This is a genomic window from Aeromonas sp. ASNIH5 (assembly GCF_002902865.1).
GTDB classification, from domain to species: Bacteria; Pseudomonadota; Gammaproteobacteria; order Enterobacterales; family Aeromonadaceae; genus Aeromonas; species Aeromonas caviae.
Genome location: NZ_CP026122.1, coordinates 113,812 through 171,482, shown reverse-complemented (window position 1 = coordinate 171,482; position 57,671 = coordinate 113,812). Strand labels below are relative to the sequence as shown.

The following is a 57,671-nucleotide window of genomic DNA, read 5'->3' as shown; positions in this document are numbered from 1 at the left end:
CTTCGGGGCGGCACTCATGGTGACGGTGACGGGGATGGCCGCCACCCGTCACTATCTGGCCTGGCTCTGGCTGGGGATCATGCTCTTCTTCGGGCTGTGGTGGACGCTGCTGGGGATGCCGCCGCTCCTCGCCGAACCGGCCCCTCTCTGACCATGCCGCCCGGGCGGCTCAGCTCCCCAGACGCTCCTGCAGATAGTCGTATCCTCCCTCCTCCCTTGGCACGAAGCTCAGCCTGTGGGTCAGACCGGGGGGCGCATCATCGGCATGATGGGAAACGAACAACAGCTGGGTTCCCTCGCCCACGAGGCGCGCTACCATCTCCCGCACCAGGTGACGGTTGAGGGGATCCAGTCCCTGCAGGGGTTCGTCCAGGATGAGCAGCGGCGGATGCTTGACCAGGGCACGGGCGATCAGCACCAGTCGCTGCTGACCGAAAGAGAGAGAGTGGAAAGGCTGCGCCCCCTGATCGGCCAGCCCCAGCAGGGCCAGCCACTGGTTGGCCAGCGCCAGCTGACGATCTCCCGGCCGGGTATAAAGCCCGATGGAGTCGTAGAAACCGGAGAGGATCACTGTCTGCACCGGGCAGCTGACACGATAGTCCAGATGCAGCGCCGGACTCACGAGCCCGATGTGGCGCTTGATCTCCCAGATGCTCTCGCCGCTGCCCCGCCGCCGTCCGAACAGATGGAGCTCATTGTTGTAACCTTGCGGGTGATCTCCGGTGATGAGGGAGAGCAGGGTCGACTTGCCAGCGCCATTCGGTCCCACCAGTTGCCAGTGCTCCCCCTCGTCAATGGTCCAGTCGAGCCCATCGATGATCACCTGATCCCCGTAAGCGATACGCATGGCTTTCATGACGACCCGAGGGCCGGGAGGCAGGGGCTCGGGGGTCGTCAGCGGTGGCGGCAAACGGGGGGATACCGTTTCGGCGCGTGCCAGCTGGGCAACCTCCTGGCTGCCGAGCACCGCCTCGCGCTCCCCCGCCAGCAGCAGACGACACTCGCCGAGCAGGCCGAGGTGAGTGGCAAAGGGGGGGATCTCGTCAAAACGGTTGACGATCACCACCAGGCGCAGCCCCTCTGACACCAGGTCGGCCAGCAACATCATCAAAGAAGCCCTGGCCCCCTGATCCAGACCATCGAAGGGTTCGTCCAACACCAGCAGTTCGGGTCGCCCCAGCAGGGCCCGGGCCAGCAGCAGCTTGCGCCCCTCCCCGCTCGAGAGGTAGCGATAGGGGCGCTCCCACAGGGATTCAATGCCAAAACGGGCCAGCAGCGCGCGGGCCTCATGCTCCTCGCCCCCTGCCTCCAGCATCAGGGTCGATACCCGATACCCCGCCTCCTCCTCTTCCCCCAGCATGTCGGTATTGCGCCGCTGCCAGTCCAGCTCCCCCAGCTGTTGCTGCGACTCGAACGAGAGTCGCTCGGCCCGGACTCGACCCGATACCGCTCCGGCACGCACGACCAGCTCGCCGCACAGGGCCGACGCCAGCGCCGTCTTGCCGCTGCCGTTGCTGCCGACGAAGGCCCAGCAGGCCTGCGGGGTGAGACAGAGTTCGGGAATAACCAGGGTGTGGTGGCCACGCAGGGCCAGGGTGGCGGATTGCCACTGCAATGAGGTCATGGGATCGTCCTGTGATGGGTGCGGAGCGCCTTGCGCATTCCCCTTGTAACAGAAAAAGGGGGGCGCAGACAAAAACGGCGCCATTGCGGCGCCGTGTCATCAAAAAGCGGGGACGGGTTTAGCCAGCCTTGTGCTGCTCGGCCAGATAGAGCCAGGTGTCGACCACGGTATCGGGGTTGAGCGACACGGAATCGATCCCCTGCTCGACCAGCCAGGCGGCGAAGTCCGGGTGATCGGACGGCCCCTGGCCGCAGATCCCCACGTACTTGCCCGCCTTGCGGGCGGCGGCGATGGCCATGGCCAGCAGTGCCTTGACCGCCTCGTTTCGCTCGTCGAACAGGTGGGCGATGAGCCCGGAGTCCCGATCCAGCCCAAGGGTCAACTGGGTCATGTCATTGGAGCCGATGGAGAAGCCGTCGAAGTGCTCGAGGAATTTGTCCGCCAGCAGCGCATTGGAAGGCAGCTCACACATCATGATGACTTTCAGGCCGCGCTCGCCACGGCGCAAGCCGTTCTCAGCCAGTATCTCCACCACCTGCTCCGCCTCACCCAGGGTACGCACGAAGGGGATCATCACCTCGACGTTGGTCAGCCCCATGACATCCCGCACCCGTTTCATTGCCTCGCACTCGAGGGCGAAGCAGGGGCGGAAGCTGTCGGCGATGTAGCGCGACGCACCACGGAAACCGATCATGGGATTCTCTTCATGGGGTTCGTAACCACGGCCCCCCACCAGGTTGGCGTACTCATTGGACTTGAAGTCCGACATCCGCACGATGACCCGCTCAGGCCAGAAGGCGGCCGCCAGGGTAGCGATCCCTTCCGTCAGCTTGGCTACGTAGAACTCCCTGGGGCTCTCGTAGCCCGCGATCATCCTGGTGATGGTGGCCTGGAGTTCCGGGGTCTGCTGATCGAACTCCAGCAGCGCCTTGGGGTGCACCCCGATCATGCGGTTGATGATGAACTCGAGGCGGGCCAGGCCCACGCCGGCATTCGGCAACTGGGCAAAATCGAAGGCGCGGTCCGGATTGCCGACGTTCATCATGATCTTGATGGGCAGGCGCGGCATGTTGCCCACCTCGGTCACCGCCACGTCAAAGTCGAGCTCGCCGTCATAAATGAAGCCGGTATCCCCTTCCGCACAGGAGACGGTGATGAGCTGACCATCCTGGATGTGGTCGGTGGCGTTGCCGCAACCCACCACTGCCGGAATGCCGAGCTCCCGGGCGATGATGGCGGCGTGACAGGTGCGTCCACCCCGGTTGGTGACGATGGCGGAAGCGCGCTTCATGATGGGCTCCCAGTCCGGGTCGGTCATGTCGGTGACCAGCACATCGCCGGGCTGCACTTCATCCATCTGGCTGATGGAGGAGATGACACGGGCCGGACCCGCGCCAATCTTGTGGCCGATGGCACGCCCCTCGATCAGCACCTTGCCGGTTTGCTTGAGGGCAAAGCGCTCGAGGGTATTGGCTTCCTGGCGGCTACGCACGGTTTCCGGACGGGCCTGAACGATGTAGAGCTTGCCATCCTGACCATCCTTGGCCCACTCGATGTCCATCGGGCGGCCGTAGTGCTGCTCGATGATGAGAGCCTGCTTTGCCAGGGCCATCACTTCCTCGTCCGTGATGCAGAAGCGGTTGCGCTCGGCATCGGTGGTGTCGACCACCTTCACCTGACGGCCATGACCGGCATCCCCGGAGTAGGTCATCTTGATGAGCTTGGAGCCCAGCGTCTTGCGCACCACGGCAGGGCGCCCGGCCTTGAGGGTCGGCTTGTGCACATAGAACTCGTCCGGGTTGACGGCCCCCTGCACCACCATCTCGCCCAAACCCTGGGCGCCGGTGATGAAGACCACGTCGTTGAAGCCGGATTCGGTGTCCAGAGTAAACATGACGCCTGAGGCAGCGAGATCCGAGCGCACCATGCGCTGCACCCCGGCGGAGAGAGCGACCCCCTTGTGGTCATAGCCCTGATGGACCCGGTAGGAGATGGCGCGATCGTTGAACAGAGAGGCAAACACATGCTTGATGGCAGTCATGACGGCATCGATACCGCGCACGTTGAGGAAGGTCTCCTGCTGACCGGCAAACGACGCATCCGGCATGTCTTCCGCAGTGGCGGAGGAGCGCACGGCAAAGGATGCCTCGAGCCCCGCGCTCAGCTTGTCATAGGCCTCGCGCACCGCCTGCTCCAGAGCGGGCTGGAAGGGCGCTTCCACCACCCAGTCGCGGATCTGCTGACCGGCCCGGTTGAGGGCGGCGATGTCATCCACATCCAGACTGTCGAGCAGGTCATGGATCTTGCCGTTGAGGCCGCTTAACTCCAGAAACTCGTTAAACGCAAAGGCCGTGGTCGCAAACCCGCCCGGCACGGACACGCCGACCCCCGAGAGGTTGCTGATCATCTCGCCAAGGGATGCATTCTTGCCGCCGACGCGTTCAACGTCCTGCATACCGAGCTGTTCGTACCAGAGTACGTACTGTTGCATTTGCATGTCTCCAGGTTGGGGGGCCAGGGTGACAATTCACCTGCTGTGCCAAGTCGTGTGTTTTTGTTAGTGTCTGTTGCCAACGACCATGAAAACGTTTTCTATTTATTGTCAAAAAAATCCCCGAGCAAGAGTTGGGGATGGTCGTTTGACACAGGCATTCTACAATAGCGACACAAAAAGGTAACGACTCAGGTTTGCAAGCGAGTTCACAACTTGGGCATGGCAGATCTGTTGACAAAAACGATATGGTTTCGAGAGATACTTATTTCTCGCCGCCCCCTGGAGCGCACCACAGGAGTCCGCAGTGCACACCGTATTCTATGTATCCGACGGCACCGCCATCACCGCCGAAGTCTTCGGCCACGCCGTGTTGAGCCAGTTTCCCCTGGCCTTCGAACAGGTCACCATCCCCTTTGTCGAGACCCAGGAGAAAGCGCGCCAGGTACGGGCACGCATTGATGAGCAGTTTCGCCAGACCGGGGTGCGCCCCATCCTGTTTCACACCATCGTCGACCCCATGGTGCGTGAAGAGGTGCTCAAGGCCCAGGCCAGCAGCCACGATTTTCTCAACACCTTCGTGAGCCCTCTCGAACAGGAGCTCGGTATCAAGGCCGAACCCAGGTTGCACCGCACCCATGGCATGGAAAACCGCAAGCTGTACGACGATCGCATCGAAGCGGTCAACTTTGCGCTGGCCAACGACGATGGCATCACCACCAGGGAGTATGACGAGGCAGACATCATCCTCATCGGGGTCTCCCGTTGCGGCAAGACACCGACCAGCCTCTATCTGGCACTGCAATTTGGCATTCGCGCCGCCAACTATCCCTTTATCGAGCAGGACATGGGATCGCTGGAGCTGCCCGCCGCCCTCAAGGCCAATCGCCACAAATTGTTCGGCCTCACCATCATGCCGCAGCGGCTGCACGAGATCCGCAACCAGCGCCGCGCCAACAGCCGCTACTCCTCGCTTGATCAATGCAAACAGGAGCTGGCCAGCGTCGAGAGGCTGTTCCGCCAGGAGGCGATCCGCTTCCTCGATACCAGCTCCCACTCGGTCGAGGAGATCAGCGCCAAGATCCTGGAAGCAACCGGCCTTCGCCGCCAGCTCTGCTAACCTTCAAGGCTGTGACAGCACAACGCACCATTAAACAGGTGAGTGGCAAGATAACGAAACAGAAGAACAGGATGAAAAAATGATGCCAGCATCATCGCTGGCATCCCATCACTCGCGGGGCAAGCAGGCTCAGGGCTTGTTGAGTTCCTTGTTGTTCATCAACATGCCGTGAAAATTAATGAGTCCCCTCCCCTTGCGGACTCGCTCGCTCAGCCAGCAGGCTGGCACCAGCCCCATCCCGGCAGCAAGGATGAGCACCATGGCGATGTGGTTCACCAGGTAATCCGCTCCCAACCAGCCCCAGACAACAAGGCTGCTCATCGCCATCGTCAGCAACATGGGGGATAGCCAGATCCCGAGCCAGAGCACGACCATCACCAGGCCACCCACAATACGCTCCATCATATGAGTCCCTTTTTATCAAAGGGCAACAAGGCCATGAAAACCGGACTGAGTCAATAGATGGAAATCCATCAGAACACAAAACCAGCAACCACTCTCAAAACCCCTTTCCAGATCATGAAAAACCTGCATGTCGCACAAAATAGCAGCCGATGATGAGGAAAACAGGTGCATGAATGGTCGATTATCACTATTCTGCTCGGGTTGGTAGCCGCTACAAAAAACAGCCAGCGGCAAACCGTAACGATATAAATACGGATTTCGTCACGTTTTCGGCACAAGATGCCGCGCCAGGCAGAGGAAGTGCTGTGGCTGACGGGACGCGAGCCGAGTGATTTCAGCGACGTAAGGAAGGAAGCATGGATCTTCAACAACACGGCGACGAGCTCAAGCGCGGTCTGAAAAACCGCCATATCCAGCTTATCGCACTGGGCGGTGCCATCGGTACAGGCCTGTTCCTCGGCATTGCCGACACCATCAAGATGGCGGGCCCTGCGGTGCTGCTGGGCTATGCCATCGGCGGCTTCATCGCCTTCCTCATCATGCGCCAGCTGGGCGAGATGGTGGTGGAAGAGCCGGTTGCCGGCTCATTCAGCCATTTTGCCTACAAGTACTGGGGTGACTTCGCCGGCTTCGCCTCCGGCTGGAACTACTGGGTGCTCTATGTGCTGGTGAGCATGGCCGAGCTGACGGCAGTCGGTATCTATGTCCAGTACTGGTGGCCCGAGATCCCGACCTGGATGTCGGCGGCTTTCTTCTTCGTGCTGATCAACGCCATCAACCTCTCCAACGTCAAGGCGTTCGGCGAGATGGAGTTCTGGTTCGCCATCATCAAGGTGGTCGCCATTCTCGGCATGATCGGATTCGGCGGCTGGATGCTGTTCTCCGGCAGCGGCGGCCCCGAGGCCACGGTCAGCAACCTCTGGGCCCAGGGTGGCTTCTTCCCCAACGGCGTCGGCGGGCTGGTGATGGCAATGGCCTTCATCATGTTCTCCTTCGGCGGTCTGGAGCTGGTCGGCATCACGGCAGCGGAAGCGGACAATCCCGAGAAGAGCATCCCAAAGGCCACCAATCAGGTGATCTACCGCATCCTCATCTTCTACATCGGTGCCCTCACCGTACTGCTCTCCCTCTATCCCTGGGGCAAGGTAGTGGAAGGCGGCAGCCCGTTCGTGATGATCTTCCATGCGCTCGACAGCAACCTGGTAGCCAACGTACTTAACCTGGTGGTGCTGACCGCCGCGCTGTCGGTGTACAACAGCTGCGTCTACTGCAACAGCCGCATGCTGTTTGGCCTGGCCAAGCAGGGCAACGGCCCCAAGGCCCTGCTCAAGACCAACAAGAGCGGCGTGCCCCTGACCGCCATCACCATCTCGGCCGCGGCCACCCTGCTGTGCGTGCTCATCAACTATTTGATCCCGGGCAAGGCCTTTGGTCTGCTGATGTCTCTGGTGGTCTCCGCCCTGGTCATCAACTGGGCCATGATCAGCCTGGCGCACCTCAAGTTCCGCAAGGTGAAGTCTGCAGAAGGCGTCACCACCAAGTTCAAGGCACTGTGGAGCCCGTTTGGCAACTACCTCTGCCTCGCCTTCATGGCCGCCATCCTGGTGATCATGTACATGAACGACGGCACCCGCATCTCGGTCGAGCTGATCCCGGCCTGGGTCCTGGTACTCGGTATCGGCTATCTGCTCAAACAGAAGAGCCAACGCAAGCTGGCTACCAACCTGGGCTAGGCATCATCCCTCTCCAGCAAAAATGCCGGTCACTGACCGGCATTTTTTATTCCATTCCCGTTTCACCTGACCCAATTCGCGGCTCACTTGTCCTGCCAGCCCCTGCAATGACAAACCCGAGGGGTTGCCTCGGGTTTGAGTGATGGACAAAGGGGCTGTGTTATTCCAGCAGGAAGACGGCTTCTACATTGTCAGTGATGCTGATCTGCTGCTGTTGATAGCTGTTTTCCATCATGTCGGCGGCAGGGGCTGCCGCAGCCTTCATGGCACGGGTATAGACCGGCATGGGGGAACTGTTGCGGTATTCAACGCTATATACCTTGCCAAGCTTCATGCCGAAAGCCTTGGCCAGGGATTCCGCCTTGCTCGTGGCATCAGCAACAGCACCAAGCCGGGCCAGCTCCTTGATGACCTGTGGTGACTTCAGGCCGTACTCTATCTGGGTCACGGACTCCAGACCCGCCTTGAGGGCGGTGTCCATCAGCTGGCTCAACTTGTCGAGCTGGTAGAGTTTGACCGCCAGCTGACGCTGGGCACGGTAACCCACCATTTCGGGTTGCTTGTTCTGGGGGTACTGGTACTCGGGGGAGATCACCAGATTGCCAGCCTCCACGTCGCTGCGCTTGATGCCGAGGCTCTCCAGCTGGCCAAAGAAGGCTGCTACCTTGGTATCTACCTGCTGTTTGGCCTTGATGCCCTGCTTCTCCAGTGCCGTGACGGCGACATTGAGCGTCAGCATGTCTGGTTCAGCCTTCTGCTCCGCATAGCCACTGACGACCAGATGGGGGGCCTGAGGAACCTCGATGGCAAGCAACGGAGCACTGACAACCAGCGCGGACAGGGTAAGAAGGGGACGCCACATAAAAAAACCTCCATCATTTAGATGGAGGTCATTATGCATGTCGTCGATTGGGATTCATATATCGTGTGTCGGCGGGATCTGGTCCAGCACCTGATTGGTCATGTCGATATTGATGCTGATCTCCCCTCCTCCTGAATTGCCATAGCTTGTCATCACGGGAGCAGGCGCCTGGCTGCCAAACAGCGATTCATCCTCAAAGTGGAACGAATCCCACGACAGAACATGACCTTGTGATGGCAGATTCGGCTCGGACGTCGTCACGACGGCCAGCGCACCCCAGTCAAGCTCCTCGCCGTGGCTGAGCAGCCCCTGCAAGGAGGTATCGCTCAGGCTCTGCAACGAATACTCCTGCTGCCCCCACTCATGGCCGACCAGCACCATCATATGGGGCAGGGGCGCATCCTCTGCCGGCGTGAAGCTGATACGAGAAGCGGCAAAGTCCACATTCAGCAACCCCGCCACCTCACCATCTTCGCTCTCCAGCTCCAGACCGTTGAGCGTGTCACCCGTCATCGTGGCCTGATAGCCAAAGCGGCCGGTGCAGACGATATTGTCCTGCCCGTTCCAGCTATAGCGAATGCCGTCGATGTCGACCCAGTTGAATGACTGCATGGTGACCCTCTCCTGATACTGCAGCTATCTTATCTGCCCACTCCATCAAATAACAGGGGCCGGGCACACCCGGCCCCCATACCCTGCTTACGGATCGACCTTGAGGTTGCCCTGATCCAGCAGATCCTGAATGATCTGCAGATTGGATTTGCCAGCCGTCAGATCCACGTTGTCAAAGAGGATGGTATGAGTCGTGGTGCCACTTCCCGCTCCATCCAGATCAATGGTCAGTGTCGACTTGCCACTGCCCGGACCAGGAGCAAAGGTAAGATAGTGATCCAGTGTGCTCGCATCGGCATGCTCACCACTGAGCAGTTCACTCAGGTCCAGAACATCTCCATTGGCCCCCGTGGTGAAGTCTTTGATGGTATCCGTGCCTCCTGCATCACCAGCCATCCATTTGAAGGTATCCTTGCCAGCCCCACCAGTCAGGGTATCACTGCCGGTACCCCCAATCAGCAGGTCGTCGCCACCACCACCACTCAAGATGTCGTTACCTGCCAGTCCGCTCAGGACGTTGGCATTGCCATCGCCGGTCAGGCTGTCGTTGAACATGGAACCTACCAGGTTTTCCATGTTGCTCAGGCTGTCTGTCCCTGCCCCTCCGGTATTCTGATTGGCGCCATTGACTGTGACCGTGACCCCTGCAGAGCTGTCGAAGTAACTGGCCGTATCATTGCCGTTGCCGCCGTTCAGGGTATCGTTGCCAGCGCCACCGATCAGGAGATCATTGCCTTCACCGCCATTCAAGGTGTCGTTGCCGAGCCCCCCAAGCAGGATGTCGTTCCCGGCATTCCCGTTGAGCCTATCGTTTCCAGACCCCCCGATCAGGATCTCGTCGAGATAGCTCCCGGTGAGTGTCGAACCGCTCTGCACATCCACATACACCTTGGCCGTATCTGTGGTCGTGCTATTGGTGTAGTTGAACGAACCCTCGTAAGAGCTGGGGGTCGCATTGCCGGAAGTATTGTCAAATGTTACCGAGCCTGCATTGTCTGTGACGGCCCCTCCAACGGCTCCCGAGATGCCCGTGATCATCTGGGTCGCAGCCAGAGGCCCGGTGTCATTGGCAAGCAGGGCCCAATCCGGAATGGTCGCGGGGTCCTGGTTAGTGATGATAAAGTCATCACGAACCACGGTAGGACCGACCGCCGGGTTGATAACGATGGACAAGGTGCTGGACGCAGTATCCCCATCGTTGTCTATCACACTGTAACCCACGACCTGGTTTATCCCCCCGACCGGAATGGATGACGGCGGAGTATAGGTGTAGGCGCCGTTGTCCATGTCCACCTTGAGGATGCCGCCTGCAAGTGTAATGGTCCATTCGTTGGTCGCTGTATTGAAAGTCCCGACTGATGTTCCTCCCGAGACGCCGGCGAAGTCCGTCTTCTGGTTGTAGGTATAAGTCACCCCTCCCACGGTAATGGCATTGAGCCAGCCACCATCGGCCCCGGCACTCGCCGCTACCCCGTTGATCAGTTGTCCTGCCAGGGGCGGAGCTACCACGGTGCTCAAAAGGGTCGCGGTCAGTTGGCTGAAGTCAGTCACCACCACTGCGGTGGTATTTGCCGGGCTGGCACCACTGACCCCGTTGTAGGCAATGGGATCCAGTGCAGACTGGGTCGCTCCCGATCCCATCCCGAGCGCGTACGAATTGATGTTGTTCGCCGTCAGGAAATCGGCCCAGTCCTTGGTTTCACCGCTCAGTGTCGTGCCGTCACCATCGATCCCGTTTCCACCGCCAAGCGAGTTGTTGCCATCAGGAACTGTGGCGGGGGTACCGCTCAACGAGTTGGCATTTGGCAGACCATCCGACATGAAGTAAGAGACATTTTGCGCATTAGCGAGTTTACCTGTATCGCCAAAGGCTTTGATTGCCTCGTTCAGTGCATCATCGTAGTTGGTCGAGTTCGTGGGGGTAAGGCCAAGGATGATGGCCTTGGCTACATCGACCGAGACCCACACCCCGGTCGGATTGGCGGCTGAAGTGGAGAAGGTCACGATATTGACCATGACGCTGCCGTAGGCGCTGTATTTGTCCAGCAGCTCCAACGCGGACTTCTGCATCACCTGCATCCGAGTCATGCCTTGATAGCCCGATGGGTCACCCATACTGCCGGAGATATCGAGGATCAACATCAGATTCGTGTTCTGCACCTGAGTCGCCTGGCCTGCATTGGTAACAGCATTGGCAATGGGGGCATCATCGCTGATCACAACCTGCAGGTTACCCGTGCCACTGTCGCCACTGGCATCCGTAGCCGACACGACGAAACTCGGACCATTCGCTGTATCACTGTTGCCCTGAACGTTGTGAGTCAGCACATTGTCTTTGAGCGTGTAGGTATAGTTCACCGTGTAGACACCGGCTGTGGGGCCGCTGACACCGGTTACCGTCAGCATTCCTTCCGTATTGTTGATCAAGGTCTGACTGCCGCCACTGGTCAAATTGTAAGCCTGCCCACCGATGGTCAAGGTAGTCAGATTTTCCCCCTGGGTGTTGATGGTGAAGCTGCCATTGAATATCTCCGAATTACCACTGGCAGCGGTCCCCTCAGGCAGTCCCTCCTCATCAACCGTCGCATTGCCGATGGTCAATACAGGGACACGGGTATCCTGAGCAATATTGATGGTCAGTGTTGCCGGATCCGTATCACCATCGCCATCTTTGAGCGTGTAGGTAAATACCTCCGAGGCCCCCACGGGAACCGATGCCGCCGTGAGCGTATAACTGTATTCGCCATCCAGCCCCATGGTCAGCGTCCCATACAGCCCGGTCACGGTGAATCCACCGGCAGGATTACTGTCTGAATTGCCGTTCGAGCTCACGACCTGGCTGATTGCTGCACCATCAGCCCCCATGACGTCCACCCCAGCACCGGCTGTACCGCCGATGGTACCCGCCCCGGTAATCACATTCCCCGTCACCGGAGTGAACACACCTTCAGTAGCACTGTCAGCATCATCGTTGGCCGTCGGCACGTCGTCCACGATCTGCACGCTCAGGGTGTTCGAGGCCGAGTCCCCGTCGCTGTCCACCAGGCTCACCGCGAAGTCTTCGAACAGGCTGTTGTTGCCGTCCGCCGTCGGGTGCGCCCCGTTGTCGTTCAGGGTGTAGCTGTAGCTCACCAGCCCGGTCGCCGGGTTGTACCCGGTGATGGTCAGGGTGTTGCCCAGCGGCGTGGTCACCCCGCTCAGCGGGAAGCCCGCCACCACCCCGTTCACCACGATGTTGATGCCACCCACGCTCAGGGTCTTCACCCCGTCCGGCGCGCTGATGGTAAAGTCCCCCGTCACCGTGGTCGACTCCTTGCTGCTGTCCGACCCCGCCGATTCGTTCTCGCCGCGGGTCGCCAGCAGGTCGTCTTCGTACACCTTCGCATCCCCGCCCACGCCCTTGGGCGTCAGGTTGGTGATGGTCACTCCGTCATCGTCGTTCTTGATGGTCAGGGTCAGGGTCGCCGTGCTCACATCCCCGTCCGCATCCGTCAGGGTGTAGGTGAACACTTCGCTGCCCACCCCGCCCCCGGTCAGCGCCTTGAAGTCACTGTCGCTCGGGTTGAGGGTGTAGGTGTAGGTGCCGTTGGCATTGAGCACCAGGCTGCCGTAGGTCCCGCTCAGGGTGCCCGCGGTCACCGCCGCGCCATCCGCCCCCTGCACGTCGTTGGTGATGACGTTGCCATTGAGGACCAGGTTGTTCTCGCTCGCCACCGTCAGGTTGACGTCGCTCACCGCCGTCGGCACGTCGTCCAGCACCACGACATCCAGCCCTGCACTGGTCGTGTCGCCATCGAGGTCCGTCAACACAACGTTGAAGCTCTCCGTCAGAGCCCCATCATTTGCAGGTTTGTTATGTGTTTCGTTATCGTTCAGGGTGTAGCTGTAGGTCACGCTGCCAACCCCTGTCACCGGGTTGTAGCTGACGCCGGTCACCAGCAGTTGATTTCCCAAAGGACTGGGGATCCCCTGGGGGAAGGTGGTCAAGACCTGGCCATTGCTGATCAGCGTCACACCTCCCAGCGTCAGGCTTTGCACTCCATCTGCCGCATTGAATGTAAAGGTACTGCTCTTGGTCAGGGCTGCGCCATCGGGGGCTGAGCCATCCGGCAACGCGGCTTCATCAAGGACAAGCTCACCACCCTCGACCTGCAATCCATTCAGCGAGACAGGCTCATCTACAGGGGTGATGGTGATGGTCAGAGTGGAGTCGTTGGTATCATCCCCATCCGTTACGGTGTAATTGACCGCAGGTACAGGGCCTGTGTAGTTCAGCGCGGGGGTAAAGGTATAGGAGCCGTCGGCATTGATGATCAGCGTACCAATCCCATCCAGCGTGCTCTCAACGCCAGCAGCAATTCCCTGATTGTTGCCCCAGCTATAGGAAATGACAGACGAATCAAGGGGACCATCCGGATTGTTGCTGTTGTCGAGCACATTGCCACTGATGGCCTGATCTTCCTGGGTGACAACAGACTCATCCTGATCATCGAGCTGATTCTCGGGCAGAAGATCGTCTTCCTGCAGCACATTCTGATCGATCAACGTATCATAGCCGGTATCAAATCCGGCCTCGGCTATAGTCGCATCTCCGATGCGATCTATGACAACAAAACCACCATTGCCACTGGCCCCAGCGACCCCGCCGATACCGCCACCACCACCACCGGCGGCAGGTGCCCCACCGGCAGCAGAGGCTTCGAAGTTCTTGGTCGGGTCAACCCCTTGCAGGATGGATTGTTGCAACGCCGCAATTTCTGGCGACACTTCAGGCGAGCCTTGCTGATGATTGGCAACCGATGAGGAAGGTTGCCCCTCTGGAGGCATCTCTGCCCCTGCCGGGACACCATTGTCCACTGCAGGTTTGTCATCGTAGGGAGCCAGCATCAATTTGGCATCATCAGCGATATTGAGTCTGGCGCCAGGCTGCAGTATCTCGCCAGGCTGGAGAGGGCGACTGCTGCCATCGGCAAGCAGGATCTGAACATTGCCTTCTACGGAAGAGACGACCACGGTTTTGTCGATGATTTGGGTGCGCATATCCATTGCTCCAGGGTGACAGATCTTGATGCCTACACTCTAGATACGCCCCCGTCCTGCTTCCATTGCAAAAATGTACAGGGTTGAGTCTCTTTGACTTCATCCGATGCAGCGAATCGAACGAATATTTTTTACATATAAAAATCAATTAAGTAACAGCGCGAGTTTTAGTGATATTACCTATATGTCGCGTAAAAATGATGTACATATTCTAAACAGATATAAAAAAGAGCCCTTAATGGGCCCCTTTCTATCGAGTTGTACCGCTTATGCCAGTGGAAATGCAGGGTGAACGAACCCCTGATAACCATCGATATGCAAACTGGACAACAATTCAACCTGCCGTTTATCTTCCACCCGGGTGGCGATGGTCGTGACACCCGCGTTGTGGGCAGCCCGACAGACAGCCGCCAGGAAGGAGGTATCGGCGCCTGGTTCCATGACCTGGCTGGTATACCCGTGGTCCACCTTGACATAAGCGGGGGTCAGCTCTTCCAGATAGCCGAGGGACTGGAAGTGCCGGCCATAGTGATCGACCCCCCACAAGAAGCCGTGCTCTCGCAACAGCTCAACCAGATGAGTCACATACTCTTTGTGTTTCATGATGGCCGCTTCCGGGATCTCGAACAGCAGTCGCTCCTTCAGCTCCACGTTCAGCGACAGATAGCCTCTGAGCCATGTCAGGAACTCATCCGAACAGAGAGAACCCGCCGTGATATTGACTGCCAACACCAATTCCGGTTGCTGCTTGAACAAGGGGATGCAGGCTTCCAGCACCGCCTTGTCAAACTCGGCCCCCATCTTGAACTGCTCGATCGCAGGCAAGAACTGCCCTGCGAAGTAATCCGTTCCATCTCGCGAGATGGCCGCGAACAACTCGGCATGCAGGCGGGTACCATCATCGAAGCGACATGCAGGCTGTGCCTTGAAGCGCCAGAGATGTCTGGCAATGGCATCCTGCACCAGGTCTCGCCAGGCAAGGCGTCCCATCAGTCCCTGCTCATTGCCGCCTTCCATCACGACGGCACCGCGCCGCTCATTGCGCGCTTTGCCAAGGGCGTTATCCGCCTTCGTCAGCAGGGCCGAGAGATCGTCATTGCCATCACGGCCGGCGATGCCGACGACGGACAGCGCACCGCTTTCTCCCATGGGATTGACAACCAGATCGGCGATACGGCTGTTGATGAGCTCCGCCAGCTCCTTGAGCTGAGACAGATCATCGGTGGGGCAGAGCAAGGCATACTCGGTCGCCGAGATCCGGGCCAGCGCCGCGCCATCCCAGCCATCCAGCAGTTCCCTGAGCACCTGTGCAATGGACTTGACCATGTTGTCCCTTGCAGCAAAGCCCTCTTCCCGATAGAGATCGTCCAGCATGTCGACGGCCACCAGCATGACCCCGCCCTGCCCGGCCTCCGCAATCCAGGCATTGACCTGCCCGACGAAGTAAGAGCGGTTGCCAAGCCCGGAGACGGCATCCACATAGACGCGGGCTCGCAGATTCTCGGCCTCGTCGGCCTGCTCTTTGAACTGCACGGCAAGCTTGCTGGAAAGGGTATTGATGGCCTGTACCACTTGCCGCAGCTCGCGGGTCTTGGGCTCGGGAATGGCGTGGCCGAAATGGTGCAGCTCGATTTCAACCGCCTGATCGCAAATCAGCTTGAGCGGTTTGAGCAGATAATTGAGCGCCCGCATCAGCAAGAGAGTGGTGACGAGAAAACCGACCAGGAACCAGGTGGCCAGTTCGCTCATTCCTTTCCAAAGCTCGTAGTAGGCTTGTCCAGGGTGGCCGACGACCTTCAGCTTGCCCAGTTGCAGCCAACCCGACGTCAAAATCGATTCATTGGCCACTTCAGGGAACAGATCCAGCCCAATGAACCACTGTGGGACCCCTTCGATATGGCTGCTGTTCTCCAGCTCGATGACATCCTTGGAGGCCAGCAGATCGAGACGGACCAGCTTGTAGTAACCCCCGTCGAACACCGCCTTGATCACGGATTCGGCACTGACCTTGTCGCCGTTCTCCAGATAGGGGGTCAGCGCCAGACCCAGTGCGGTGGACGTATTGATGACGGTGGTCTCCTGCTGCTGCGCCAGGTAGTTGCGGGTCGAATTGAATTGCACCCAATAGGTGGCGGCAAACAGCAATCCGAACAGCAGCAGCATGGTTGCCAATAGTTGTCTGTAGAGCGTCATAGGTTAATCATCCAAATTGACCGCAGGCCGAGCCAATCGCCCCGATGTCATGCGATTGCGTAAGTCTGTCCATAATCCCAAGCGGGATGATTGCCCGGCCAGTTCCCCTTGACCACGCGCCTTCATCAGCCACAAGTGACTACCGTTAAAACTGTAAATTGGCAACAAATCCGCCCGTTGGGTCGCCGGGCGAATTGATCCGACAAGATTGTCCAGAATCAGGGGTACTGCCGCAGGCGTCTCATAGTAGGCAACGACCATATGAAACTGGTTATAATCCAATGCCTTGACATATACCATTCGCATTTTTTCATCAGGGATGCCAAGTTCCAGCAAGGTAAAATACTTGGAAATGCTGAAGTCTTCACAATCTCCCCCCGCTGCGCCCAGAAATTCCAGCGGTGTCGCCCAATAATCCTTCTTGTGCCACAACTTGATGTCATCGATGAAACGCATCTGGTTGAAGAACTGGTTCACCTTCTCCAGCTTCTGCCGATCCGTCAGCCCCGCCGCCTTGTTCTGCATTGCCAAAGTGCGCCAGTTGGTGACCCGTTTGCCGGCCCTGGGGCCATAGGTCTCCTCCGCGCGCTTGACCAGTTTCATATCCTCCGGTGATAGAGGCTGGCTGGCGCTGAGCAGCAGGGGGATCGCCAGCAGGGCCAGCCACAGCAGGCGAACCCGCCAGGGCGCACGTGCACCTGCGACAGCTCGATACCCATCACGTCGGCTCCAGCCTGTCGATGCCACTTCTTTCTGTGTCATGACGCCGCCATCATTCCCTGAGCGCCGGACGCATAAAAGAATGACTGCAGCACGCTGCAGCCATTCCCCTTGCCTGATATGACATCAGTGGCAGGGCCATCAGTTGTTGTTGGCCTGCCATTCAGCCGGTTGCTGCACATTCAGGGCATTGAGCAGACCACCGGTGGCATTGAGGATACGATAATCCGCCAACAGGGAGTCGTACTCGGCCGTGATGTAGCTGCGGCGAGCCTCGAACAGTTCGTTCTCCGTGTTCAGCACGTCCAGCAAGGTCCGTTGGCCCAGGCCGAATTGCTTCTTGTAGGCCTGTACGGTGTCATAGCTGGCGTCCACGTGCTCTTTGAGGAAGACTTTTTGCTTGGCCAGCGACTCTTTGGCGTTCCAGGCGAGGCGGGTCCCCTCTTCCACCTGACGGAAGGCATTCATGTGAATGTCTTTGGCCTGGGAATAGAGCGCTGAGGTTGCCTTGCTTTCTGCCAGATCGGACCCACCGCGGAACAGGTTGTAACGCATCCGGACCATGGCGGTGAGATCGTCGTTACGGCCTTTGACCGCATCGATGTCCTCGTTCCAGTTCTGATCCACTTCAAAGGCTACGTTCGGGTAGAACCCGGACTTGGAGCCTTCATGCTGATACTTCGCCTCTTCGATGTCCTGCAGGGATGACAGCAGGGTCGGGTGAACCTCTGTTGCCGTCTTCAGCGCATCTTCCAGCGTTGCGGGCAGGAGTTGGGTGTTCGGTACTGGCTGAACGAGATCCTTGGGCACTTCATTGACGACACGGATGAACTCGCTCTCGGCATCCCGATAGTTGTTCTCCGCCGCCGCCTGGTTGGAGTACGCCCGAGCCACACGACCGTCGATCTGGGTCTGGTCAGCGGTCGACCCTAGACCGGAGTCGGTCCGTTTCTGGATGTCACTGCGGATCTGCTCGTGGGTTTCAAGGTTCTGCTTGGACAGCTCCAGGATCTCCTGCTGACGCAGCATGTTGAGATAGACCTCGGCCACGCGCAGGGCCGTGTTCTCCGCCTCGGAGATCATCGCCAGGCGCTGGGCCTGGGCGGCGGCATCGGTCCGTGCCACGTTGCTGCTGACATCAAAGCCGTCAAACAGCATCTGGCGAAGGCTGATCCCGGCCTCCTTGCGCGTCATGGAGTCATCGATCGTCTGTGAATTCGGACCTGCGGCACGGGTCGAGGGACTGTCAGTCTTCTCGTAACCGACGCCACCACGCAGATCAATGGTGGGGTAATAGCCGCCCTTGGCTCCATCATGCTGATACAGTCGTGCCTGATAGAGATCAAAAGCTTCCTTGATTTTCGGATGGGTAGCCAGTGACTGCGCCACTGACTGTTCCAGCGTCTGTGCCTGGCTCAGGCCCGGGAACAGTATGGTGCCACTAACCAGCATGGCAACAATCGTCTTCTTCATGGTATCTCCAGTCATGTTGTTTTTAGATTGTTGGCTTATCGTTCTCTCAGTGCCGACTGCTTAGCCCTCAAGATGGGTTTCAGCAAGTAGTCTAGGACACTTTTTTTACCAGTAATAATATCTGCACTGGCTAACATACCGGGGATGATGGGAAGTGCGTTAAGCTCATCGCCCAGATAACTCTTCTCGGTTCGTACTCGCACCAGATAGAAGGAATTGCCCTCCTCATCCTGGATTGAGTCGGCACTTATCTGTTCAACCTTGCCATGTAAACCTCCATAAATAGTGAAATCATAGGCAGTTATCTTGACCACGGCCTCCAGTCCGGGTCTGAGGAACGCGATGTCCTTGGGCGACACCTTGGCTTCAACCAGCAGGGTATCTTCCAGCGGCACTATCTCCATCAGGTCCATGCCCGGCTGAACGACCCCACCCAGCGTATTAATCTTGAGCTTCTTGATGGTCCCTTTGAGAGGCGCGATCACACTGGTACGATCGACTCTGTCCCTGAGGCCGACCTGCCCCTCTGACAACTGGCTCAACTTGCCTTGACGTTCGTTCAGCTCGGTCTGGGAGTCCGCCCGGAATTTCAGGGCGATATCATTCCGCTTCGAGATGGTCTCCCGCAGTACCGAGTTGAGTTTGGGCACCAGCAGGCGGTTCGCCTCCAGCTCCCCTTGCATTTCGTTGACCTGCCGCTCTAGTTTAATTAGCTCCACTTGAGGAACTATACCCTCTTTTGCGAGAGGACGGCTGATGTTCAGCTCCTGACGAGCCAGATCAACGCTGCGGCCCACGGTCCGGATCTTGGCATTGAGCTCTATGGTCTCCTGCTCTTTCTGCTCGATCTGCTGTCCCAGAATGTAAAGCTGGTTCTTGAGGTTGTTTAACCGCGCCTCCTGCACCGATCTTTCACGGGCGGCATATTCGGCAAAGACATTCTCGTACCCTTCGGGGAACTCGATGGCCTGTTTGTCGATGGCTACCTGTTCACGCCACCCCAGATTGGGCTCGTTCTTGACCACCACGCTGCGAATTTCGGCGCGCAGGCGGGCGATATCCCCCTTGAGGGTGACCAGCTCCTGCTCCCGTTCGCGAAAATCCGACTTGAAGCGGGTATCGTCGATGCGCAGCAGTGGCTGTCCCTTCTCGACGATGTCCCCCTCCTTGACGAAGATCTCCTTGACGATCCCCCCTTCCAGGTTCTGGATCACCTGCAACTGGCGCGACGGTATCACCTTGCCCTGGCCGACTGTCACTTCATCCAGCTCTGCCCAGGCGGCCCAGACAATGGCGCTGACAAAAAACAGGAAGCAGGCCCACAGCAGGACTCTGGCACGGGTGGGCGTCGTCAGCAGCACGGCGGCGGCGCCGTCATCCACGTACTCGAGATGTTCGGGTGCCGGCAAGACCGTATCTGAGGGCGTTTTCTTGAACCAGTGGTTAGCCATTCGCCGTCTCCTGCACCCGCACCTTGCCTTCCTTCAATTGCTGCAACACCACCTCTTTGGGACCATCCGCCACTATCTTTCCCTGCTCCACGACGATGACCCGGGAAGCGACATCCAGCATGGAGGTCTTGTGGGTGATGAGGATAAGGGTGGTTTCGGGGCCGAGCCGCGCCAGCTCCTGCTTCACGTGCATCTCTGACTGGTTGTCCATGTTGGAGGTCGGCTCGTCCATCACCAGAATGGGAGGATCGTTGAGCAGGGCGCGCGCCAGCAGGATGGACTGACGCTGGCCACCGGAGAGCTGACGTCCCCCTTCGCCTATCTGTCTGTCGAGGCCGTTGGGATCCCGGTTGGTAAAGTTGGTGACCCCGGCCCGCTTGGCGGCGCGTAAGACACGGGCATCATCCACCAGGGGATTGCCCAGCATGATATTGTCCCGCACTGAACCAAAGAAGAGGGTCACATCTTGCGGCACGCAGCCGATGTTGCGGCGAATGATGGTCGGCGGCAGTTGGTCCAGCTCAAAGCCGTCCAGACGCACCAGACCGTCAGTCGGACGGTAGAGACCCATCAGCAATTTCTCCAGCGTGGTTTTACCCGCACCGATGCGTCCGATGATGGCCACCTTCTCACCCGGCTCGATGCGCAGGTTGATGTTGTGCAGGGTGCTGCTCTCCATGCCCGGATACTTGAAGGAGACATTTTCAAACTCGATGCGCCCCTGGATGACCGGATGGTGGATGTACTGCCTGCCCTCCTCCTGCTCCCCCGGCGTCATCATGATCTTCTCCAGGATTTCGAGCGCCGACTTGGCCTGGTTGTAGCGAGTGGAGAGTACCGAGAGCTGCACCATGGGGGCGATGGCCCGGCTCGACAGCATCACGGCCGCTATCATGCCCCCCATGGTCACCAACCCTTCCGAGATCTGGTAGACACCGACGATCACCAGTCCCACTGTCACCACCTGCTGGATGTAGCTCGCCAGAGAAGACATGGAGTTGGTGATGCGCCGGGTTTGCACGCCCCAGGTCGAGATGTGGGACACCGCCTGCTCCCAGCGGTGCTGGAACATGCTCTCGGCCCCGAAAATCTTCACGGTCTCAAGGCCCGAGATGCTTTCGATCAGATTGGCGTTCTTCTGAGAGGCGAGTCGGGAGCCCTCCTCGATGGATTGCTTCAGCGGTGCCTGAATGTAGAAGCTGTAGGCCACCAGGATCAGGATGGCGATGATGGGCACCACCACCATCACACCGGCGAAAATCCAGATGATGAAGAGGAAGAAGATGGCAAACGGCAGATCGATCAGGGTGGAGACGGTGGCCGACGTGAAAAACTCGCGCACCGATTCAAACTCCTGCAAGTGCTTGGCAAAGGCACCGGTCGACGCAGGCCTGGACTCCATCTTCATGCCCATCACCTTGGCAAAGATTTTGGCCGACAAGAGCACGTCGGATTTCTTGCCTGCAATATCGATGAAGTAGCTGCGCAGCTGGCGCATCACGAAGTCGAAGGTGAACACCACCATGGCTCCAACCGCCAGCACCCAGAGGGAGTCGAATGCCAGGTTGGGCACAATCTTGTCATAGACGTTCATGGTGAACAGGGGGCTGGCGATGGCAAACAGGTTGATGAGGATCGAGGCCACCAGCACATCCCGATAGATACCGCGGGACTCGAACAAGGTGCTCCAGAACCAGTGACCATCACGGGTCTCCAGCACTTTGGGCGAGCGCTCATCAAACTTGAACTGCCGCTTGACGTAGAACAGACGACCATTGTACTCGTCACCAAGCTGGGCAAGACTGACCCATTGGGCCGCGTCTCCGGCCTGGGGAAAGATGACCCTCGCCTGGGTCCGTTCTTCATTCCATTCAAGCAAGATGCAGGCGCCGCCATTGCGCGTCTGCAAGACGCAGGGCAGCAGCAGGGAAGAGATCTGTTCAAGGGGCTGGATCACTTCGCGGGCAGAGAGACCGCCCCGCTCGGCGGCACGACTGAAGAGCGCCGTGCTGAGACGCCCGGAGACCAGTGGCAAGCCGGTGGTGAGAGCATCCTGACTGTTGGGCACCCCGTAAAAGCGGGTCAAAAAGACCAGGCACTCCAACAGTTCATCTATATGGCTGGTTTCTGCTTGCATAGCATCCCATCAAACATGATTCAGAAGGTTGTCTCGGGGCCGAATATCCAAAGCCCGGCGGCGATCCGGAAAAACAGAACAGACCTCGCCACCCAGACCCACAACCCGATTAGCGCACAGAGCCGGGACACTGCATGTCTCGCCTCCCTCACAGATTTTCATGCCGGAAACGGAGGGGACATGCCGGGCACCTGATGTTGCCAAGAAATATGCCACCCGGTACGAAGAAAGCCCGCCCGGTATACAAACTGCAAAGAGTTATTGATAACTATATCTTTTTTCATGCCGACCATCTTATCAAGGTGACTTGAACGAAACTATACTCCAAAGACTGAATTTCATCTAATAACCCACTGTTTTTTTGACGAAATTAGAGTTGGCACTCGCCCGTGGAAGGGAGAGAAAAAGGGCGTCCCAGGCAGTGTCCCTGAGGGCCTGAGCGTGCCAGCGCCGCGGCAATGGCGGTCATGGCGCTCCAGCGATTCTCGCACCAGGCGGGAGCCAGCAGGGTCGGGCGGCGCGCCGACGCCGAGACCCTGTGATAGACCACCTCGGGAGGCGTGTACTGGATCATGGCGACCGCCGCCGCCACATACTGCTCCATCGTCAACACATCCAGCCGTCCCGCCTGCCACGCCTTGCCAAGAGTGCTCCCCTCCACCACATGCAGTGGGTGAAGCTTGATCCCCTCGACGCCGGTCTCCACGATACGGTGCAGGGTTTCCAGGCTGTCCATCGGCACCTCGCCGGGCAGGCCGACGATGAGATGGGCACACACCTTGATGCCTCGCAGATGGGCTCGGGCAACGGCATCGGCATAAGCGGCATAGCCGTGACCCCGATTGATGCGTTGCAACGTCTTGTCGTTGGCACTTTGCAGCCCGAGCTCCAGCCACACCTCGTAACCTCTGGCCTGATAACCTGCCAGCAGATCCAGCACCGCATCGGGTACACAATCAGGGCGAGTTCCGACGCAGAGCCCCACCATGTCGCTCACCGACAAGGCTTCTTCATACATGTGCTGAAGGTACTCCACTTCGGCATAAGTACTGGTATAGGCCTGAAAGTAGGCCAGATAGCGCCTGGCCCGGGTCACCTCGTCCCGGCGTGCCAGCAGTTGCTGCACCACGGAGAGTTGCTGGGCCGACTCGTCGGCAAAGGAGGAGACATTGCAGAAAGTGCAGCCACCCCGGCCCAGGGTGCCGTCCCGGTTTGGGCAGGTAAAGGCCCCGTGGATGGAGAGTTTGTGGATCTTCTGGCCGTGGCGCTGCTTGAGATCCTGGCCAAATGTATTGATGAGTTCGTGTAACTGCATGACACCTCCGAAATGAGGTGTCATTCTAGCGACGCAGCCAGGCGGGCAGGCTGCGCTGGATCAATCCCGCTCTCTACCCAAAAATCATATAAATATTCACGTTAGATGCGATAAATACCCAACAGTCGGCATTCACGGTCACTTTTGACAACCTGTCACTCCTGCAACCTGGAGAAAAGTGTCATAACCTCTCGCCCATAACCGGCTGTAACTACTGAAAAAATCCTGTTTAGTCTGCTTATGGACAAATGCAAGACGCAGGATCCTGAAATGTGATCCCCGCCAAGCACACCAGAGATGACTTTGTAAAATTACTACAGTTCCCCGCCACCATGCAGTCAACCACTAAACTGTCCATAACCAGAATATAAAGCCAACAAATAAACAAAATGCAGTCATAAATACATGAAAATGCTGACTGAGTCTCAAAAACCCACATTTTGTTATGGCGATGTAACATTGCAAACAAGCGGGATGTCCAATTGACCTTGCCCGAAAATCCCATTAGTTTGGAGATTCGCCACCTCAGGCGGACGGAACCACAAGAGCCAATCGCAATTTATGCAGTCTGTTGATGACAGTGCGATGGAAGGCCGAGCAAGGGAGAAATGCAATGTCACTATATGATCCAAAGCTGGAGAGGGATAACTGTGGCTTCGGCCTGTTGGCCCACATGGAAGGGGAAGCCAGCCACAAGCTTGTCCGTCTCGCGATGTCAGCCTTGGCTCGCATGCAGCACCGCGGCGGTATCTCCGCCGATGGCAAGACCGGCGACGGCTGCGGCCTGTTGCTGCAAAAACCCGACAGCTTCTTCAGAGCGGTCGCCGAAGAGAAGGGATGGCACCTGGGCCGCAACTACGCGGTCGGTATGCTGTTTCTCAACCCCGATCCCATCCTGGCCCAGGCCACTCGCGACATCATCGACGAGGAGCTGGAAAGAGAGACCCTGAGTCTGGTCGGCTGGCGCAAGGTGCCTATCGATACCAACGTACTCGGTTCCATCGCCAAGGCGTCCCTGCCCAGCATTGAACAGGTCTTTGTCAACGCGCCCCCGGGCTGGGTCGACAAGGATCTCGAGCGCCGCCTCTATATCGTGCGCCGCCGCATCGAGAAGCGCATCAGCGACGACTACTTCTATGTGGTCAGCCTCTCCAACCTGGTCACCGTCTACAAGGGACTGTGCATGCCGGTGGATTTGCCGCGCTTCTATCTGGATCTGGCCGACATCCGCATGCAGGCCGCCATCTGCGTGTTCCACCAGCGTTTCTCCACCAACACCAGCCCGCGCTGGCCGCTGGCGCAGCCGTTCCGCTACCTCGCCCACAACGGCGAGATCAACACCATTGCCGGCAACCGCCAGTGGGCCAAGGCGCGCAGCTACAAGTTCGCCACCCCGCTGATCCCGGATCTGCAAGAGGCCGCCCCCTTCGTCAACACCACGGGATCGGACTCCTCCAGCCTCGACAACATGCTGGATCTCTTCCTGGCCGGCGGCATGGACCTGTTCCGTGCCATGCGCCTGCTGATCCCGCCTGCGTGGCAGAAGCACCCGAACATGGATGACGACCTGCGCGCCTTCTACGACTTCAACTCCATGCACATGGAGCCATGGGACGGCCCGGCCGGCATCGTCATGACCGACGGTCGCTACGCCACCTGCGCACTCGACAGAAACGGTCTGCGTCCGGCACGTTACGTCATCACCAAGGACAAGTTCATCACGCTGGCCTCCGAAGTGGGCACCTGGGACTACACCCCGGACGAAGTGCTGGAGAAGGGCCGTGTCGGTCCGGGGGAGCTGTTCGTGGTCGATACCAGCAACGGCAAGATCTGGACCAGCTTCGAAATTGATGACGATCTCAAGAGCCGTCACACCTACAAGCAGTGGATGGACAAGCACTGCAAGCGCTTGGTGCCCTTCGAGCAGATGGACGATGCCAGCACGGGATCGCGGGAATTCCCGGATGACCGGCTCAAGACTTACCAGAAGCTGTTCGGCTACTCCTTTGAAGAGCTGGATCAGGTGATCCGCGTGCTCGGCGAGAATGGCCAGGAGGCGGTGGGCTCCATGGGGGATGACACCCCGATGGCGGTGCTCTCCTCCAGCCAGCGTACCCTGTACGACTACTTCCGCCAGATGTTCGCCCAGGTGACCAACCCGCCCATCGATCCCCTGCGGGAAAATCACGTCATGTCCCTGGCCACCTGTATCGGCCGCGAACAGAACGTGTTCAACGAGACCTTCGGCCACGCCCACCGGGTGCTGTTCCAGTCGCCGATCCTGCTCTACTCCGACTTCCATCAGTTGCTGGCCCTGGAAGGGGAGCACTACCGCCACGCGGTGCTGAGCCTCAACTACCTGCCCGAAGAGGGACTGCAAGCCGCCCTCGAGCGCCTCTGCCACGAGGCAGCTGAAGCGGCCCGCAGCGGCGCCGTACTGCTGGTACTGTCAGACCGGGACATCAGCCCGGATACCCTGCCCATCCCGGCCGCCATGGCGGTGGGGGCGGTGCAGCGTACCCTGGTGGACAACAACCTGCGCTGCGACGCCAATATCCTGGTGGAGACCGCGAGCGTGCGCGACCCGCACCACTTCGCCGTGCTGCTGGGCTTTGGCGCCACCGCCATCTACCCCTATCTCGCCTACGAGACCCTCGCCAAGCAGGTAGAAGAGGGCGTGCTCAAGATGAGCCTGCGCCAGGCCATGCTCAACTACCGCAACGGCATCAACAAGGGCCTCTACAAGGTGATGTCCAAGATGGGCATCAGCACGGTGGCAAGCTACCGCTGCTCCCAGCTGTTCGAAGCCGTCGGCCTCTCCAGGGCCGTGGTCGAACTCTGCTTCCGCGGCGTATCGAGCCGCATCCAGGGTGCCGACTTTGCCGACATCCAGCAGGATCAGATCAATCTGTCCCGTCTGGCCTGGCTCGGCCGCAAGCCGCTGACCCAGGGCGGCCTCTTGAAATTCGTCCACGGTGGCGAGTACCACACCTACAACCCGGACGTGGTGCAGACCCTGCAAGTGGCGGTGCGCTCCGGCAACTACGCCGATTACAAGGAGTATGCCCGTCTGGTGAACGAGCGCCCGGTGGCGACCCTGCGAGATCTGCTGTCGCTCAAACAGGGCACCACCCCGGTTGCGCTGGATCAGGTGGAGCCAGCCGCCAGGCTGTTCCCCCGCTTCGACTCCGCGGCCATGTCCATCGGCGCCCTCGGCCCTGAAGCCCACGAGGCCCTGGCCATCGCCATGAACCGCCTCGGCGGTCAGAGCAACTCCGGCGAAGGCGGTGAAGATCCCAAGCGTTTTGGTACCGAGAAGAACTCTCGCATCAAGCAGGTGGCTTCCGGTCGCTTTGGCGTCACCCCGCACTACCTGATGAACGCGGACGTGGTGCAGATAAAAGTCGCCCAGGGCGCCAAGCCCGGCGAAGGGGGCCAGCTGCCCGGTGACAAGGTCACCGCGCAAATCGCCCAGCTGCGCTACTCCGTGCCCGGCGTGACCCTGATCTCCCCGCCGCCGCACCACGACATCTACTCCATCGAGGATCTGGCCCAGCTCATCTTCGACATCAAGCAGATCAACCCGAACTGCCTGGTGTCGGTGAAACTGGTGTCCGAACCTGGCGTCGGCACCATCGCCTGTGGCGTGGCCAAGGCTTATGCGGACTTCATCACCGTCTCCGGCTACGACGGCGGCACCGGCGCAAGCCCGCTCACCTCGGTCAAATACGCCGGCTCTCCCTGGGAGCTGGGCCTGGCCGAAACCCAGCAGGCGCTGGTGGCCAACGGCCTGCGCCACAAGGTGCGTCTGCAGGTGGATGGCGGTCTCAAGACCGGTCTGGACATCATCAAGGCGGCCATCCTCGGCGCCGAGAGCTTCGGTTTCGGTACCGGCCCCATGGTGGCACTCGGTTGCAAATACCTGCGTATCTGCCACCTGAACAACTGCGCCACCGGCGTCGCCACCCAGGATGAGAAGCTTCGCCGCGAACACTTCACCGGCCTGCCGGAAATGGTGATGAACTACTTCAAGTTCATCGCCGAGGAGACGCGCGAGCTGATGGCCGAGCTTGGCGTCACCCAGCTCACCGACCTCATCGGTCGTACCGACCTGCTGGAAGCCCTGCCCGGCCTCACCGCCCGTCAAGCCAAGCTGGACTTGTCCGGCATCCTGGCTGCCCCGGTTGCACCGGCAGGCTCCAGTCTGTTCAGCCAGCAGCACAACCCCACCTTCGACAAGGGGCCCTTGAACCTCAAGATGGTGGAAGACCTGCTGGACGCGGTGGAAAACATGAGTGGCGGCGAGTTCCGCTACGACATCCGCAACACCGACCGCTCCGTGGGTGCGCGTCTGTCCGGCGAAATCGTCAAGCGCCACGGCAACCAGGGCATGGCGGCCGATCCGGTCAAGGTGCACTTCAACGGCACCGCCGGCCAGAGCTTCGGCGTCTGGAACGCCGGTGGCCTTGAGATGATCCTCACCGGGGATGCCAACGACTACGTGGGCAAGGGGATGACCGGCGGCAAGCTGGTGATCAAACCCCACGTCGGCGTGGCGTTCAAATCCCACGAGGCGGCCATCATCGGCAACACCTGCCTCTATGGCGCCACCGGCGGCAAGCTCTATGCCGCAGGGACCGCCGGCGAGCGGTTCGCGGTGCGCAACTCAGGGGCCTTGGCGGTGGTCGAGGGGATTGGCGACAACGGCTGTGAATACATGACAGGCGGCATCGTCACCGTGCTCGGCAAGACCGGTGTCAACTTCGCGGCGGGCATGACAGGCGGTTTCGCCTACGTGCTCGACGAGTGCGGCAACTTTGCCAAGCGCACCAACCCCGAGCTGGTCGAACTGCTGGAGGTGGCGGATCTCGCCATCCACCAGGAGCACCTGCGCGGTATCATCACGGCGCACCTCAACGAGACAGGCAGCTCGCGTGCCGAGGAGATCCTGGCCAACTTCGACTCCTATGTGCCCAAGTTCAGGCTGATCAAACCCAAGTCCAGTGACGTCAAATCGCTGCTTGGCCACACCAGCCGTTCCAGTGCAGAACTCAGAATCCAGGCGCAATAAGGAGGGAACCCTATGAGCCAGAACGTATTCCAGTTTATCGATGTCCAGCGGGTCGACCCGCCCAAGAAGCCGCTCAAGATCCGCAAGATCCAGTTCGTGGAGATCTACGAGCCCTTCAACCAGGCCCAGGTTGGCATGCAGGCAGATCGCTGCCTCGACTGCGGCAACCCCTATTGCGAGTGGAAGTGCCCGGTACACAACTACATCCCCAACTGGCTGAAGCTGGCCAACGAGGGACGCATTCTGGAGGCGGTGGAGCTCTCCCACCAGACCAACAGCCTGCCGGAGGTATGTGGCCGCGTTTGCCCGCAAGACAGACTGTGTGAGGGTGCCTGCACCCTCAACGACAGATTCGGCGCCGTGACCATCGGCAACATCGAAAAGTACATCACCGACAAGGCCTTCGAGATGGGCTGGCGCCCGGATCTCTCCAAGGTGGTCAAGACCGACAAGCGGGTCGCCGTCATTGGCGCGGGCCCAGCGGGCCTTGCCTGTGCCGACGTGCTGGCACGCAATGGCGTCACCCCTGTGGTGTTCGACAAGTACCCGGAGATAGGTGGTCTGCTCACCTTCGGTATCCCCTCCTTCAAGCTGGAGAAAGAGGTGATGCAGCGCCGCCGCGAGATCTTCGAGGGGATGGGAGTGGAGTTTCGTCTCGAGACCGAAGTGGGCCGCGATGTCACCTTCGCCGATCTGCTCGGCGAGTTCGATGCGGTCTTCCTCGGGGTCGGCACCTACAAGTACATGAAGGGCGGCTTTGCCAACGAAGAGGCGCCGGGGGTCTACGACGCCCTGCCCTACCTCATCTCCAACGCCAACCGGCTGCTGGGCTTTGAGAAGGCGCAAGCCGATTACATCGACTTCGCCGGCAAGCAGGTAGTGGTGCTGGGGGGCGGCGACACCGCCATGGACTGCGTGCGCACCGCCATCCGCCAGGGGGCCGATCGGGTGATCTGCGCCTACCGCCGGGATGCCGAGAACATGCCGGGCTCCAAGCGGGAGGTGAAAAACGCCCAGGAGGAAGGGGTGGAATTCATGTTCAACCTCCAGCCCATCGGCGTGGAGCTGGACGCCCACGGCCGCACCTGCGGCATCAAGGTGGTGAGCACAGAGCTCGGCGCCCCCGATGCCAATGGCCGCCGCAATCCGGTAGTCATTGAAGGCTCCGAGCAGGTGCTGGCTGCCGATGCGGTGGTGATGGCGTTCGGCTTCCAGCCCAACCCCCAGCCCTGGATGGCAGAGCACGGCGTCGAGCTCGACGGCCGGGATCGCATCAAGGCGCCCGAGAAGGCCGAGTACGCCTTCCAGACCAGCAACCCCAAGGTGTTCGCCGGTGGTGACGCGGTGCGCGGTTCGGATCTGGTGGTGACCGCCATCTATGAGGGTCGCAAGGCGGCCGAAGGGATCATGGACTACCTGGCCGTGTGATCTGCCGTCGCAACCACGCTGTCATGCAAACAGCCCCGCTCGTGCGGGGCTGTTTTTTTATCTCGCTCTCAATCCGCCAGAACCGGCTAGATACTCCAGCTCTCCGGCAGCCGTTCGGTGAGGGTGGAGATGTATTCGAAGGTACGCGCCCGCTTGGGGGTGGTGAACATCTGGCGCGCACTGCCCGCCTCCACCACCTCCCCGGCCTCCAGGAAGATCACCTGCTGCGCAATCTGGGCTGCAAGGCGCAAGTCATGGGTGGCGATCAGCATGGTGGTCCCCTCACTGGCCAGTTGGCGCAGCACGGCCACCACCTCCTGGGCAAGCTCGGGATCCAGCGCCGAGGTGGGCTCGTCACAGAGCAACACCTTGGGGGATGGCGCCAGCGCCCGGGCAATGGCGACCCGCTGCTGCTGACCGCCGGAGAGGGTGGCAGGCACCGCCTCGGCCTTGTGCCTGAGCCCCACCTTGTCGAGCAGTTGCAGGGCGCGCGCCACTGCCCTCTCCCTGGGCCACTTCAACACGGTCACCAACCCTTCCATCACGTTCTCCAGCACCGTCATGTGCGGGAACAGCTGGAAATTCTGGAACACCATGCCGGTCTGCTGGCGCAGGGCCAGCACGCTTTGCCGTGACAGATGCCGGGTAAAGTCGAGCTCGCAGCCCCCCAGCACCAACTGGCCTGCATCGGGTCGCTCCAGCAGGTTCACACAGCGCAGCAAGGTACTCTTGCCGCTGCCGGAGGGACCGATCAGGGCAGTGACGCTGCCCGCGGCCATCGCCAGCCCCACCCCTTTCAACACGCGCTGCCCCGCAAACTGTTTCTCGATGCCACTCAAGCGGATCATAGGGCGACCTCCCGGGTCTCTTTGTGAGCCAGTCGCTGCTCCAGCCTGTCTTGCAGGGTGGAGAGCACCGAGCTGAACATCAGGTAGATGAGGGCCGTCTCGATATAGAGGATGAGCGGCTCATAGGTGACGGAGGCGAGGCGCTGGGCCGCCTGGAACAGCTCGGGCACAGTCACCGCCGCCGCCAGCGAGGTGTCTTTGACCAGGGAGATGAAGGTGTTGGAGAGGGGCGGTACAGCGATGCGCGCCGCCTGCGGCAGGATCACCCGTCCCATGGCCTGGGGCCAGTTCATGCCGATGGCGTGGGCCGCCTCCCACTGCCCTTTCGGGATCGCCGCCAGGGTGGCGCGGATGGTCTCCGAGCTGTAGGCGCCGATGTTGAGGGTGAAGCCGATGACGGCGGCGGTGAAGGCATCCAGCACTATGCCGGCGCTCGGCAAGCCGTAGAAGATGAGAAAGAGCTGCACCAGCAGCGGCGTGCCCCGAACAAGCCACACATAGAAGCGAGCCAGGGCCACCAGGGGAGACGGGCCATAGAGCCTGGCCAGGGCCACCAGCAAGCCGAGCAATATTCCCAGCACGAAGGTGATAAGGGTGAGTGGCACGGTAAAAATAAGCCCCGCACTGAGCAGGGGCCAAAAAGAGTCGATCATTAACTGCAACCAGGGAGGCACGTTAATTCTCCTTTATTGTTATTATTCGGCCTGAATATTAATTCGAGACGTCGGTGCCGAAATACTTGACCGATATTTTCTGGTAACTGCCGTCTTGCTTGGCCGTGCGCAGCGCCTGATTGATGGCGGCCAGCAATTCCGGTTGCCCCTTGGCCAGCAGCACGGCGGATTGATCCCCCTTGGCCTCGGTGGCTGCCACCTTCAACTTGGCGTCCGGCTTCTGCTTCTTGAAATCCAGGAAGGAGAGGCTGTCGTTGATGGTGGCATCCACCCGTCCGGTCAGCACCAGCTCCAGGGACTGGTTGAAGCCCTCGGTGGCCACCACCTCGGCCCCCGACGCCTTCGCCAGCTGGGCGAAGTTGCTGGTCAGGGACTGGGAGGATTTCTTGCCCTTCAGATCCGCAAAGCTCTTGATGCTGTCATTGTCGCTGTGCACCACGACCACCGCCTTGGAGGTGATGTAGGGATCTGAAAAATCATACTTTTTCAGCCGTTCAGGGGTGATGGCCACCTCGTTGAGCACCAGATCGTAGCGTTTGGCGTCCACCCCGGCGATGAGGCCGTCCCACTTGCCCTCGACGAACTCGGGCTTCACCCCGAGGCCGCTTGCGATAAGTTCACCAATCTCCACGTCAAAGCCCACCAGCTTGCCGCTCTTGTCGTGGTAGGTAAAAGGGGGGTAGGCCCCTTCGGTGCCAATCTTGATCACCCCGGCGCTCTGGATGGCGGCGAGGCTGGATTGGGCCTGGGCCGAGTTCATCAGGGCCAGCGGCAATGCCGCCAGCAACAACAGCGAACGTACTTTCTTCATGAACCACCTCGTTATATTTATAAATACCCGGAACGCTTGCCAACCAGAATAGGTTGGCGCCATGCAATGGTTATTTTCCAATCCTGCTGCCGCAGCACAGCGATTAATATTTCCACGTCAGTGCCACACATTAATTCGGCTGGCTATCGGCATGGACAAAACATATCGCGAGACGTTTCCTCTCCCAACCATGAAATACGGGGATATTTAGCGAAATAGTGGATAACGCCAAGAAGAGGGCGACACTGCCAGCGCTGCCGATATGGCAGCAAGCCGACCGCGGGAGCAGAACGAGGGGGCGGAAGATGAGGAAAGAGAGCACGGCGGCTCCGGGAAAGCTAGTGGCTCTGGGGCTCCCATGAGGTGAGCGAGCACCACGGGATGGTGCTCGTCCCATGCGGCAAGAGCCATGGGCTCACAGGCGCGCCACCAGCCACTCCCCCTTGCCCACCGGCACCAGGGCGGTCATGAAGGCCGGATCCTGCACCACCTCCGCCATCCAGTCGCTCATCTCCTCCCGGTGAGAGATGGCGTTGTCCACCACCAGCAGGCCGCGAGGGGCGAGCAGGCGCCGGATCTCGGGCCACCAGCGCTGATATTGCTGGCGATCGGAGTCCAGGAAGACCAGCTGATAACCCGCCGTCGGCAGGGTAGGCAGCAAGCTGCCAGCCTCCCCCGCCAGCTGTTCAATCCAGGGGCCGAGCCCGGCACGCTGGAAGTTGGCGGCGGCCATGGCCAGCTTGCCCGCATCCCGCTCTATGGTGGTGACCCGGCCCCCCAGCCGTTTCACCGCCTCCGCCAGCCAGAGGGTGGAATAGCCGTTGGAGGTACCAATCTCCAGCACATCCGCCGCCCCTCGCGTCTGTACCAGCAGCGCCAGCAGTTCACCTGTGTCCCGGGTGATATTGAGCATCTTGCCGTCACGGGACGGCTGGGCCTCGTCGTGCTGCTCGCCAAAGCGCTCCAGCTCCCGTTTCAATGATTCCAGTACCATCTTGCCTCCTTGGCGGTATCAAGGGGCGGCCTGGCGCACGGCGTGGCCCGTCCCCATCTCTTCATCATGTCTTCACCCTGTCATCCTGCGGCGGCTCGTCCCCCCGCCTGGCGAAGCGCTATCTGGTGGTGGCCGCCCGCGCCGTCGGGCTGCTGGATGCGAAGAGCAAGCCACCGACCTCCTAGGGCGCCGCCACCCGGGTAAAGTCGATGGCGGGGCAGCTTGGCACCACGCCCCGGGTCAGCGCCAGGGGCTGGGCACGATAGCTGAGCCGGTAGCTGCCCGGCTGCGACAGATCGTAGGCCTGCGCCAGATCCGCATCGGCCTGGCTATGTTCCCCCGGTGCCAGCAGGAGGAAGTCGCCATCTCCGGGTTCACCACGCTTGGCCAGCGGTCCCCGGTAGGCCAGCGGCCGGCCATCGCGGGTGAGGTCGATGGCATCGGCAAACCACCCCTCGAAGGGGGTGAACCAGGTCAATACCTCAAGGGGGGTCTCCCCCCGGTTGGTCAGGGTAATCACCAGGGGCAGGGGCTCGTTCACCCCGCTCTCGGCGTTGACCGACAGTTCGCACTGCAGGGGGGCCAGCGCCAGGGTGGTGAGCAAGAGAGTCATCATGGGTGCTCCTTCAACAACGGGAAGGGGCCTCGCGGCCCCTTCACGGATTAATTTTCGCTCGGGGTATTCTCGGCAAAGTACTCGTGGTTGTCGGCGTTGTTCAGCGCCTTCTGGGGATCCGTGCTCGCCAGATTGCGGGCATTGGCCTGACCGTATCCCAGATCGTCGGTGCCCGCCACCACGTTGAAGTGGCTCAGCTCGTGGACTATGGTGCCGGCGCGGGAATCGGTCCCGGTGACGGGTGCCGTCCAGAAGCTCTTGCACAGATAGACCTTGTAGGGCTGGTCCGGATAGACGTAGGCGAAGTAGCTCTGCTTGCAACCACAGTCGAAGGTGAGCGGCTTGTTGTCGATGGCATCCTTGATCTTGCTGAAGTTCGTCTCGGCCTGGTTCCAGCGGGCGGCGTCATAGGCGCCGAACCAGCTGCGATAGCGCTGGCCATCGGGCTTGTCCACCGCCAGATAGCTGCTGGAGTTGTTGGTGATGCCGCTGGCGGCATCGAGCGCGGCCAGGATGTCGCTCTTCTGGGTGTTGGTGCAGCGGCCGCTGAAGCTGACCGAGGCGGTCACCGCCTGGGGCTCGGTCAGGGCCGCCTTGGCCAGCACCCTATCGTCGGCTACCCCTTCCACCCACAGGGTCACGGCATTGGATTCGCTCCCCCGGGCCTGCCTGGCCTTGGCGGTTTTCCCCTCCTGCGCCACGGTCGGCAGCAGGTAGCGGATGCTGTACTGCCCCTGGACGCTCATGTCGTAGAGACCGGAGACCTCCGCCTGCACCGTCAGGCTCTGGCCGGCCTTGAGCAACTGGAAGTCCTTGTCGGTCGGGGCCGCCCGCTTGATCAGGGCCCCCTCGTAGCCAACCGGCTGACCGTCACGCTCCACCTGGAACAGGGGGGCATCCTCGCTGCCAGGCAGCTGCCACTTGAGCAGACGCACCGGCTTGTCCCCCGTGTTGGTCAGGGTCAGGTTGACCCGCACGTCGTCGGTGCCGCCCTCCACCAGGGTGAGCCTGGCATCGAGCCCGGCGGCGCAGAGCGGAGAGATCAGGGAGCCTGCCAGCAGCAGGGCGATGGGAGTCGCTTTCATCGTGTTTCCTCATTCATTGAGTGGCGCCATCAGGCGGTTTGCTTCCATGTGGCCCTCTTTGGGGCTCACCCACCCTAGAGCAGAAGCTCGGCGCCCCCATCCCTCCATATGGGGGACGCCCCCCATCGGAGGGGGCCCTCGCCGGCTGCGACAAAGGCTGCCCCCTTGGCGCCGCATCAAGGCCCCCTCCCCTCCCCTCCCCTCCCCTCCCCTCCCGCCACCGGCAAGCATCCACAAAAAACCCGGCACGGGGCCGGGTGGGGGGATGAGCAGCTTGCGCCCGGATCAGGAGCCGATCAGCAGCGCCAGGGCCGGCTGTGCGTTGCCGGGCACCAGCCGGTAGGCCTTGTGGTGCTTGACCAGGGTCGTTTTCTTGTTGCCCTGGCTCAGCAGCAGGCCGTGGGAAAAAGCCGCCTGTGCCAATCTGGCCTCGTCCCCGCGCACATAGAGGGTAAGGGACCTGGTCAGCTCACCCGCCTCGATATGGCCCTGATATTCGCTGGCGCTGATGATGAGGCTCGGCTGGCCGCCCGATTGCAGGCGCAGCTTGGCGTTCACTTCGCTACTCGTCAGCACCAGCCAGCCCGCCGCCTCCAGCTCGGCCAACAGGGCGGCAAGCCGGCCGCCCAGCCCGGTCGGCTCTGCCATGGCGCGCTCGTACTGGCGGATGATCCGCTCAAGCAAGCCCTTGAGATCGGCGCCGGCCCCCAGGGTGCGGCCCAGTTGTACCCAGGCCTTGAGATCCTCCATCACTAGGCGGGAGAAGCGCTTCTCCTTGAGGGAGTCCGCCATCCAGGTGCAGAGGAAGTGGCTCTCCTGGGCCGGGGTGCGCTTGCCCGCCTTCTGCGCACCGGTGCGGGCCAGTTCGGCCAGGCTCTGGCTGGCCATCTCAAGGAGGGCCTGGTTGTAGGTGGGAGGGGTCATCGTGGATCCTCTGAAACGGGGCGGCCAAGGGGCCGCGTCATCGACAGCACAAAGGCGCCAGTGGCGCCTTTGGAGAGTAAACGCCCCTCCCCGACCGGGAGGGTGCGACGTAGCCTTATTTCGGCTGACGGGGCTTCTTGGCCGCCGCCAGGCGCTTGAGGCGCTGGCCCTGCAGCTTCGCCTCGGCCATGGCCTGGGCGGCGGCGTTGTCTTCCCGCTGCGGGCGCTTGCCGAAGCGGCGGCGCTCCTGCAACTGCTTGATGAGGTCGTCGCGACTGCTCACCTCGTAACCCGGCACCATGATGCGGCGGATCTTCTGGCCGATGAGCGCCTCGATCTCCAGCAGGGTGCGCTCCTCCTCGCGGCTGACGAAGGAGATGGCCATGCCGCTCTTGCCGGCGCGGCCGGTACGGCCGATGCGGTGCACATAGTCTTCCGCCAGGAACGGCAGATCGTAGTTGACCACGTATTCCAGGCTCGGGATGTCCAGGCCCCGGGCGGCTACCTCGGTGGCCACCAGCACCCGCAGCTTGCCTTCGGTGAATTCGCGCAGGGCACGGCGACGGCTGCCCTGTGCCTTGTCACCGTGCACCACGGCGGACTTGATGCCGTCGAGGTTCAGCTCCTCCACCAGCTCGTCGCAGCTCTCGCGGGTGCTGGCAAACACCAGCACCTGCTGCCAGTTCTACTTGCCGATGAGCTCGGAGAGCAGCTCGTGCTTGCGCTTCTGCTCCACCGGATAGACGGTGTGGCTGACGGTGTCGGCGGTGGAGTTCTGCTTGTTGACGCTCACCACCTGGGGCTTGTCCAGCATCAGGTTCGCGAGCTTTTTCACCGACTCGGAGAAGGTGGCGGAGAAGAGCAGGTTCTGGCGGGCCTTGTTGACCGCCTGCAGGATCTGCTGCACGTCGGCGCTGAAGCCCATGTCGAGGATGCGATCCGCTTCGTCCAGCACCAGGGTCTCGACCCCGGAGAGGCTGAGGTTGCAGGCGGTGAGGTGCTCCAGCAGCCGGCCCGGAGTCGCCACTATGATGTGAGCCCCCGCTTTCAGCTTCTTGGCCTGCACGTCCTGCTTGCCACCGCCATAGATGGTCAGGGTGGTGATGTCGAGATACCTGGCGAAGTCGTTGATGTTGCTCGCCACCTGGGCCGCCAGCTCGCGGGTCGGGGTCAGGATCAGCACCCGGGCGTTGGAAGGCTGCACCGGCGCCGGATTGTCCACCAGTCGCTGCAGGATCGGCAGGGCGAAGGCGGCGGTCTTGCCGGTACCGGTCTGGGCGCTGGCCAGCAGGTCGCGGCCACGGCGCACGGCCGGGATGGCCTGGCTCTGCACAGGGGTCATCTCCTGATAACCGCAATCTGAGATGGCGCGCAAAATCTCGGGGGCAAAATCGAACGATTCAAATCTCATGTTGGGTTCCTGTGTTCCAGCGGAGCTGTAGTTGGCGTGGGTGGCCTGGGCCGGCGTGTGGCCTGGCATCGGCGAGGCGTGGAGCCAAGGACGGCTGGGTCTGACATCAGATCAGAAGATGAGCCGGAAAATGGCGGGCGCGAAGTGTAACAGATAGGCGACCGGAATGCCGCCTCAAATGGCCTGTATTTTTCCGGGGGCTGCGCTCTCCAGACGCGGCAGCAGGCGCAGCCCGGGCAGTGAGATCAGCGCACCCGCTTGCTCGGACGCTTGAGCAGCCGCATGCCGATGGCCGCCACCGCGATGACGAACAGCCCGAAAGAGGTGACGAGCAGGCACTTGGTCAGCAGCTCCTGATGATGGGCAAAGACCGGGGTCGCCATCACCATCTTGCCCACCATGCTCAGTACCAGGGACCAGAGGAAGGCGCTGGCAAAACTCGCCACGGCCACCCGCAGCAGGTGCAGGCGGGAGACTCCCATCAACATGGGGGTCAACACTCTCACAAAGGGGATGAAACGGGACACGAACATGGCCCAGAAGCCGTAACGATCCAGCAGTCGGGAGGCCCTGGGCAGGCTCCCTTCCGGGATCATTCGCTCCACATGGCCCATGAAACGGGTGCCATGCAGTGCCTGCCCCTGCCAGTAGGCGAGCACGCTCCCTATCCCGGCCGCGAGCGGCAGATAGAGCAAGGTCACCTCGGGCCCCAGCACCCCCATGCCCACCAGACCGCCCGCCAGCAGCACCAGGCTGTCACCGGGCAGGGGCAGAAAGACGAAGCTCGATTCAAGGAAGAGGATCACCACCAGACAGGTGACGAGCAGACCGATTGCCTGCATGTGTATAAGCTGATCAAAATCCTGATGCCATATGGCAAGCAGCATGTCCTGCATCTGGTGTGACTCCCATCAACGTAATGCGCATTCGTCATGATGACCCGAAGGCCCCGTCTGGTAATCCATCCCTGCTACCACCCCAATGTTCGTATGGGAGGCCTCTTATACACCCGGGGAACTGAACAATAAATTAATGTCTGTGATTTCTGCCCAGCGGCTCACCCTTCTCGCGGCCCCCTGCCCCCGCCAAAGCAAGGGCAGCTTGGCCCATCAGGCCAATGCGCACGCCCCAAAACAGGACGGGTCGGCCCTTGCCAGGCTGCCAAGCCAGATGAAACCCGTTACAGTGTGAACATGCCCCGATGGACGGGGTACTCATGGAGCCAGGTATGGCAAGACAGCTCTCTTCTCACACACTTTCCTTGCTGGCGGTTATTGCCGGCGTCTCTGCCGGTCTTGTGACAAAGGCCCGTGCCAGCGACGAGAGCCTGGTTCAACAGCGCGCCAACGCCGTCGTCTCCCTGATGAGCTACGCCGTGGTGCCGGATATCACCGCCAGCAACCTGAATATCGGCAGCGGCACCAACGACACCTCTGCCCTCACCATCACCCAGCTCGGGGGTGGCGCCACCCTGAGCGAGGATGTTCCCCTCTATCTGGAGGGCACCCTGGGCTACAGCCGCTACGATCCCCAGTTCGTGTTCACCGATGGCAACGAGACCCGCACCATTCCCACCAAATGGAACAGCCTGAGCGCCACCGGCGGCATCGGCTGGGATGTCGGCGTCCACCGGGATCGCTTTGGTGGCAATCTGGTGCTGCGGCCCATCGCCAATGTCACCCTGGGCACGGTGGCCAGCGATCTTCGCATCGGGGCCGCCCTGCTCGAGCACAGGAGCGACAAGAATCTGGACTTCCTCGACGGCGGCACCCTCAATGTCTATGGCCTCGGCGGCTCATTGATGCTGGACTATGAACTCTTCTCCGCCGCCCAGGACATCGATGCCGAGCTGCGCTACTCCTACCAGCATCTGCAAAGCTTCACCGGCACCGCCGAGAGCGTCAGCGGTCAGGCCGATGCGGAAAACCTCGGGCTTTACCTGCGCCGCCGCGCCCCCCTGTGGCACTGGACCCTGCTGGACAGGCCCCTTCGCTACGTGCTGGAGGGCGCCAGAACCGAGTACCTGGGAGAGCAACGAGGGCTGCTCGGTTTCAACAGCCTCAACTCCCTGGGACTTGGCCTCGAACTCGACAGCAGCAAGTACGACATCTTCATCACCCGCACCCGGTTGGTGGCCCGCTATATGTTCAGCAACAGTACCAGCGGCTACTCCATCGGACTGGCGATGAGTTTCTAGCGCGGCAAGGCGACATGAACCGTCCCCATCACCAAATCTCTGACTGAACGCACATTTGACTCCATTGCCGCTATGAGGTCCCACCTGTATCTCCTAGCATGGGATACGGACGGTGGGTGAAGACGTGAAGCAGAACCACGCCGGGGATTGTGGTCAGGCTGACTGCCTACTGTTGAGCAGAGAACACATGACATTTCCAGGGACAGGGAGCTTGTTATGGCCAAATTTCTGAATACCAGCGCAACCAACTATTTCCTCGAAGAGCTGATAAAGGATGCCAAGGAGCGGTTAATCCTGATCAGCCCCTTTCTCAAACTCAATGACAGGATCAAGGAGCTCACCTATATCCGCACCAGCTTTTGCAAAAATCTCCATGCCAAGTGCTACCTCAATGAGGAGATGTGCATTGTCACCAGCCTGAACCTCTACGAATTCAGCCAGGTGAACAACAACGAGATGGGGGTGTTGATCCGGCGGGCGGATGACAGTGAGCTGTACCGCGATGCCTACGATGAAGCCCAGCGCATTATTCGGGTGAGCGAGGAGGTGCGCATCACGTTGGAGCGCGTCGCAAGCGACAGTGACCCGCAGGACAACGTGGCCACCCATGCAGGTACAGCACCGGTTTGTCCAAAATGCGGCACAACCATGGTACTGAGGACCAGCAAACGGGGAGATACCAAGGGCAACAGCTTCTGGGGCTGCCCCGAATACCCCAAGTGTCGCAGCATCATCCCCATCGAGACCCATCCCTGACCGGGATCTGTGAAGGCTAAATCACATGGATATCACTGCTGCCATAGCGCCGCTGCTGACTCAGCTCTGGTTTCTCCTGCCACTGCTGTTGATTGCCACCCTGCTCAAAACGGCCTGGTTCAAAGGGATGGTCGGGGAGTGGTTTATCAATCTCTGTATTCGGCTCTTTCTCGACAAGCGGGAATATCGCCTGCTCAAGGACGTGACCCTGCCCACCCCCCAGGGCAGCACCCAGATCGATCACGTGATCGTCTCCCGCTTCGGGCTATTCGTGATTGAGACCAAAAATATGAAGGGCTGGATATTCGGCAACCCGACCCATAAAAGCTGGACTCAGCAGATCTATCGCCGCAAGCACAGCTTCCAGAACCCGCTGCATCAGAACCACCTGCATATGAAGACCCTCAAATCCCTGCTGGGGCTCTCAGACAACCAGCTTCACTCCATCATCTTCTTTATCGGCGACTGCACCTTCAAGACCCCTATGCCGCAGAACGTTATGAACCGTGGGCTCATTCGCTACGTCAAGGGTATAACCACGCCGGTATTGGCCGAGAGCGAGGTCGCTCACGTTGTCGACACCATTCAACAAGGGCGACTTGCCGCCAACTGGCAGACTCACAGACAGCATGTGGCACAGCTCAAGGCCCGCCACGGGGAAGCCCCCACCAAGCCTGTGCCAGCCAGCGTGCCGAGCGCTCACCACCCTGCACCGCCAACGGCCATTTATCCGGCGAACCTCCAGAGCCCCATGTGCCCCAGGTGTGGCAACCCCATGGTGCTGCGCACTGCCGGTCGAGGTGACAACAAGGGAAAACCGTTCTGGGGATGCCGTGAATTCCCCACATGCAGGGGGACCAGAGCGCTGATGAAGTAGATGGGAAGGCTGAACGACGGAGGCATAAAACAAAGGCGGCCAATTGGCCGCCTTTGTTACTTCTGCAAATCAGCGGATCGTTGCCATCATCTGCACGCAGCGCTGCTCGCGCTCATCCACCCGCTTGGCAAACCAGGCGGTGGTGAGGTTGCGGGTGATCTTGGGGCTCTTTAGCTGGATACCGGGCAAGATGGCGCGGGGTTGCCGTGTCCCGGCCTGTTTGTCGGCCAGGGCGAAGACCCTGTGGTAGAGATCGCTTTTGGCAAAGTCGTTGCTGTCCCCCAGCTTCAGGCTCTGGTGAATGGCTTGCTTGCTCATGTTGACGCGGCTGGCGATGCTGTGGACCGCGAGTTCGGTCTTGCCGGGCAGATCCGAGTCGTAGCGGATGAGATCCCCGTCCAGGGCCAGGGGCTTGCCACTCACCCGGCTTACCGCCGCCTGGAAGGCCGCATTGCGGCTCGCGTACCAGCCCGCATTGAAGTCGGCGAAGCGATAGAGGGTATCCGGGTAGTCGGCGGGATAGCCGAAGATGTGTTTCGTGCCAAACCAGATGCCGCCCCGACGAGTGAACACCTCGTGGCGAATGGACTCCTTCACGGGATAGGGGTAGCCACGGGCGTTGGCTTCGGCAAAGGCGACGCTCACCTGCATGGGGCCGCCGGTGCGCACCGGGTTGAGGTTGCCAAAGAGCTGCTTGCCCATGGGGACGCTGCCTATCATGTCTTCGAAGATCTCGCTCATCTCCCGCTCGGTGCGAAGTTTGTCGATGCGCTCGGCATAGCTCTTGCCGGTGGGGGATTGGATGGAGAGGGCCGTGCGCACCATGAAGTCGGGGATCAGCAGCTTGCCGGCCCGAGCATTGATCTCCTTCCAGGCAATCTTGTTGAGGTTGGGCACCACGGGGTCCGCCTGATAGGTCGCCTCCTGCTCCGCCACCGCCAGCACGCTGCAGACGTTGTGATCGCTCACCGTCAGTCCCTGGGTGGTGAGCGCCGTCACCACGTCATTGGCCCAGCCTGGCTTGTCCACCACGTTGCGCGGCAGGAAACGCACGATGCGGCTCTTCATGTCGGCCGGTTTTTGCGGCTGCATCGCCTTAGGCGTGGGGCGCCCCGCCGGCGTCGCCGTGCTGGTCGGGGCGGGAGGCTCGCTGGCACAACCTGACAGCAGGGCAAGGGTAAGCAGTGACAGCCAGCGCCAATGGGCATCAAGCAAGGAGTGAGAAGGGATCATGAAGGCTTCCTGAAGAGCGGGACCTGCCCCTCATCGCGAATGAGAGGGCTCGAATGCATGGAGGCGGACATTGTAGGGAACAAGTCTGACAAGATGAAGGCGGATGAACCTGCTGGCCCGCTGGCTGCGGCATCCCCTGGCGTCATCACGCCAGCTCCACCCGGTTGCGTCCCCGATGCTTGGCCTGATAGAGGGCGAGATCGGTGCGCTGGAGCAGGGCATCCACCCCCTCCCCGCTCTGGCTAATGCCCAGGGCAAGGCTCACGGTGAATCTTACCCCGTCACCTGAGACCAGCTCTTCGGTCGCGCACCTTATCTGCTCCGCCAGCGCACGGGCCTTGTCGCCCGTCATGCCGGGCAGCCAGATGGCAAACTCCTCTCCCCCAAGGCGTGCCACCACCCCATCCAATGGGCAGAGCTGGCGCAGCAGGGTGCTAAATTCACGCAGCACATTGTCGCCGATGGCGTGGCCATAGCGATCGTTGATCAGCTTGAAGTGATCGAGATCCAGCAGCAGGAGCGGCGTCCCCTCCTCTCCGTGCGCCTCCAGCACGGCGCGAAACGCCCGGCGATTGGAGAGCCCGGTCAGCTCGTCTGACATGGCAAGGGAGGAGAGCCGCATCTGGGTGCCATACATCTGCTGCACCATCAGCAGCACACCCCAGGCCGAGGCCAGCATGCCGATCGTGCGCAGGCTGTCTTCCACCGTGGAGAGCCACCAGGGCTGGAAATAGGCCTCATCCATCAGATCGATGACGCCGGAGACGAGCCAGAGGGTCAGCCCGCCGGTGAGGGAGAGATAGGTTTTCAAGGTGATCTGGGCACACTGCACCACCCAGAACATGAACAGCAGGGTCAACACGTTGAGCGCTTCGGCCAGAGCCCCGACGGTATAGAGGTTGTGCTCCGCCAGGGGATCAAAACTGGCCCCGGCCAGGATCCCCGTCAGCAGCAACAGACAGGGCAGGCTCACCAGCGCGAGACGACGGCAGGGAGGAAGCGAGAAGAACCGGGCGGGGTGAACGGATAACCTGAGGGGAGTCTTCATCATGTTTTGGGCTCCAAGCGCGCATGTCTTCTATCCCGAATGGCAGCCGTTGGCTGCCATCGCCAGCGAACCCCGACGGCATTCCTGGTGGCAAATCACTGATATTGTGGGCCGATTTTTCCATAAAAAACAATCCCCTCACCATATGGGTCAGGGGATTGTTGCAACGGGGACGGCGCGATCTGCCGTGACATCGGGGCGGGCGGCCCTTCCCTGCTCGTCCTCACGGCAAGCGGGCAGTGCCGCCTCAGGCGCTCTGGCGCAGGGCCTGATGCTGGGCGGCGCCGTTGATCACCGCCTGCAGGGAGGCGTTGACCACGTCGCGACCGACGGCGACGCCACACATCCGGGTGCCCTCGACGCTCAGCAGCACATAGGCGGCGGCGCGGGATTCGGTACCGGCGGTGAGCGCATGCTCGGAGTAATCCAGCACATCGATGTGCATGCCGGTCTGACGCTGCCAGCCGTTGACCAGGGCGGTGATGGCTCCCTCCCCTTCACCGCACAATTGCAGGGTGCCGTGGGGGGTCTGCAACTCCAGGCGCAGGCTCTCCTGACTGTCATGACCGAGCTGGAAGCGCCCGATGCGATAGCCGTGAGCCGGCTCAAGATAATGCTGCTCGAACAGGGTGCGGATCTGCTCCGGGCTGATTTCGCTGCTGCTCGCCTCAGCCTCGGCCTGAACCCGGCGGCTGAAGTCGATTTGCAGCCAGCGCGGCAGTTGCAGACCGAGGTCACGCTCCAGCAGATAGGTCACCCCTCCCTTGCCGGACTGGCTGTTGATGCGGATCACCGCCTCGTAGCTGCGACCGAGATCGGTAGGATCGATGGGCAGGTAAGCCACGTCCCAGTAGTGATCCGGTTTTTCTGCCGCGAGAGACTTGCGGATGGCGTCCTGGTGGCTGCCGGAAAACGCCGTGTAGACCAGCTCGCCGGCATAGGGGTGGCGCGGGTGCAGGGCAATCTGGGTGCAGGCCCCCACGGTGGCGACGATGGCATCCATGTCGGACAGGTCCAGCTCGGGGTCAATCCCCTGGCTGTAGAGGTTCATGGCCATGGTGACGATGTCCATGTTGCCGGTACGCTCCCCGTTGCCAAGCAGGGTGCCCTCGATGCGATCCGCCCCCGCTAGCACCGCCAGCTCGGCGGCGGCCACCCCGCAGCCTCTGTCGTTGTGGGTGTGGATGGAGATGCTCACCTCGGGTCGCGCCTTGAGGTTTCGGCAGAACCACTCCACCTGATCGGCAAACACGTTGGGGGTGCTCACCTCCACCGTGGCGGGGAGGTTCAGGATCATGGGACGGGCAGCGGCACGCCACTCGTCGATGACGGCGTCACACACCTCGACGGCGAACTCCACCTCGGTGCTGCTGAAGCTCTCCGGAGAATACTGGAAACTCCACTCGGTGCCCGGATTGCGGGCCGCATACTCCCGCACCCAGCGCGCCCCCTGCACGGCGATGGCCTTGACACCGTCCTTGCCTGAGTTGAACACATAGTTGCGCTGGGTCGGGTTGACCGAGTTGTAGACGTGAACGATGGCCCGCTTCGCCCCCTTGAGGGCCTCGAAGGTGCGGGCGATCAGATCTTCGCGCGCCTGCACCAGCACCTGGATGGTGACGTCATCGGGGATGAGGTTGCGCTCGATGAGTTCGCGCACAAAATCGAAGTCTGGCTGGGAGGCCGCCGGGAAGCCCACCTCGATGTGCTTGAAACCGATGTGGGTCATCAGCGCCCACATTTGCAGCTTCTGGGCCACCGTCATGGGCTCGACCAGCGCCTGGTTGCCGTCGCGCAGGTCCACGGCGCACCAGAGCGGTGCCCGCTCCAGTACCCGGTTGGGCCACTGGCGATCCACCAGGTTGATCACGGGGGCACGGCGGTATTTGCAATGATCGAAGCTCATATTCAGATTCCCTTGACGGATGGGCGAGGCGCCGGACGACCGGGCCGACAGGCGGGTGGGGCAAGGAGGGGAAGCGGGTTGGTGCGGTAACACCGTCCCTGACGAGTCGCACGGCGGTAACCCCGCGACCGGTTTTCCTGCGGCCCCCGTCGGTCACCGGGGCCGGCCACGGCAGCCGGATCGGGCTGCGGGCGCTGATCCTCTCGCACGCCACCTTTCGGTGTGTCGGCGCAGACGACCTTGTTTGTATGAGCACCCAGTATAGGGAGGTCGTGGGGGCGAGAGATTGCGAAGATTGCACCCCACCAGGCCAACTGAGCAATATTGATGCAGTGAATCTCCAATAAAGGGGTGAGTATCACCACCCATGATGCATTATCCGCCATCTCACCCATCTTCCTTGCTGGCGCCCCCACCGGGAGTGGCTGGGCGCAGGCAATAAAAAACCCCGCCATTGCTGGCGGGGTTTGCGTGCATCGAGCGGGCAGCGTGCTGCCGGTGCTCTTAGCGGTTGTTCACCCTCTCGTGCAGCTCCTGCACCGAGTTGACGTTGGCGGTGGCATCCACGCTGATGGCCATGCAGGTGGCGAAGGCCGCGTGCAGCGTGGTGGTGTAGGCCACCTTGTGCTGCAGGGCGCCGCGGCGCAGCTGCTTGGAGTCCTGGATGGCCTGACGACCCTCGGCGGTGTTGACGATGTAGGTGTACTCGCCATTCTTGATGCGATCCAGAATATGCGGACGACCCTCGTGCACCTTGTTGACCAGACGCGGGTTGATGCTCGCCTCGCCCAAGGTCACGGCGGTGCCGTGGGTGGCGTCGAGGTCATAACCCAGCTCCAGCAGCTTGGCGGCCAGGTTCACCACCCGCTCCTTGTCGCCGTGGCGCACGGACAAGAGGGCGCGACCTTCGCTCGGTACCTGGTGACCGGCACCCAGCTGCGCCTTGGCATAGGCCTCGGCGAAGCTGCTGCCCACCCCCATGACTTCACCGGTGGAGCGCATTTCCGGCCCCAGCAGAGGGTCCACACCCGGGAACTTGGCGAACGGCAGTACCACTTCCTTCACCGAGTAGTAGGGCGGGATGATCTCGGTGGTGAAGCCCTGTTCTTTCAGGCTCTGACCGGCCATGACGCGGGCGGCGATCTTCGCCAGCGGTGCGCCGGTGGCCTTGGAGACGAAGGGCACGGTACGGGCGGCACGGGGGTTCACCTCGATGAGGTAGATCTCGTTGTCTTTCACCGCGAACTGCACGTTCATCAGACCGACTACGCCAAGTTCCAGCGCCAGTTTGCGCACCTGCTCGCGCATCTCGTCCTGAATCGCCTTGGACAGGGTGTAGGGCGGCAGGGAGCAGGCGGAGTCACCGGAGTGGATACCGGCCTGCTCGATGTGCTCCATGATGCCGCCGATCACCACGTCAACGCCGTCGCAGATGGCGTCCACGTCCACCTCGGTGGCGTCGTCCAGGAAGCGGTCCAGCAGCACAGGCGACTCGTTGGAGACGCTCACTGCCTCGGCGAAGTAGCGGCGCAGGTCCTGCTCGTCATAGACGATTTCCATGGCGCGGCCACCCAGCACGTAGGAGGGGCGAACCACCAGCGGGTAGGTGATGCGCGTGGCCAGTTGCACGGCCTGCTCCAGGGCGGTGACGGTGCCGTTTTCCGGCTGCTTGAGCCCCAGGCGCTCGACGGCGGACTGGAAGCGCTCGCGATCTTCCGCGCGGTCGATGGCATCCGGGCTGGTCCCGATGACCGGCACGCCGTTGGCTTCCAATGCCCGCGCCAGTTTCAGCGGAGTCTGGCCGCCGTACTGGACGATGACGCCCTTGGGCTGCTCGACCCGCACGATTTCCAGCACGTCTTCCAGGGTCACCGGCTCGAAGTAGAGACGATCCGAGGTGTCGTAGTCGGTGGAGACGGTTTCCGGGTTGCAGTTGACCATGATGGTCTCGTAACCGTCTTCACGCAGGGCCAGGGCCGCATGCACACAGCAGTAGTCGAACTCGATGCCCTGACCGATACGGTTCGGGCCGCCACCGATGACCATGATCTTGTCGCGGTTGGTGGGGTTGGCCTCGCACTCCTCGTCATAGCTGGAGTACATGTAGGCGGTATTGGTGGCAAACTCGGCCGCGCAGGTGTCGACCCGCTTGTAGACCGGGAAGATGTTGTGGCGGGCACGCAATTTACGCACTTCACCTTCGGCCACGCCGAGGATCTTGGCCAGACGCGCGTCGGCAAAGCCTTTGCGCTTGAGGGCACGCAGGAAGTCGGCATCGAGACCGGCCATGCCGCGCTCTTTCACCTGCTCTTCCAGTTTCACCAGCTCTTCAATCTGCACCAGGAACCAGGGGTCAATCTTGGTCAGCTTGAACACGCCGTCCATGGAGAGACCGGCGCGGAAGGCGTCGGCGATGTAGAAGATGCGCTCGGCACCGGCATCCTGCAGCTCGTGACGGATGCGGGTCAGGGAGTCGGGGGCGTTCAGGTCAACCATGGGGTCGAAGCCGGTCTTGCCGGTCTCGAGACCACGCAGGGCCTTGTGCAGGGACTCCTGGAAGTTGCGGCCGATGGCCATCACTTCACCCACGGACTTCATCTGGGTGGTCAGACGGTCGTTGGCACCGGCGAACTTCTCGAAGTTGAAGCGCGGCACCTTGGTCACCACGTAGTCGATGGCCGGCTCGAAGGAGGCCGGGGTACGACCGCCGGTGATGTCGTTCATCAGCTCGTCCAGGGTGTAACCGATGGCGAGCTTGGCGGCGATCTTGGCGATGGGGAAACCGGTCGCCTTGGAGGCCAGCGCAGAGGAGCGCGACACCCGCGGGTTCATCTCGATGATGACCATGCGGCCGTCTTTGGGGTTGATGCCGAACTGGACGTTGGAGCCGCCGGTCTCGACACCGATCTCGCGCAGCACCGCCATGGAGGCGTTGCGCATGATCTGGTACTCCTTGTCGGTCAGCGTCTGGGCTGGCGCGACCGTGATGGAGTCACCGGTGTGGATGCCCATGGGGTCGAAGTTCTCGATGGCGCAGACGATGATGCAGTTGTCGTTGCGATCCCGCACCACTTCCATCTCGTACTCTTTCCAGCCGATGAGCGACTCGTCGATGAGCAGCTCCTTGGTCGGGGAGAGATCCAGACCGCGCTCGCAGATCTCCACGAACTCTTCGGTGTTGTAGGCGATGCCGCCGCCCGAGCCACCCATGGTAAAGGAAGGACGGATGATGCAGGGGAAGCCGACCATCTGCTGCACGCCCCAGGCCTCTTCCATGTTGTGGGCGATGCCGGCGCGCGGGCACTCCAGGCCAATGCTGCGCATGGCCTTGTCAAAGCGGGAGCGATCCTCGGCCTTGTCGATGGCGTCGGCGGTGGCGCCGATCATCTCGACACCGAACTCCTTGAGCACGCCATGCTGCTCCAGCGCCAGGGCGCAGTTCAGCGCAGTCTGACCACCCATGGTGGGCAGGATGGCGTCCGGGCGCTCTTTCTTGATGATCTCGCGCACCACTTCCCAGGTGATGGGCTCGATGTAGGTGGCGTCGGCCATCTCCGGGTCGGTCATGATGGTGGCCGGGTTGGAGTTCACCAGGATGACGCGGTAGCCCTCTTCTTTCAGGGCCTTGCACGCCTGGGCGCCGGAGTAGTCGAATTCGCAGGCCTGACCGATGACGATGGGGCCGGCGCCGAGGATCAGGATGCTCTGTAGGTCGTTACGTTTTGGCATGGCTCTCTTTATCCTCTTAGGCGCGATACTGCTTAATCAATTCAATAAAGTGGTCGAACAGACCGGCACAATCGTGCGGGCCCGGGCTCGCTTCGGGGTGACCCTGGAAGCTGAAGGCCGGACGGTCGGTGCGATGGATGCCCTGGAGCGACCCATCGAACAGGGAGACGTGGGTGGCACGCAGGCACTCGGGCAGGGTCTGCTCGTCCACCGCAAAGCCGTGGTTCTGGGCGGTGATCATCACGGTGTTGTCGTCCAGACTCTTCACCGGGTGGTTGGCACCGTGGTGGCCGAACTTCATCTTGATGGTCTTGGCGCCGGAGGCCAGGCCCAGCAACTGGTGGCCCAGGCAGATACCGAACACCGGGGTGCTGGTATCAAGGAAAGCCTTGATAGCTTCGATGGCGTAGTCGCACGGCTCGGGGTCGCCGGGACCGTTGGAGAGGAAGATGCCATCCGGGTTCATCGCCAGTACCTCGGCGGCCGGGGTCTTGGCCGGCACCACGGTCAGGCGGCAGCCACGGTCCACCAGCATGCGCAGGATGTTGCGCTTCACGCCAAAGTCGTAGGCCACCACATGGTATTTCAGCTCATCGGCCGCCGGGGTGACGTGACCCTTGCCGAGCTGCCAGCTGCCTTCAGTCCAGCTGTAGGATTCGCTCACGGTCACTTCCTTGGCCAGGTCCATCCCCTTCAAACCGGGGAAGGCGCGGGCCTGTTCGAGGGCATGGGCTTCATCGAGCTGCTTGCCGGCCAGGATGCAACCGGCCTGTGCGCCTTTTTCACGCAGGATGCGGGTCAGCTTGCGGGTGTCGATGTCGGCGATGCCAACGATGTTGTGAGACTTGAGGTAATCGGAGAGGGATTGCTGATTGCGGAAGTTGGAGGCCAGTATCGGAAGGTCCCGGATGATGAGGCCCTGAGCATGGACCTGACTGGACTCTTCATCTTCGCTGTTGGTGCCGGTGTTGCCTATATGGGGGTAAGTGAGGGTAACGATCTGACGGGAATAGGAGGGATCTGTGAGGATTTCCTGATAACCCGTCATCGACGTGTTGAAAACCACTTCACCAACGGAACATCCCTCGGCACCTATCGACACGCCTTTGAACACAGTTCCATCTTCCAGCACTAGCAATGCAGTGTGATTCAAGACAACCTCCAGTTATTTAGCTTTAAATTCAGCAATTTACCTGGGTGTTGCGGGCTCGGTTCCGGTCTTTGACAGGACTCGAACCCGGCAGATTTCTGGCAAATTGGGCGCATTCTACTTAAAAACGATTTCATTTCAACGTCTTTTCTCGTTTGAAATGCATCTAAATTCAATAAACAAGCAACATTACCCATTATCTATGCACTCACTCGCTTTGCAACCCCCTCTTCAAAAAGAAAAGCCAAACACAGACCACAAAGCGGCGCCCGATGCCATGCAACGTACAAAAAACCAAATTTACCACTTAATAAACAGCAAGATAGAAAATTAAAAAATAAACAACACAACAGCAAAAACACCATTTGAAGCCAGAAAAGTGAACACCAAGAATAGAAAACGTTTTTCTTGGATTGCATTTTTAGTCTATTTCACATCAAGGCGAAATGCCCCCCGCAGGGGAATATTGAGACCCAAACCCGTTACCCCTTGATGACATTTTTGTCGCAAGAGGGTGGCAGGCTTGTAAGAATGGCAGGATTTAGCGAGGTTCACTCAAAAAGTGATGATTAAGGCTCATTTCTACAAAAAAGTGACAAAAAACCCCGGCGGACCGGGGTTTGGCAACCAGTACGGGAGTCTGCACTCCCCCTGAAGTCGGTTTATTTCAGACCGAGCACATCCTGCATATCATAGAGACCGGCCCCTTGCTGGCCGAGCCACTTGCCCGCCCGCACTGCACCGTTGGCGAAGGTCAGACGGCTGGAAGCCTTGTGGCTGATCTCGACCCGCTCGCCGATGTCGGCGAACATGACGGTGTGCTCCCCCACCAGATCGCCGGCGCGGATGGTGGCAAAGCCGATGGTGTTGCGATCCCGCTCACCGGTGATCCCCTCACGGCCATAGACGGCGCACTCTTTGAGATCCCGGCCCAGGGTTTTCGCCACCACCTCCCCCATGGAGAGCGCAGTGCCGGACGGAGCATCCACCTTGTGTCTGTGGTGCCCCTCGATGATCTCGATGTCGGTGTACTCCCCCATCACCCTGGCCGCCTGCTCCAGCAGCTTGAACACCAGGTTGACCCCGACCGAGTAGTTGGAGGCGAAGACGATGCCGATCTGCTTGCCCGCCTCGTGCAGGGCCGCCTTGCCCGCCTCGTCAAAGCCGGTGGTGCCGATCACCATCTGCTTGCCATGAGCCAGTGCAAAGGCGAGGTTCGCCAGGGTCACCTCGGGGCGGGTGAAGTCGATGATGAGATCGAATTCGTCCTTCACCTTCTCCAGACTGTCGCTGATGATGACGCCAAGGCGCCCCAGGCCGTTGAGTTCACCCGCATCCAGACCCATCACGGCAGAGCCCGGTCGTTCCAGCGCCGCTCCCACCACCACGCCCTCGGCGTTGGCGATAGCCTCCAGCAGCACCTTGCCCATACGACCATTACAGCCCATCACGGCCACACGGATCGGATTGTCCATCTCCACCCTCTCATCTCTTTATTATGGAAAGAGACCGTTTTACCAGCCCGCGTCCCCTTTGAAAAGCCCGATCTGGCCCGCCAAACCACCCCGACATTTAAACGATAAATTCAATAAAAACAGAATAAATAACGGAATAACCAGACAAGTCAGAATCACGAAGCAAAAAGCCCTATCCATCTGGACGGCTATCTTGACCCGGGCGGGCCGACTCACTACTGTTGCCCCCCCATGGTGGCAGGATGCCCGCCCTGTGCCCGCCCCGGAGGCGCCACAGGCAACGACAGGAGGTCATTGTTCAAGTTTCGAGGAACACATGATCCAGACCCAACCCCGTGCCAGAGCCCTGCTGCCCCTTCTGGTCTTTCTTGCCCTCTTCATCGGAACCGGTACCTGGCTGACCCTGCAGGGGGTCGAGTTTGCCTTCTACCAGCTCCCCGCCCCCGTTGCCGCCCTGCCTGCCGTCATGCTGGCCCTGCTGATGGGACGCGAGGGGTTCAACAAGAACCTCGAGACCTTCTTCAAGGGGGTGGGCGAGAGCAACATCATGGCTATGTGCCTCATCTATTTGCTGGCGGGCGCCTTCGCCACCGTGGCCAAGGCCACCGGTGGGGTGGATGCCACGGTCGCCCTCGGCCTCTCCCTCATTCCGGGCTGGTGCCTGCTGCCGGGGCTCTTCCTCATCTCTGCCTTCATTGCCACCGCCATGGGTACCTCCATGGGCACCATCGGCGCCGTGGCACCGGTGGCGCTGGGCGTCGCCCAGGCCGCCGGCATCGATCCGATGCTGATGGCGGGGACCATCCTCTCCGGCGCCATGTTCGGGGACAACCTCTCCATCATCTCAGACACCACCATCGCCGCCACCCGCAGCCAGGGCTGCGAGATGAAGGACAAGTTTCGCGAGAACATCAAGATTGCCGCCCCCGCCGCCGTGCTGGTGATCCTGCTCTATCTGGTGCTGGGCTCCACCGGTGAAGCGCCGGCCCCCACCGCCGAGGCGGACTTGCTCAAGGTCGCCCCCTATCTGCTGATCCTGGTGCTGGCCCTCTCTGGCATGAACGTCTTCATGGTACTGGGGCTCGGCATCCTGGCGGCCGGTGGCGTGGGGCTGCTTGGCAGCTACTCCCTCGGCCAGTTCAGCAAGGACATCTATCAGGGCTTCACCAGCATGCAGGAGATCTTCCTGCTCTCCATGCTCATCGGCGGTCTGGGTGCCCTGATGGAACGCCAGGGGGGGCTAGCCTGGATAAGTGAGCGCATCGCCGCCCTGATTGCCCGCTTCACCCGCCACCACGATGGCGAGCAGAACGAGAAGGCGGCCGAGCTCGGCATCGCCGGCGTGGTGAGCCTCACCAACCTGTGCACCGCCAACAACACTGTCGCCATCATAGTCGCGAGCAAGGTGGCCAGGGATCTGGCGGACCATCACGGGGTCACCCCGCGCCGCGCCGCCTCCATGCTGGACATCTTCTCCTGCGTGGTACAGGGGCTCATCCCCTGGGGCGCCCAGGCGCTGCTGCTGGGTTCCATCTTCGCCCTCTCGCCGATCCTGGTCGTGAGCATGAGCTTCTACCCCATGGCGCTGGCCCTGGCCGCCATCGTGGCCGTTTTCCTCAAGCACCAGATGGGTGCAGTGGCTCCCGCCCCCAACCGTTCCTGACGCCCGACCTCAGGGGCCGCCCGGCTGGCGGCCCCGCCATCGGCTTTTCATCCCGTCGGCCCCTTGCTAAGGTAGCGCCAGCCCACCTTTGCCCAGGAGTCCCCATGCCGGATACCCAACCCGAACGACAGAACCTGCGCCAGCTCATTCGCCAGCGCAGAAAAAGCCTGAGCCAGGCCGAGCAGCAGGCCGCGGCCCAGCAGCTGGTCGAGCGCTTCCAGGAACACCCCGGCATCCTCGCGGCCAGGCGCATCGCCCTCTATCTGGCCAACGACGGGGAGCTCGATCCCCTGCCCGCCATCCACTGGCTGTGGGCCCGGCAAAAGGAGGTCTACCTGCCGGTGCTGCACCCCTTCACCCCGGGTCACCTGCTCTTCTTGCGCTACACCGCCACCACCCCCATGACCCGCAACCGCTACGGCATCGCCGAGCCCGAGCTCGACGTGCAGCAGGTGCTGCCCCACAGCATGCTGGACATCATCTGCACCCCGCTGGTGGCCTTCGATGAGGCTGGCAACCGCCTCGGCATGGGGGGCGGCTACTACGATCGCACCCTCGCCTGCTGGCACGAGCACCAGCTCGGCCCAAGACCCCTGGGGCTCGCCCACGATTGCCAGCAGGTGGATGCCGTCCCCCGGGAGCAGTGGGACGTGCCGCTCCCCCAGATCATCACCCCCAGCCGCAGCTGGCACTTTGCCTGATCAGGCGGGGGCGCCCCCTTCGGTTCAATAAACAGGCAAACGATTTACATCTTGGGGATTTTTGCGCCGGAACGTGAGCACCATGGTCGCTCTGGGGGGGATGCTTGGATATAATGCGCCCGCTTTTTCCATAAGGATCCATCATGACTCAAGATGAAATGAAGAAGGCGGCCGGTTGGGCTGCGCTCAAATACGTGGTACCCGGCACCATCGTCGGGGTGGGCACCGGCTCTACCGTCAATCACTTCATCGACGCACTGGCGACCATGAAAGACCAGATCAAGGGCGCGGTGTCGAGCTCCATCGCCTCCACCGAACGCCTCAAGGGTCTCGGCATCCCGGTGTTTGACCTCAACGACATCGATGCCCTCTCCGTCTACGTGGATGGTGCCGACGAGATCAACGCCAGCCGCGACATGATCAAGGGGGGCGGTGCCGCCCTGACCCGCGAGAAGATCGTCGCCGCCGTGGCCGACCAGTTCATCTGCATCATCGACAACACCAAGACCGTCGACGTGCTGGGCACCTTCCCCCTGCCGGTGGAAGTGATCCCCATGGCCCGCGAATACGTGGCCCGCGAGATCCGCGCCCTTGGCGGCAACCCGGTGTGGCGTGAAGGGGTGGTGACCGACAACGGCAACATCATCCTGGACGTCAAGGGCATGGCCATCACCGATGCCAAGGCTCTGGAAACCCGCCTCAACAGCATCGTGGGCGTGGTCACCAACGGCCTGTTCGCCCACCGTGGCGCCGACGTTGTGCTGATCGGCACCCCCGAGGGTGTGATCACCAACTAAGGCCAGCTCCCCGGACCTCTCCCTCCGGGCAAGCCCCCGCCCGGGTCAGTCAATCTGACTGCCCCAAATGGACAACGGCGCCTCATGGCGCCGTTTCTGGTTATCCCTCAATGGGTTGTAGCAGCACATCTGCAACAATCGTTGATAACTTCAAAGAATTTGACTTTCGTCACAAATATTCCCTCTCCCAAACGTTTTTGCTACTTTACGGTTTTCTTCACACTGCAAGCCTGAACGCATTTTTCAAAACAATAGAGGGAACGTCATGACAGCCAAGTTTTCGCTGGACAAGGATAAGATCAAGGTACTGCTGCTGGAGGGAGTCCATCCCAATACGGTGGAGACCTTTCGGGCAGCCGGCTACACCAATGTGGAATATCTGAAGACGTCCCTGTCGGAAGAGGAGTTGATCGAGCGCATTCGTGACGTGCATTTCGTGGGCCTGCGTTCACGCACCCAGATCACCGAGAAGGTGCTGGATGCCGCCACCAAGCTGGTGGCCATCGGCTGCTTCTGCATCGGCACCAACCAGGTCTCCCTCGACGCCGCCCACGTGCGCGGCATCCCCGTCTTCAACGCCCCCTTCTCCAACACCCGCTCCGTGGCCGAACTGGTACTGGGGGAGATCCTGCTGCTGCTGCGCGGCATTCCCGAGAAGAACGCCAAGTGCCATCGCGGCGTCTGGGAGAAGCTGGCCAATCGCAGCGTCGAAGCCCGCGGCAAGAAGCTCGGCATCATCGGCTACGGCCACATCGGCACCCAGCTTGGCATCATCGCCGAGATGATCGGCATGAAGGTCTACTACTACGACATCGAGAACAAGCTCTCCCTTGGCAACGCCATCCAGGTGCCGAACCTGGTGGAGCTGCTCAACATGTCTGACGTCATCAGCCTGCACGTACCGGAAACCGCCTCCACCAAGGATCTCATCGGTGCAGAGCAACTGCGCATGATGAAACCGGGCGCCATCTTCATCAACGCCTCCCGCGGCACCGTGGTGGACATCGACGCCCTGGCCGACGTCATCAAGAGCGGCCACCTCTCCGGCGCCGCCATCGACGTCTTCCCGGTGGAGCCCAAATCCAACGACGAGGAGTTCCTCACCCCCCTGCGCGGCCTGGACAACGTGATCCTGACCCCCCACATCGGCGGCTCCACTCAGGAAGCCCAGGAGAACATCGGTCTGGAAGTGGCCAACAAGCTGGTCAAATACTCCGACAACGGCTCCACCCTCTCCGCGGTCAACTTCCCGGAAGTCTCCCTGCCCGGCCACAAGGGCTCCAGCCGCCTGCTGCACATTCACCGCAACCAGCCCGGCGTGATGAACCAGATCAACCAGATCTTCGCCGACGAGGGGATCAACATCGCCGGTCAGTACCTGCAGACCAGCAGCGAGATCGGTTACGTGGTCATCGACGTCGAAACCGAGCACAGCGAGAAGGCCCTGGCCCGTCTCAAAGAGATCAATGGCACCATCCGTGCCCGGATCTTGCACTGATAAGCCCTTATCTGCGCAGTAAAAAGCCCGTCGTGATGACGGGCTTTTTTATGTCAGGAGAAAGGTTGCTCTCGCAGCTTACCACCAGCCCAGCAGGTTGCGGCCCACCAGGGCGCCCCACACCAAGGCATTGAGGGCCAGAGCGATGAAGACGGCGGCGGAGCCCAGATCCTTGGCGCGGCCCGAGAGTTCGTGATGCTCGGAGCCGATGCGATCCACCACCGCCTCCACGGCGGAGTTGAGCACCTCGACGATCACCACCAGCCAGCTGATGCAGACGAGCAGCAGGATCTCGTTGAGGGAGTCACCGATCCAGAATGCCAGCGGCATCAGCAGCAGGATGAGCAGCAGCTCCTGACGGAAGGCGGCCTCGTTGATCCAGGCCGATTTGAGACCTTTCATGCTGTAACCGGTTGCGTTGATGATGCGGGTGATCCCGGTCGCGCCTGGCTTTGCCACGATAACTACCTCATTTGAAATGGCTTTTGGGTTCACATCCTATCAGAGCCGCCCAAGGTTTCCATCGGGTGACTTTTGCTTTATTTTATTCCCTTGCATTTTGGCATCCCGCCCACCTTATCCACTCGAGAATTGAGTCGTATGTCCATTCACACCGATGAATTGCGCACCCGTCGCCTGGAGGCCCTGATCACCCCAAGCGAGCTGGCGCACGCCTTCCCGTTAACCGACACCATCGCCCAGAACCTGCTGGATGCCCGCCGCCAAGTGGAAGCCATTCTGTCCGGTGAGGATCAGCGCCTGCTGGTCATCGTCGGCCCCTGCTCCATCCACGATCCCGCCGCCGCCCACGAATACGCTCTGCGTCTGAACACCCTGCGTGAAGAGTACAAAGAGAGCCTGTGCATCGTGATGCGCACCTACTTCGAGAAGCCGCGCACCATCGTCGGCTGGAAGGGGCTCATCAATGATCCGCGCCTGGACGGCAGTTTCGACGTCAATGAAGGGCTGAAACTGGCCCGCAAGCTGCTGGTGGACATCAACGAGACCGGCATGCCCACCGCCACCGAGTTCCTCGACATGGTGACCGGCCAGTACATCAGCGATCTCATCACCTGGGGCGCCATCGGGGCGCGCACCACCGAGTCCCAGGTTCACCGGGAGATGGCCTCCGCCCTCTCCTGCCCGGTGGGGTTCAAGAACGGCACCGACGGCAACACCCACATCGCCATCGATGCGGTGCGCGCCGCCCGTCACAGCCACATCTTCTACTCCCCGGACAAGGACGGCAAGATGACCATCTACCGCACCGCCGGCAACCCCTACGGCCACGTGATCCTGCGCGGCGGCCACAGGCCCAACTACGACACCGCCAGCATCGACGAGGCGTGCGAGGCTCTGGCCCAGGTGGGCCTGCCGGAGCGCCTGGTGGTGGACTTCAGCCACGGCAACAGCATGAAGGATCATCGCCGCCAACTGCTGGTGGCCCAGGATATCTGCGATCAGCTGCGCCGCGGCCGCACCGGCATCGCCGGCATCATGGCCGAGAGCTTCCTGGTGGAAGGGCGTCAGGACGTGGAGAACGGCTGTGCCGCCACCTTCGGCCAGAGCATCACCGATGCCTGTCTGTCGTGGAGTGACACCG

Annotated in this window: 40 protein-coding genes and 1 pseudogene (2 of these 41 only partly in view); 13 read left to right on the top strand and 28 right to left on the bottom strand. The window is 60.9% G+C overall.

What is annotated here, in order from left to right; genetic code table 11:
• Positions 1-151 carry the 3' portion of a hypothetical protein gene (locus tag C2U30_RS00725; RefSeq protein WP_223918067.1) on the top strand. Its footprint begins 29 nt before the window's first position, so only the last 151 of its 180 coding nucleotides appear in the window; its start codon lies off the left edge, out of view; its stop codon occupies positions 149-151.
• An 18-nt stretch (positions 152-169) separates the two neighbouring features.
• Here the strand turns inward: C2U30_RS00725 and modF are convergent, their stop codons facing one another.
• Positions 170-1,624: a molybdate ABC transporter ATP-binding protein ModF gene (gene modF / locus C2U30_RS00720; protein ID WP_103242946.1), complete on the bottom strand. Its 1,455-nt coding sequence runs from the start codon at positions 1,622-1,624 to the stop codon at positions 170-172.
• 118 nt (positions 1,625-1,742) lie between these two features.
• Entirely contained in the window at positions 1,743-4,115 is a 2,373-nt protein-coding gene (gene ppsA, locus C2U30_RS00715) for a phosphoenolpyruvate synthase (RefSeq protein WP_039041363.1), read from the bottom strand.
• 307 nt (positions 4,116-4,422) lie between these two features.
• Between ppsA and ppsR the strand changes: the two genes are divergently transcribed.
• Positions 4,423-5,235 carry a posphoenolpyruvate synthetase regulatory kinase/phosphorylase PpsR gene (ppsR, locus tag C2U30_RS00710; RefSeq protein ID WP_010675153.1) on the top strand — a complete coding sequence of 271 codons (813 nt, stop codon included), beginning with the start codon at positions 4,423-4,425 and terminating at the stop codon, positions 5,233-5,235.
• Positions 5,236-5,364: 129 nt separating this feature from the next.
• On the opposite strand, the gene C2U30_RS00705 is transcribed toward ppsR, so the two are convergent.
• Positions 5,365-5,640, bottom strand: a complete 276-nt coding sequence (locus tag C2U30_RS00705; RefSeq protein ID WP_081000923.1) for a hypothetical protein — start codon at positions 5,638-5,640, stop codon at positions 5,365-5,367.
• A 356-nt stretch (positions 5,641-5,996) separates the two neighbouring features.
• Here C2U30_RS00705 and C2U30_RS00700 point away from each other — a divergent pair, with 356 nt between their 5' ends.
• Positions 5,997-7,373 (top strand): amino acid permease, encoded by a 1,377-nt coding sequence (locus C2U30_RS00700; RefSeq protein WP_053288369.1) that lies wholly within the window; start codon positions 5,997-5,999, stop codon positions 7,371-7,373.
• Between the two features lie 160 nt (positions 7,374-7,533).
• On the opposite strand, the gene C2U30_RS00695 is transcribed toward C2U30_RS00700, so the two are convergent.
• The 9 genes from C2U30_RS00695 to C2U30_RS00655 form a co-directional block, all read right to left on the bottom strand.
• Positions 7,534-8,235, bottom strand: a complete 702-nt coding sequence (locus tag C2U30_RS00695) for an SIMPL domain-containing protein (protein ID WP_103242945.1) — start codon at positions 8,233-8,235, stop codon at positions 7,534-7,536.
• Positions 8,236-8,289: 54 nt separating this feature from the next.
• Positions 8,290-8,847 (bottom strand): hypothetical protein, encoded by a 558-nt coding sequence (locus tag C2U30_RS00690; protein WP_053288368.1) that lies wholly within the window; start codon positions 8,845-8,847, stop codon positions 8,290-8,292.
• An 87-nt stretch (positions 8,848-8,934) separates the two neighbouring features.
• Positions 8,935-13,887 carry a retention module-containing protein gene (locus C2U30_RS00685; protein ID WP_233721024.1) on the bottom strand — a complete coding sequence of 1,651 codons (4,953 nt, stop codon included), beginning with the start codon at positions 13,885-13,887 and terminating at the stop codon, positions 8,935-8,937.
• Positions 13,888-14,154: 267 nt separating this feature from the next.
• Positions 14,155-16,080: an EAL domain-containing protein gene (locus C2U30_RS00680; RefSeq protein ID WP_103242943.1), complete on the bottom strand. Its 1,926-nt coding sequence runs from the start codon at positions 16,078-16,080 to the stop codon at positions 14,155-14,157.
• 3 nt (positions 16,081-16,083) lie between these two features.
• Complete coding sequence (locus C2U30_RS00675; RefSeq protein WP_411431564.1) at positions 16,084-16,827, bottom strand: transglutaminase-like cysteine peptidase; 744 nt, start codon at positions 16,825-16,827, stop codon at positions 16,084-16,086.
• Between the two features lie 114 nt (positions 16,828-16,941).
• Positions 16,942-18,273 carry a TolC family outer membrane protein gene (locus C2U30_RS00670; RefSeq protein WP_010675164.1) on the bottom strand — a complete coding sequence of 444 codons (1,332 nt, stop codon included), beginning with the start codon at positions 18,271-18,273 and terminating at the stop codon, positions 16,942-16,944.
• Between the two features lie 35 nt (positions 18,274-18,308).
• Positions 18,309-19,724 (bottom strand): HlyD family type I secretion periplasmic adaptor subunit, encoded by a 1,416-nt coding sequence (locus tag C2U30_RS00665; protein WP_010675165.1) that lies wholly within the window; start codon positions 19,722-19,724, stop codon positions 18,309-18,311.
• Entirely contained in the window at positions 19,717-21,861 is a 2,145-nt protein-coding gene (locus tag C2U30_RS00660; protein WP_039040368.1) for a type I secretion system permease/ATPase, read from the bottom strand. Before C2U30_RS00660 ends, C2U30_RS00665 begins: the two co-directional genes overlap by 8 nt.
• 370 nt (positions 21,862-22,231) lie before the next feature.
• Entirely contained in the window at positions 22,232-23,176 is a 945-nt protein-coding gene (locus tag C2U30_RS00655; protein WP_103242942.1) for a TIGR01212 family radical SAM protein, read from the bottom strand.
• A 613-nt stretch (positions 23,177-23,789) separates the two neighbouring features.
• On the opposite strand from C2U30_RS00655, the gene gltB reads away from it, so the two are divergent.
• Positions 23,790-28,247: a glutamate synthase large subunit gene (gltB, locus tag C2U30_RS00650; RefSeq protein WP_010675168.1), complete on the top strand. Its 4,458-nt coding sequence runs from the start codon at positions 23,790-23,792 to the stop codon at positions 28,245-28,247.
• A gap of 12 nt (positions 28,248-28,259) precedes the next feature.
• Complete coding sequence (locus C2U30_RS00645; protein WP_103242941.1) at positions 28,260-29,675, top strand: FAD-dependent oxidoreductase; 1,416 nt, start codon at positions 28,260-28,262, stop codon at positions 29,673-29,675.
• A gap of 86 nt (positions 29,676-29,761) precedes the next feature.
• Here C2U30_RS00645 and C2U30_RS00640 read toward each other — a convergent pair whose 3' ends face one another.
• The 9 genes and pseudogenes from C2U30_RS00640 to C2U30_RS00600 form a co-directional block, all read right to left on the bottom strand.
• Positions 29,762-30,523, bottom strand: coding sequence for an amino acid ABC transporter ATP-binding protein (locus C2U30_RS00640; protein WP_103242940.1), 762 nt, complete (start codon positions 30,521-30,523; stop codon positions 29,762-29,764).
• A complete protein-coding gene (locus C2U30_RS00635) occupies positions 30,520-31,176 on the bottom strand; it encodes an amino acid ABC transporter permease (RefSeq protein ID WP_199767318.1) in 657 nt (218 codons plus the stop codon). Before C2U30_RS00635 ends, C2U30_RS00640 begins: the two co-directional genes overlap by 4 nt.
• A gap of 58 nt (positions 31,177-31,234) precedes the next feature.
• Complete coding sequence (locus C2U30_RS00630) at positions 31,235-32,008, bottom strand: amino acid ABC transporter substrate-binding protein (protein ID WP_042078577.1); 774 nt, start codon at positions 32,006-32,008, stop codon at positions 31,235-31,237.
• Positions 32,009-32,423: 415 nt separating this feature from the next.
• Positions 32,424-33,002, bottom strand: coding sequence for an O-methyltransferase (locus C2U30_RS00625; RefSeq protein ID WP_042078579.1), 579 nt, complete (start codon positions 33,000-33,002; stop codon positions 32,424-32,426).
• Positions 33,003-33,183: 181 nt separating this feature from the next.
• The gene (locus C2U30_RS00620) at positions 33,184-33,618 is read right to left on the bottom strand and encodes a protease (RefSeq protein WP_199767317.1); all 435 of its coding nucleotides are present in this window, start codon (positions 33,616-33,618) and stop codon (positions 33,184-33,186) included.
• A gap of 47 nt (positions 33,619-33,665) precedes the next feature.
• Positions 33,666-34,703, bottom strand: a complete 1,038-nt coding sequence (locus tag C2U30_RS00615; RefSeq protein ID WP_103242938.1) for a M35 family metallo-endopeptidase — start codon at positions 34,701-34,703, stop codon at positions 33,666-33,668.
• Between the two features lie 285 nt (positions 34,704-34,988).
• Positions 34,989-35,627 (bottom strand): DUF2913 family protein, encoded by a 639-nt coding sequence (locus C2U30_RS00610; RefSeq protein ID WP_103242937.1) that lies wholly within the window; start codon positions 35,625-35,627, stop codon positions 34,989-34,991.
• Between the two features lie 115 nt (positions 35,628-35,742).
• Positions 35,743-37,038, bottom strand: a pseudogene (locus C2U30_RS00605) (DEAD/DEAH box helicase).
• Positions 37,039-37,283: 245 nt separating this feature from the next.
• The gene (locus C2U30_RS00600) at positions 37,284-37,934 is read right to left on the bottom strand and encodes a DedA family protein (protein ID WP_103242936.1); all 651 of its coding nucleotides are present in this window, start codon (positions 37,932-37,934) and stop codon (positions 37,284-37,286) included.
• Positions 37,935-38,266: 332 nt separating this feature from the next.
• On the opposite strand from C2U30_RS00600, the gene C2U30_RS00595 reads away from it, so the two are divergent.
• The 3 genes from C2U30_RS00595 to C2U30_RS00585 all read left to right on the top strand — a co-directional run bounded on the left by C2U30_RS00595 (position 38,267) and on the right by C2U30_RS00585 (position 40,868).
• Positions 38,267-39,235, top strand: coding sequence for an autotransporter domain-containing protein (locus C2U30_RS00595; RefSeq protein WP_103242935.1), 969 nt, complete (start codon positions 38,267-38,269; stop codon positions 39,233-39,235).
• 216 nt (positions 39,236-39,451) lie between these two features.
• Complete coding sequence (locus C2U30_RS00590; RefSeq protein ID WP_103242934.1) at positions 39,452-39,991, top strand: topoisomerase DNA-binding C4 zinc finger domain-containing protein; 540 nt, start codon at positions 39,452-39,454, stop codon at positions 39,989-39,991.
• Between the two features lie 25 nt (positions 39,992-40,016).
• Positions 40,017-40,868, top strand: coding sequence for a nuclease-related domain-containing protein (locus C2U30_RS00585; protein ID WP_103242933.1), 852 nt, complete (start codon positions 40,017-40,019; stop codon positions 40,866-40,868).
• Positions 40,869-40,937: 69 nt separating this feature from the next.
• Here the strand turns inward: C2U30_RS00585 and C2U30_RS00580 are convergent, their stop codons facing one another.
• From C2U30_RS00580 to dapB, 6 genes are all read right to left on the bottom strand, one after another.
• Entirely contained in the window at positions 40,938-42,101 is a 1,164-nt protein-coding gene (locus C2U30_RS00580) for a DUF1615 domain-containing protein (protein ID WP_199767316.1), read from the bottom strand.
• A gap of 145 nt (positions 42,102-42,246) precedes the next feature.
• A complete protein-coding gene (locus C2U30_RS00575; protein ID WP_103242932.1) occupies positions 42,247-43,152 on the bottom strand; it encodes a GGDEF domain-containing protein in 906 nt (301 codons plus the stop codon).
• Positions 43,153-43,396: 244 nt separating this feature from the next.
• A complete protein-coding gene (gene leuA / locus C2U30_RS00570) occupies positions 43,397-45,055 on the bottom strand; it encodes a 2-isopropylmalate synthase (protein WP_103242931.1) in 1,659 nt (552 codons plus the stop codon).
• A 504-nt stretch (positions 45,056-45,559) separates the two neighbouring features.
• The gene (gene carB, locus C2U30_RS00565; RefSeq protein ID WP_103242930.1) at positions 45,560-48,784 is read right to left on the bottom strand and encodes a carbamoyl-phosphate synthase large subunit; all 3,225 of its coding nucleotides are present in this window, start codon (positions 48,782-48,784) and stop codon (positions 45,560-45,562) included.
• 16 nt (positions 48,785-48,800) lie between these two features.
• Entirely contained in the window at positions 48,801-49,937 is a 1,137-nt protein-coding gene (gene carA / locus C2U30_RS00560) for a glutamine-hydrolyzing carbamoyl-phosphate synthase small subunit (RefSeq protein WP_010675189.1), read from the bottom strand.
• Between the two features lie 659 nt (positions 49,938-50,596).
• On the bottom strand, positions 50,597-51,409 hold the full coding sequence (gene dapB / locus C2U30_RS00555) for a 4-hydroxy-tetrahydrodipicolinate reductase (RefSeq protein WP_052816492.1): 813 nt from the start codon (positions 51,407-51,409) through the stop codon (positions 50,597-50,599).
• A gap of 316 nt (positions 51,410-51,725) precedes the next feature.
• Here dapB and C2U30_RS00550 point away from each other — a divergent pair, with 316 nt between their 5' ends.
• From C2U30_RS00550 to serA, 4 genes are all read left to right on the top strand, one after another.
• Positions 51,726-53,072 (top strand): Na+/H+ antiporter NhaC family protein, encoded by a 1,347-nt coding sequence (locus C2U30_RS00550; RefSeq protein ID WP_103242929.1) that lies wholly within the window; start codon positions 51,726-51,728, stop codon positions 53,070-53,072.
• 104 nt (positions 53,073-53,176) lie between these two features.
• Positions 53,177-53,773 (top strand): 5-formyltetrahydrofolate cyclo-ligase, encoded by a 597-nt coding sequence (locus C2U30_RS00545; RefSeq protein ID WP_039040382.1) that lies wholly within the window; start codon positions 53,177-53,179, stop codon positions 53,771-53,773.
• A 143-nt stretch (positions 53,774-53,916) separates the two neighbouring features.
• Positions 53,917-54,570, top strand: a complete 654-nt coding sequence (gene rpiA / locus C2U30_RS00540) for a ribose-5-phosphate isomerase RpiA (RefSeq protein WP_039040383.1) — start codon at positions 53,917-53,919, stop codon at positions 54,568-54,570.
• A 265-nt stretch (positions 54,571-54,835) separates the two neighbouring features.
• Positions 54,836-56,068 carry a phosphoglycerate dehydrogenase gene (gene serA, locus C2U30_RS00535; protein WP_039040384.1) on the top strand — a complete coding sequence of 411 codons (1,233 nt, stop codon included), beginning with the start codon at positions 54,836-54,838 and terminating at the stop codon, positions 56,066-56,068.
• Positions 56,069-56,146: 78 nt separating this feature from the next.
• On the opposite strand, the gene C2U30_RS00530 is transcribed toward serA, so the two are convergent.
• Entirely contained in the window at positions 56,147-56,527 is a 381-nt protein-coding gene (locus C2U30_RS00530) for a diacylglycerol kinase (RefSeq protein WP_039040385.1), read from the bottom strand.
• Positions 56,528-56,668: 141 nt separating this feature from the next.
• Here C2U30_RS00530 and C2U30_RS00525 point away from each other — a divergent pair, with 141 nt between their 5' ends.
• Positions 56,669-57,671: the 5' portion of a 3-deoxy-7-phosphoheptulonate synthase gene (locus C2U30_RS00525; RefSeq protein ID WP_103242928.1), read on the top strand. It continues 65 nt past the right edge of the window; the window shows 1,003 of its 1,068 coding nt (coding positions 1-1,003); the start codon lies at positions 56,669-56,671; its stop codon lies beyond the right edge, outside the window.

Bases quoted from the DNA above. Each gene is read 5' to 3' on its own strand.
- C2U30_RS00630 (WP_042078577.1), bottom strand. From the start codon at position 32,008: ATGAAGAAAGTACGTTCGCTGTTGTTGCTGGCGGCATTGCCGCTGGCC.
- C2U30_RS00550 (WP_103242929.1), top strand. From the start codon at position 51,726: ATGATCCAGACCCAACCCCGTGCCAGAGCCCTGCTGCCCCTTCTGGTC.
- C2U30_RS00670 (WP_010675164.1), bottom strand. From the start codon at position 18,273: ATGAAGAAGACGATTGTTGCCATGCTGGTTAGTGGCACCATACTGTTC.
- C2U30_RS00685 (WP_233721024.1), bottom strand. From the start codon at position 13,887: ATGCGCACCCAAATCATCGACAAAACCGTGGTCGTCTCTTCCGTAGAA.
- C2U30_RS00625 (WP_042078579.1), bottom strand. From the start codon at position 33,002: ATGGTACTGGAATCATTGAAACGGGAGCTGGAGCGCTTTGGCGAGCAG.
- C2U30_RS00655 (WP_103242942.1), bottom strand. From the start codon at position 23,176: ATGCAGTTACACGAACTCATCAATACATTTGGCCAGGATCTCAAGCAG.
- carB (WP_103242930.1), bottom strand. From the start codon at position 48,784: ATGCCAAAACGTAACGACCTACAGAGCATCCTGATCCTCGGCGCCGGC.
- C2U30_RS00660 (WP_039040368.1), bottom strand. From the start codon at position 21,861: ATGCAAGCAGAAACCAGCCATATAGATGAACTGTTGGAGTGCCTGGTC.
- modF (WP_103242946.1), bottom strand. From the start codon at position 1,624: ATGACCTCATTGCAGTGGCAATCCGCCACCCTGGCCCTGCGTGGCCAC.
- C2U30_RS00545 (WP_039040382.1), top strand. From the start codon at position 53,177: ATGCCGGATACCCAACCCGAACGACAGAACCTGCGCCAGCTCATTCGC.
- C2U30_RS00595 (WP_103242935.1), top strand. From the start codon at position 38,267: ATGGCAAGACAGCTCTCTTCTCACACACTTTCCTTGCTGGCGGTTATT.
- C2U30_RS00635 (WP_199767318.1), bottom strand. From the start codon at position 31,176: ATGATCGACTCTTTTTGGCCCCTGCTCAGTGCGGGGCTTATTTTTACC.
- C2U30_RS00680 (WP_103242943.1), bottom strand. From the start codon at position 16,080: ATGACGCTCTACAGACAACTATTGGCAACCATGCTGCTGCTGTTCGGA.
- rpiA (WP_039040383.1), top strand. From the start codon at position 53,917: ATGACTCAAGATGAAATGAAGAAGGCGGCCGGTTGGGCTGCGCTCAAA.
- C2U30_RS00590 (WP_103242934.1), top strand. From the start codon at position 39,452: ATGGCCAAATTTCTGAATACCAGCGCAACCAACTATTTCCTCGAAGAG.
- C2U30_RS00600 (WP_103242936.1), bottom strand. From the start codon at position 37,934: ATGCAGGACATGCTGCTTGCCATATGGCATCAGGATTTTGATCAGCTT.
- C2U30_RS00640 (WP_103242940.1), bottom strand. From the start codon at position 30,523: ATGATCCGCTTGAGTGGCATCGAGAAACAGTTTGCGGGGCAGCGCGTG.
- C2U30_RS00665 (WP_010675165.1), bottom strand. From the start codon at position 19,724: ATGGCTAACCACTGGTTCAAGAAAACGCCCTCAGATACGGTCTTGCCG.
- C2U30_RS00700 (WP_053288369.1), top strand. From the start codon at position 5,997: ATGGATCTTCAACAACACGGCGACGAGCTCAAGCGCGGTCTGAAAAAC.
- C2U30_RS00615 (WP_103242938.1), bottom strand. From the start codon at position 34,703: ATGAAAGCGACTCCCATCGCCCTGCTGCTGGCAGGCTCCCTGATCTCT.
- C2U30_RS00645 (WP_103242941.1), top strand. From the start codon at position 28,260: ATGAGCCAGAACGTATTCCAGTTTATCGATGTCCAGCGGGTCGACCCG.
- ppsA (WP_039041363.1), bottom strand. From the start codon at position 4,115: ATGCAACAGTACGTACTCTGGTACGAACAGCTCGGTATGCAGGACGTT.
- leuA (WP_103242931.1), bottom strand. From the start codon at position 45,055: ATGAGCTTCGATCATTGCAAATACCGCCGTGCCCCCGTGATCAACCTG.
- C2U30_RS00620 (WP_199767317.1), bottom strand. From the start codon at position 33,618: ATGATGACTCTCTTGCTCACCACCCTGGCGCTGGCCCCCCTGCAGTGC.
- C2U30_RS00585 (WP_103242933.1), top strand. From the start codon at position 40,017: ATGGATATCACTGCTGCCATAGCGCCGCTGCTGACTCAGCTCTGGTTT.
- C2U30_RS00690 (WP_053288368.1), bottom strand. From the start codon at position 8,847: ATGCAGTCATTCAACTGGGTCGACATCGACGGCATTCGCTATAGCTGG.
- gltB (WP_010675168.1), top strand. From the start codon at position 23,790: ATGTCACTATATGATCCAAAGCTGGAGAGGGATAACTGTGGCTTCGGC.
- C2U30_RS00695 (WP_103242945.1), bottom strand. From the start codon at position 8,235: ATGTGGCGTCCCCTTCTTACCCTGTCCGCGCTGGTTGTCAGTGCTCCG.
- dapB (WP_052816492.1), bottom strand. From the start codon at position 51,409: ATGGACAATCCGATCCGTGTGGCCGTGATGGGCTGTAATGGTCGTATG.
- C2U30_RS00610 (WP_103242937.1), bottom strand. From the start codon at position 35,627: ATGACCCCTCCCACCTACAACCAGGCCCTCCTTGAGATGGCCAGCCAG.
- C2U30_RS00580 (WP_199767316.1), bottom strand. From the start codon at position 42,101: ATGATCCCTTCTCACTCCTTGCTTGATGCCCATTGGCGCTGGCTGTCA.
- serA (WP_039040384.1), top strand. From the start codon at position 54,836: ATGACAGCCAAGTTTTCGCTGGACAAGGATAAGATCAAGGTACTGCTG.
- C2U30_RS00575 (WP_103242932.1), bottom strand. From the start codon at position 43,152: ATGATGAAGACTCCCCTCAGGTTATCCGTTCACCCCGCCCGGTTCTTC.
- C2U30_RS00705 (WP_081000923.1), bottom strand. From the start codon at position 5,640: ATGATGGAGCGTATTGTGGGTGGCCTGGTGATGGTCGTGCTCTGGCTC.